The organism is Renibacterium salmoninarum ATCC 33209, from assembly GCF_000018885.1.
GTDB classification, from domain to species: domain Bacteria; phylum Actinomycetota; class Actinomycetes; order Actinomycetales; family Micrococcaceae; genus Renibacterium; species Renibacterium salmoninarum.
Window position 1 is genome coordinate 570008 of sequence record NC_010168.1, and the last position, 54068, is coordinate 624075.

The following is a 54068-nucleotide window of genomic DNA, read 5'->3' on the forward strand; positions in this document are numbered from 1 at the left end:
GACCACCCTGCTCGATACATCGAACTAAGTGCCAGCCAATTTCTGCACCGAGCCGATGTAAAGCGTCGGCACCGAGCCGGGCCCAGTCGAACACTTCGCTGCTCCGCCCGGCTGAATCGATCAGCACGGCCTGGTACTGCGCCACGTTATTCATCACTGGATCGGTCTCGACAAATAGGGTTGCGCCTGGTGCCGCGACTTCAAATAGCCGTTGCAATAGGTTGGCCGGATTGCCGCCAATGCCAATGTTTCCGTCTAATAGCAGCAAGCTGTCGTAACCGCCCTCGCCCGGAACGGTAGCAAAAATGGATTGATGAAAAACCGCGGCACCACGAGATTGTGCCCGGTGGGCCGCTTGGCTGCTCGAGTCGATCCCGTAGGCACGAATCCCTTTTGTCTCGGCGGCAAAAGCATCCGGCCCGGACCGCAACCAATGTCCAAAAGCGAACCTTCAAGGCCTAAGAGCAACGATTGTTCAAAATCGTCGGCTTCCACGAGCCAATCCTGCACGCGGTAATGCACCGCTGGCACCGCGCCTTGCACGTCGAGCACACTGAGTTGGCCGTGGCCATGCCGAAGCGCCAAGGCGTAAGGTTCGCCAGAACCTTGGCCAAATTGTCGCTCGCTTGACGAACCGGATATCGGTTGTGCACTCATCGATTGACTCCTTGGCTATTGGCCATTTCAACGTTCAATGCCTCAACGTAGTTGGCAAATTCGCTACCGGGACATTGGCTCGCCACATACTGGGCGTCGTTGAAATAATCCACATCACGCAACGCCGGCAGCGTACCTACGGTTAGCCCGGCCGCTTCGAGTCGAGCGAGCTGCACCCGCCCGGTATCCGCGCTGGACATTGGTACGCCCAGGATGAGTTCCGGATCCGGAGTTGCCAGCGCTAGGGCCCAGAACCCGCCGTCATCTGCGGGGCCAAACCAAGCGTCATATTCGGCGGAATCACCGGACCAATCAGAAAGCAGCGGCTGCAACGCAGCGGCGTCGAGCTGCGGGGTGTCCATGCCCACAATCAACAGCGGGCCAGTGACCGCGGAGCAGATTGCCGCCAGGCGCGCATCTAAGCCGCCCGAACCTTGCGGGACTACGGTGAAGCCTTCTCGATCAACCGAGGTCGGGGTGCCGTCAAAAATTAATAGTCGCTGCTGAGCTGGAAGCTTTCGCACAGTTCGCAATGTTTGGCTCAGGCTACTTTGCGCTAGCGCAGCTCCTTGAGCTGGTTCAAGCGGGGGAGTTAGCCTAGTTTTGACGTTTCCCGGCAAGCATTCTTTGGCAATTACCGTGATGCTCAGCTGGTTCACTCGGCTTGGCTGGCTCATGAGTACGCTCGCAAGTGCCGTGACATGTCCCATACTGCGTTGAACGTGCCTCGTACCGTACCGGTGACCTTGGACTTGCCTTCGCGTGGTCGGTAGGGCGTGGGTTGTTCGATGATTTTCAAACCGGCTCGATGCGCAGAGAGCACCATTTCCAAAGGGTAGCCGCTACATCGGTCTTGAAGATTCAAATCGAGGAGATCTTGTCTGTTTGCCAGCCGTAGCGGGCCCATATCACTGAGCCGGTACCCGGTTTTTGATCTAATCTGTTGGGCCAAGAACTTATTGGCAAGCCGGGCATGCAAAGGCCAAGCGCCACGTTCTGGTTTGCGTGCGCCAATCACCATATCGGCAGCGCCAGATGCCAATAGCGTGCGAAAGCCGTCCAGAAGTCCTGGATCGAGTGAAGCATCTGCATCACAAAAGGCAACCAGCGGAGCCGTTGCAGCCAAAAGACCCGCATGTGCGGCACTGCCGAAGCCGCGTCGCGGTTCGTGCACCACGAGTGCGCCAGCCGCGGCAGCGATTTCAGCTGAGCCGTCAGTACTGCCGTTATCGACCACGATGGCGCGGGAATTCTTGGGCAGAGCCGCTAGCACGATGGGCAATGCTGCCGCTTCGTCCAGACAAGGAAAAACGATATCGATCTGCTTCACTCTTCGACCGTAGATTCTCAGCCACCTTGCGCGCCCCCGTAATTCATTACGGCACCAGGACAGTTACCCTACTAGGCCCTTGTTGGCCTTCCTAAAGCGGCTCAGATACCTATGCTGGAAGAGTGAATATGCCGCAGGGGCCGGCCACCCCGGAAGTGGGCAACCGAAAGATCCTTCTTGTCGAGGACGAGGAGTTGATCGCTCAAGTCGTGCGCGACTATCTTGTCAAAGCTGGTTACCAAGTTGAACTAGCTAATGATGGCTTCACTGCTTTGCACTTGGCTTCCGCATCAAACCCGGACCTCATCATCTTGGATCGGATGCTGCCGGGACTAGACGGTGCAGAGGTTTGCCGTCGGATCAGACAGACCATGAGTATGCCGATTATTCTGCTTACCGCCCTTGGCACCGAAGACGATCGTATTCTGGGCTTGGAAATGGGTGCCGATGATTACGTGACAAAGCCGGTTTCGCCGCGTGAACTGGTCTTGAGAGTCAATTCAGTGCTTCGGCGCAGTGTCAAAGAATTCACTCCGGAGCCTGTCGTCGAATTGGCCGGATTTGTGCTTAACCCGGCTTCGCGGGTAGTGAGTTTGAATGGCGTTGACCTTGCTTTGACGGCGCGCGAGTTTGATTTACTGGCGTTTTTCTTACGCCGGCCCAACCAGGTGTTTAGCCGGGAGGATCTTATCCGGGCCGTCTGGGGTTGGGACTTTGGCGATTTATCTACGGTGACCGTGCACGTACGTCGTTTGCGGGAAAAGATTGAGCAAAACCCTACGCAGCCGCTGCTTTTGCACACGGTGCGGGGTCTGGGTTACCGCTTCGATGTGCCTGGAGCGGCTTAACGGCCTGGTCGCAGTTCCTGGTAATCCTTTCCTGGGTGCTCGGTTGGGCGGTTGCGATTGGCGCGCTTACCCTGGTCGCACTCCGGTTGCTCAGACGAGCGTCAATCGTGGTGCAAATCTGCCTTGTGGTGGTTGCCACGGTGGCGGTCTTGGTAACGGGCTGAATTCGATGTTTATCTCTGCGAAAGACGTTGAGTTCCTTTGGTACATCCTTGCGGTGGCTGCTGCGGTCGCCCTAGTAGTTGCCTTGGTATTAGGACTGGGCCTTTCGCGTTACACCTCCGGGCTGACCAAAGCAGCGCACAACATTGGCTTGGGGCAAACCGTGGCACCGAAGAAACTTATGAGCTCGGAACTAGCTGGCTTAGCAACTGAACTGCAAGCCACGAGCGAAAAACTTGATGAATCACGACGTCGTGAAGCGGCCATGGAGGAGGCCAGGCGAGAGCTAGTCTCCTGGGTGTCGCATGATTTGCGAACTCCGCTAGCAAGTATGAAAGCGATGACCGAAGCGCTTGAAGACGGCGTGGTCACAGACGTCTCTGGCTACCATCGCAAGATTATTGCGCAAGCTGATCAAATGGCTGTTCTGGTCAATGACTTACTGGAGCTGTCAAAGATTCAATCGGGTTCGCTGACGTTAAATACTGGGCCAATTGACCTTTATGACCTGGTCTCTGACGCTATTGCAGATCTGGCGCCGTTGGCTGCAGCGAAAAGCATCCAGATTGACGGCAAAGCGGTAATCTCCACTGTGGTCAACGCCGATAGCGCACTCATTTGCCGAATGATCCGAAACCTTATTGTGAATGCCATTAGCTACTCGCCCGAACGGTCCGTGATCAGTCTCTCGAGCGGAATGCATGGTGATAGCGTCGAGATTGTCGTGCGCGATCAATGCGGAGGCATCGATCCTGCGGACCTAGACCGGCTGTTCGACATGGGTTGGCGTAAAAGCACCGAACGGTCTAAATCTGCCTTCAGCGGCGCTGGCGTTGGTCTCAGTACAGTCGCAGGAATTGTGGCCGCTCATCACGGCCAAGTGACCGTAGACAATACCGAAGATGGCTGCCGATTCATCGTCCGAATTCCTTATGAGGTGAAAGCATGAGGCGGCAAACTAATCGTTGGGCCTTTTTGAGCGGACTCCTGGCAGTTGGCGTAGCGGTGCTGGTTGGCGAACTCATTGCCGCCTGGCTGAGCCCGTCGATTTCTCCGGTGACCGCAGTTGGCGGTTCGGTCATCGACGCGTTGCCACCCGGGGTCAAAGATTGGGCAATTTCACTCTTTGGCACAGCAGACAAAACAGTTTTCATCTCAGTTATGGCCCTAGCGATTGGTATTTTGGCTGGTCTGGCTGGCGTCCTTGAATCGCGACGTCGATACTGGGGTGTCGTCGGTATTGCCGCGTTCGGGGTTTTGGGCGCAGTCTCTGTTTTGAGCCGCGCGCAGGGCAGCGTGGTAGCCGCGGCAGCACCAGTAGTCGTTGCGGTGCTGGGCATCATTTTATTGCGGGCTTTCATCGATCGCTTAGTTGCCTGGCAAAGCCAGCCAGAAGCCAGCAATGGTGTGCAGCGGAGAGTCTTTTTACGCACGCTCAGCTTCGGGGCTGCCGGTGCGGTCATCGCTGGTTTGGTGACCGGGGTGGTGCGCGGCTCGCTTGCGAGCTACCAAGCGGCGCGAGACAAACTGCGCCTGCCCACACCCAGCCAGGCAGCAGCACCAATTCCGGCCGGTGCGCAACTAGAGCTTGCCGGCCTTGAGCCTTTGGTGACGCCTAACGAGGGGTTTTACCGAATAGACACTGCGTTGTCAGTTCCGGTGATCAATCCGGATAACTGGCAACTTAAAGTCACCGGCATGGTTGACCGAGAAGTGACGATCAGCATGGCGGAATTACTCAGTCAGCCGATGATTGAGCAGTACGTAACTATCGCCTGCGTCTCCAACGAAGTTGGCGGAAACCTGATTGGCAACGCTCGCTGGCTGGGCTGGCCGGTACGAGAGCTGCTTGCCAAGGCAGGAGTCAAAGCAGGGGCGGATATGGTGCTTTCGCGCTCGCAGGACGGCTTTACCGCGAGTACACCCCTGGAAGCGCTCACCGACGATCGCGGTTCGATTATCGCCGTCGGTATGAACAGTGAACTATTGCCCTTGGAACATGGCTTCCCGGCACGCATGATTGTGCCAGGGCTGTACGGCTACGTCTCGGCAACCAAGTGGATCACTGAACTCAAGGTCACAACTTTTGCCGCGGACCTGGCGTATTGGTCCACTCGCGGCTGGTCTGATCATGGTCCGATCAAACAATCGTCGCGGATTGACACGCCGCGTAGCGGTGCTTCGGTGACTTCAGGGGAGCTGGCGATTGGCGGTTCAGCCTGGGCCCAGACTAAGGGAATATCTGCCGTAGAAGTCCAGGTTGACTATGGCGGCTGGCAGCGAGCCGAGCTGGCAGCGGGTATTTCGGCAGATACTTGGGTGCAATGGAAAGCTTCCGTGGCCTTGCCACCAGGCCAGCACACCGTCCAAGTTCGTTCCACCGATGCCGCTGGAAATTTGCAGAGTGCGCAAATTGCGCCGCCCGCGCCGGATGGGTCCAGCGGATATCACTCGATCCGAGTCAGCGCAAAGTAGTTAGCGCAAAGTACTTGGCATGATCAGTCGCGAAGTTCGGCTTGGGCGAATTGCTGCATACCCGCTTCGAAGTCCCACTTTTGCCGCCAACCTAGTTCAGCGCGGATTGATTCGGAGCTAGCGGTAATGTGCCGCACATCGCCTAGCCGGTAATCGCCCGCATGTTCAGGAGCTGGGCCGTCAGAAAGCTGAGCCAAAGTAGCGGCTAGTTCGCCGATCGTGTGCACCGTATCTGAACCAACGTTGTACGCCTGGAAGGCTGCGCCGGGTTGTTGAACTGCTTGGAGCGCAGCAACATTGGCGCTGGCGATATCTTCCACATGAATGAAGCTACGGCGTTGCTGACCATCTTCGAAGACTTTGGGTGCCTCACCGCACGCCAGCGCCGAACGGAAAATGCTGGCGACGCCGGCGTATGGCGTGTTGCGCGGCATTCGTGGCCCATAGACATTCTGATAGCGCAGCGCAAAAGCTCGGCCGCCGACTTCCCTGGCCCAGTTTGAGGCGAGATGTTCTTGGGCAAGCTTGGAGGTTGCGTAGACGTTTCTGGGGCCCAAAAGCGCGTTTTCAGCAACTAGTTCTGGCCGCAGTAGCTCGCCAGTTACCGGGTGCCGGGGGTCGAAGATCCCGTTGCGAAGATCTTCCACGGTTCGCGGGCCGGGGCGCACTAATTCGCCGCGCGAATCAGCGTAGGCACCCTCACCGTAAACGACCATCGAAGAGGCAAGCACCAGTGTGCGTAAGCCCCTTTTGCTCATTGCGGCGAGCAATACGGCCGTTCCGTGCACATTTGCGGCAACATAATCCGGCGCGTCCTGGAAGTTCAGTCCTAAGCCCACTTTCGCCGCTTGATGCGAAACTGCGGTGACGCCGTCGAGCGGAGTTAGCACCGCATGCGGATCGGTTACCGAACCCCGAATGAGTTCTACGCCGTCGGGCAACGAAGGCGTGCTGCGGTGAACGCTGGGGTCTAGCGAATCGAGAATGCGGACTTGCCAACCTTCGGCGAGCGCGGCGTCAATGAGGTGCGAGCCAATGAATCCGGCCCCGCCGGTTACTAGGAGCCGCATGAGGTTCCGTCGAGCACAGAAGCGTCGAGCACTGAAGCGTCGAGCACTGCGGCTACCGCCTCGGGAGCGACGCGCTGTTCGGGGGAGTAGCCTGCGCCCAGTTTGCTAAGAAGCAAGCTCAAAACACTCGAAATTCTTGGTTGCGCGGCGCGTAGCCGTTCAAAGACCAATTGCGCAGTGACGGGCTCGGAGCCATCGTGCCCAGTGTCTGCATCAGTGATGTAGCACAAGGTGGCAAAGCCCAGGTTGAGTTCGGCCGCCAAAATTGGTTCTGTATACTGCGTCATGCTGATCAGTTCACAACCGGCGCTCGCTAACCAAGCTGATTCGGCGGGACTGGAGAATCTGGGACCGTTGATCACGGCAACCACGCCGGTGCTTTGGTGCGGTTCGGCTAGCTCCCGCAGGCTGTCGACCATCAGCCCGCGCAGAGTTTGGCAATAGGCATCTGCCGCTGGGATGTGTTGCACGCCGGCCGAGGTGCTGCCGTCGTAAAAGCTATCTGCGCGCCCCCACGTCCGGTCGAAGAAATCACTCGCTACCGCAAGCTGTCCCGCGGCTGACTGGCGCTCAACGAGCCCACTGCTGCCGAGGAAATGATCGCCTTGACACCGAGCGAGGCTAGGGCCCAGATGTTGGCTCGGTAGTTGATTTGCTGCGGGGGAACTTTGTGCCCGCCGCCATGTCGAGGCAAGAACGCCACCGTCTGGCCGTCTAGCTCTGCGATCGTCACCGGGGCTGAAGTCTGTCCGAAGGGAGTGTCCAGCCGAATCGTTTGCACTGTTCTACTGCCAGGCAGTTGATACATTCCGCTGCCGCCAATGATGCCTACTACGGGCCGGGGCTGTGTTTCGTCAGAGCTAATGTCCATGCCCTCATTGTGCCAACTGTGCCAAGCTGGCATCGAATAGACCGCTTACAAATTGGTGACAACTCGCTGAACGGCCGCGGTTGAGGCACATCGGCTGACAGAATAGCCACTATGAGGACTCGCCAATGAGAAGTGTTGTGCAGCATCAAGAGGCGGTTGCAGAGCTGATGCGGCCAGTTTTTGAACGGCTTGAGTCTGAGGCGGAAGAAGTTGAGCTTGCCGATGCCCGGGGGCGAGTGTTGGCCGCAGATCTGTTCGCGACCATCGATCTACCCGCATTCGATAATTCCCAGATGGATGGCTATGCGGTTCGGTCCGCTGAGGCCGTTAACCCGTTGCCAACGGTTCAGCCCATTCCGGCTGGTAGTGCGCAGACGGTTTTAGCTACCGGCACGGCGGCGGCAATTATGACCGGTGCGATGATTCCAGCCGGCGCCGATGCCGTGGTTCCGATTGAAGCGTGCTTGCCGGATCATTTCGTAGCGGCAGGGGAGCAAGTTAGCTTCGCGGCTGTTCCTCTGGGCCAATTCATCCGCAAAGCTGGCAGCGATATTGCCGCCGGGACCGTTGCTTTGTCTGCCGGAACCAGGTTGAACCCCGCTCAACTGGCGCTGGCTGCGGCGCTCGGTACCGCTTCGGTACGCGTCCGACGTCGGCTAAAAGTCGCCATACTGAGCACCGGTGACGAGCTCATAGCGCCGGGCGAAGCGTTGCGCCCAGGTGCAATTTATGAGGCAAATAGTACTTTGCTGGCAGCCGCGCTCCGCGAGACGGGCGCAATGGCGGTGATTTTGCCGACGGCCTCCGACGACCCGGCTGTTTTGGCACGGACGTTGGCCTCAGTCCAGGACGTGGATCTTTTGATCAGCACCGGCGGAGTGAGTGAGGGCGCGTATGAGGTGGTCAAGCAGACCTTGGCTTCGTCGGCTCAATTCGAGGTGATCGCGATGCAGCCGGGCGGGCCACAGGCAACCGGCATGATTGAGCTGGCCTCCAGCGGCAAGCTGGCTTTTCTGGGGTTCCCTGGAAATCCAGTGTCCACCTTGATTTCTTTTGAAATGTTTTTACGGCCGTTGCTCATGGGTGCGCGTTTGAAAGTCAGTGCGGCGCTGAGCTCAGCTGCTTCGAGCCCGGCGGCGAAGCATCAGATTAGGCGAGCACTCTTTAGCCAGGGAACGGGACTCAACGTTGGCTCTGTGCAGCTTCTAGGCGGTCCAGGTTCACATTTGCTGCACGCAATGGCGCAGGCAAATGCCTTAGTGCACTTCCCGGTAGGGGTAGCCGATGTGTCGGCGGGCGAAGAAGTGGAAGTATGGCTGCTATGACAGAGGACGCAAATTTGGACCCGCTTGCGCAGAATTCCAGACTGACTCATCTCAACGCAGCCGGTGAGGCGCAAATGGTTGATGTCACGGACAAGGCGGAAACACATCGCGAAGCCACCGCACAAGCTGTTTTGAGCACCTCGACCGAGGTGCTCACCTTGATCAGTTCAGGTGGTCTACCCAAGGGCGATGCGCTTGCCGTAGCCCGGTTTGCTGGCATTATGGCAGCCAAGAAGACGCCGGAGCTGATTCCGCTATGCCATCCGTTGCCGTTGACCAAAGCTTTAGTTGACTTTGAACTGCAGCAAAGCCAAGTCCGGATCTTAGCTACCGTGCGCACCAAGGGCGTGACCGGCGTCGAAATGGAAGCCTTAAGTGCGGCAACTATTGCCGCTCTGACGCTGTACGACATGATTAAAGCGGTGGACAAGTCAGCTGAGATCGGCGAAATCAAACTGCTCGCAAAATCTGGTGGCAAAAGCGGCGATTATCGCAACGCAGACTATCAGGTGGGTAGCTCGTGAGCGCGGTTGGCACTGGGCAGAACCTTGCCGGAATTGTGGTTGCTTCGACTCGTGCAGCGAACGGGGTGCGCGCAGATTTGAGTGCGGCAGGAATCACACAGTGGCTTGAAGAGCAGCAGTACGACGTGCTAGAACCGCTGATTGTCGCCGATGGTGAACCGGTACGGGAAGCCATCTTGCAGCTGGTGGGAGCCGGTGCGAAGTTGGTACTCACCACGGGCGGCACCGGGCTGACGCCGGACGATCTCACGCCCGAGATGACGCTGCCGTTACTGGATCGGGAAATCCCCGGAATTATGGAAGCAATCCGTGCTCTGGGGCGGCAAAATACGCCGATGGCGGCGCTCAGCCGCGGTCATGCTGGCGTGATTGACGGAACGTTAGTGGTCAACCTGCCCGGGTCTTCGGGCGGAATCAACGATGGACTGACAGTTTTGCAACCGATCTTGGCGCACGCTGTTGACGAGATTGACGGCAGGAAGGTTGGCCGAGTTCATGGAGACTGAACAGATTGTGTTCGCTGGCTTGGCCGCCGAGCCCATAGCGTTAGCGACTGCGCTCGCCGCGGTGGACGCGCCGGATTGCGGCGCCGTTGTGGGATTTTCTGGCGTGGTACGCGATCACGACGGCGGCAAATCGGTTACCGCGCTGAGCTATTCATCCCATCCTTCAGCAGCACAGGTTTTCGCCGAAGTTGTGCAGCAAATCGCCACGGAATTCCCGGGCACCAGGCTGTGGGCGCAACATCGAACCGGGTCCCTGCAGATTGGTGATCCAGCGCTAGTTTGCGCAGTCGCAGCTGCGCACCGCGGTCAAGCTTTCGCCGCCTGCAGCGCTCTGGTGGACAGGGTAAAAGCCCAGGTGCCGATCTGGAAAGAACAATTTTTCCGCGACGGCAGTGTTAAATGGGTCGGTGCTCAGGAATCGGCCGATTCTGCCGGGACGGCTCCTCGCCAGTAGTCTGGAGAGGTTCAAGGTAGCGGCTATTGAGGATAGAGACTGATCATGACGGATAAGCTGCGCGTCGCAGTCATTGGCGCGAATGGTCGGATGGGTAAAGCCGCAACGGCTGCCATCAATGCTGCGACAGACCTTGAGCTAGTAGCCACGCTGGGCCGCAGCGATTCCTTGGAATCTCTGTTGGCCGCCGGAACTCAAATCGTGGTGGAACTAACCGTTCCGGATTCATCCGAAGCGAACGTACGGTTCGCCGTCGAGCATGGTTTGCATGCCATTGTGGGCACCACTGGTTGGGATGCGGCCCGGCAAGCTGCGCTGCGCGACCTGCTGAACTTACACCAGGACGTTGGCATCTTGATTGCGCCTAACTTTGCTTTGGGCTCGGTATTAGCCAGTCGCTTTGCCGCCCAAGCCGCTAAGTACTTTGATTCAGTGGAAATCATCGAGCTGCATCACCCGCACAAAGTGGATGCACCATCCGGCACCGCAATTCGCACCGCGCAATTGATTGCGGAGGCCCGATCTGGCTTGCCAGCTGCACCGGACGCAACTGAGACGGCGCTCGACGGCGCACGCGGTGCCGTAGTGCAGGGTGTGCCCGTGCACTCGGTCCGGTTGGCCGGCCTGACAGCGCATCAGGAAGTATTGCTTGGCTCTGCCGGGGAACAGCTGACTTTCCGGCACGACTCTTTTGGCAAAGACTCCTTTATGCCCGGAATTCTGTTGGGAATTCGACAGGTAGCTCAGCACCCTGGGCTGAGCTACGGCTTGGATAGCTATTTGGAGCTGGGCTGATGCGTACCAAGATTTGGGTGGCGGCCATCTGCCTGCTGCTTGTTTTTTATTTAGTGGTGCTGGTCCAGCGTTCAATTTTGCTCATTGGCGATTCAAACTGGATAGCAAAGACACTCGGGTTCGCCTTGATTCTGTTGCCGCCGGTTGGTGCCTGGGCGATGGTGCGCGAATTGCTGTTTGGCAGCAGGATGGAAAAGCTCGCTGGGATCTTGGCAGCTGAAGGGGGCTTACCGGTTGACGATCTGCCGCGCACCCCTGGCGGTCGAAGAGTTCGAGAAGTCGCCGACGCCGAGTTCGTCAAGTATCAGCAGGAAGCTGAACGTTCGCCCGATGATTGGCGCTCCTGGTTCCGGTTGTCATGTGCTTATGACGCTGCCGGCGACCGAAAACGGGCTCGCTCCTCAATGCGGGACGCTATCGCAATGTTCCGGAGCCATGCGGGCTGAATTATTGAATCCGGTTGATGGTGTGCCAATCGCCTGGGAATCGGTAGGGGACGAGCACGCTGAAGCGGTGCTGTTTGTACACGGCAGCGCGCTATCGAAGGCAATTTGGCGGGGCATGGGTTATGTCAAAGCGCTCGCGCCAAAGTATCGGGTCATCACGATGGACATGCGCGGTCATGGTCGCAGTGGTAAACCGCATGATCCGCGATCGTATCGGATGGACACAGTTGTCAGCGACGTTCTAGCAGTGTTGGATGCCGCCCAAATCGCCCAGACCCATTACGTGGGCTATTCATTTGGTGCCCGGGCTGGCTTCGCCTTGGGCGTCACCGCGCCGGAGCGAATGAGTTCTTTTGTCTCCTTGGCAGGCAGCTTTCGGATCAGCGAGGGATCCATCGCTCAACTATTTTTTGCTGACTATGACCGAGCACTTGCCAGCGGGGGTATGGACGCCTTTATCGCGGGTTGGGAAGCCCAGATTGGGCACCGGGTCGACCCGGTGACTCGGTTGGCGTTCCGGCAAAATGATCCACTCGCGCTTCGAGCATATTTTGCTCAAACCGAAGCTGGCGAGGCGGTCTCCGAAGCGCAGTTGCACGCCTTCAAAGCGCCAACCTTGCTGATGGCCGGTTCGCTGGACAGCAGCAGGTTAGTCGATTCACGGCTCGCCGCTCAGCTTATGCCGCAGGCTTCATTAGTAGAATTGCCTGGCCGAGACCACTGCGATACTTTAGTACCAGCTGCCGACGTGCTTGCCGCCGTCGTACCCTTTATTGACTCGCATTCGCTCACTCAATTGGCGCAATCCCCAACTCTTTGAGCAAAACAGGCACGAGGAATTTCGCGGTTCGGCGATAGCCGGTGCCAGAAGGGTGGAATCGATCGACGGCGAACATTTCTTCCGGATGATCGCGGAACAGTGGGCCCACGAGTCTGCCCAGCATGACGTACTTGACGCCAGCACGCCGCGCCACTTGAGCTTGAGCGGCAGCCATCCGTTTGGACGCGACCTGCACCACTGACCGTAGCGGCTGGGGCGCCGGTCGCAAGGTGCCAAGGTCTGGGCAAGTTCCCACGACGACTTTTGCGCCAAGTGCCTGCAACTTGGCAATAGTCTCGCTCAAATGCGGGGTAGCTTGCGCGGGGCTGATCATATGCGTCACATCATTGCCGCCCACCACCGCGACGGCTAAGTCTGGCCGGTAAGTTTTCGGTAGTGACGTCAGCTGGTCGTGCAGAGCGCTGGACTCGCTGCCGACCACCGCGGCGGTGCGTAGACTTACCGCCCGGCCAGACTGCTTTGCCAGACCCCGCGCAATTCGGGCACCCAAAGTGTCTTTAGACCGTTCAGCTCCCAGCCCGGCGGCGATTGAATCACCCAGCACCAGCAATTTCACCGGATTGCAAAGTTTCTTTTTATAGGTTTTGTCCGCATCGAGCGCGATCTCGCCAAGCGGTTTGCCAATCCTGCGTCTGGCAAGGCGGCCCTGAGCTTTGAAGAGGTAGGCGGCTGCTGCCGCGGTGACGGTTGCTGAGCCAGCGACGACCACAATTCCGATCCTCAAGGTACGGCCCACCTGAGGCTGTCCGATGGACGCCCCCGGCGGTACTTGTGGTTTGGTGGAGCTCACGGTGTCAGTGTAGCGGGCTTTCATTTGTCTCTGTTGTGGTTTCTGGATAGCAGCTGCTAATTCCGCGCTAGCTATTGCCTAGTGGCCCGCAAAGGGCGTAGAAGTTGAGTCGGTTGAATCTGTGAAGCATCCGCAAGGAGAAACGCCAGTGCCGAAACGAATCTCGACGGGCTACGCGTCCGCCGCAGGTGCTCTACTTTGAGTGGTAGCCGCGGGGCTATCGCTTACCGCGCTCGCGCAGCCGGCGGCAGCGCAGAGCGAAAGTAACTCGAGCAATCCGGCGAGTGAGTCCGGTAACACATCTGCCGTAGATCCGCTGAGCGATATCCAGAGCTGGCGGCACGATAAGCAGGCCGCCGCTGCTTTGCAAGCCATCGCTTCAGATTCGAAATTGCCTTTGACTGCCGGTTCTATGGTCTCGGTGAGTAGCCAACGAATCACCGTTGTAGACAGCGAATGGTTGACGACGACGGCTAAGCAAACAGGAATTCCCGAACGGGCCTTGCAGGCCTATCAAGGTGCTGCTTTATCGATTAGCCGCAGTAATCCAGGATGTCAGATCACCTGGGTCACGTTGGCTGGCGTAGGCAGCGTCGAATCCAACCACGGGCGGCACTGTGGGTCAGAGATTGGACCGGACGGAAATACTACCGTGCCGATTTTGGGACCGGTGCTTGATGGGCATGGCTTTGCGGGCATTCGCGATACCGATGCCGGCATGTTTGATGGTGACAAGCAGTGGGACCGAGCGGTTGGCCCGATGCAATTCATCCCGTCAACATGGGCTCGTTGGGGTACCGACGCGGATGGCGACGGCAAAGCGAATCCTTCCAATATTGACGATGCTGCGATGAGTGCGGGTCGTTATTTTTGCGCAAGTGGCGGTTCGCTGGCCAGCTCCGAGGGCTGGTTACAAGCGATACTGTCCTACAACCACTCAATCGATTACACGCGAAGCATGCGTAGTGCTGCGGACGGTTATGCAACCGCCGCTGGCGTGGCGACCGTGCCGGTTGAGTCGCCGCTCAGTGATCAGGACAAGAAGGACGGCGGCCGGGATGAGGGCAACAAGGACCCGGCCAAGCCCGTTGATCCAGCGCCAGCGCCTTCTTCACCGCCAACAACGCCGACGCCGGCTGAGCCTCCCGTTACGCCGCCGGTGACTCCACCGACTACGCCGCCGAGCTCTCCACCGACTACGCCGCCGAGCTCTCCACCGACCACTACACCAACTCCACCGAGAGAGCCGCCCGCTACGCCGCACACGTCATCTTCGTCGCCAACCGCGCCTTCTGCTGATCCATCAGGAGCTGCAAACCCGGCTGACCCAGCTAACAAAAACTCGACGGCTAACAACGGCGGACTATTAGGCCTACTCGGACTGTAGCAAGTTGACAATAGCGCCCAGAGTTTGGATCCATTGAGCGATTCCTGCTCCGAGCGGGTAACGTTTTACCTATGGCAGATCAGTCTCACAGTTACCCGTTCGGCACGCTTCTCACCGCGATGGTGACTCCGTTCACCGAGGACGGTCAAGTAGATCTGGACGAAGCCGCCAAGCTGGCGGTCAAACTGGTGGACGATGGTTGCGATGGCTTGGTAGTCACCGGCACTACCGGAGAGACGTCCACGCTGACTGACGAAGAAAACCTGGCGATGTTCAAGGCTGTCAAAGATGCTGTGGGCGGCCGCGCGGCAATCTTAGCGGGCACTGGCACCAATGACACCGCGCACTCCATTGCGCTGTCGCGGAAAGCTCAAGCGACCGGCGTCGACGGCTTGTTGATCGTCACCCCTTATTACAACAAGCCCAGCCAAGCCGGCGTGCAGGCCCACTTTGAGGCGATTGCGAACGCCACCGAGTTACCGATTATGGTTTATGACATTCCGGGACGCACCGGAATTCCAATTAACACCGAGACCATCATTCGGTTAGCAGACCATCCCCGGATTATTGCGCTCAAAGACGCCAAGGCAGATTTTGCTGCGGTAACCAGAGTGCTTGCGAACACGGACTTGGACGTATATTCGGGCGATGACGGCCTGACCCTTCCTTGGATGTCCGCGGGTGCTGTTGGTTGGGTTAGCGTGAGCGCACATGTTGCCACGCGACAATTCCGAACCTTAGTTGATGCTGCGTTGGCTGGCGATTTTACGACCGCACGCGAAGCTCACTTTGAGTTAGATCCATTGATCCGAGCCGTGATGACGCATATTCAAGGCGCCGTAGCGGCAAAACAGATTTTAAAGTGGCAGGGAGTCCTGCCCAACTCAGTGGTGAGATTACCGCTGGTGGAACCGAGCGAGGCTGAACTCGCTCCTATTATGGCCGACCTGCAAGAAGTTGGGTTCGAGCTAGGAATGGAATTTACCGTATGACCCAAGTTGCCCAACCAGGACTGCGAACTCCGCCCACCCTCAAAGAAGGAACCTTGCGGATTGTTCCGCTGGGTGGGTTGGGTGAGATCGGCCGGAATATGGCTGTTTTCGAAATTGACGGCAAGCTGCTCATTGTCGACTGTGGGGTGCTGTTCCCGGAAGAGACGCAGCCCGGCGTCGATCTGATTTTGCCTGATTTCTCTTATATTGAGGACCGACTGGACGACGTCGTCGCGGTGGTCTTGACGCATGGTCACGAAGACCACATTGGTGCGGTGCCGTATTTGCTTCGGCTGCGCAGTGATATCCCACTGATCGGCTCGCAGCTCACTTTGGCGCTGATCGAAGCAAAGCTTCAAGAGCACCGAATCAAGCCTTACACCATGGCGGTGACCGAAGGGCAAGTCGAAAAATTCGGCCCCTTCGAATGCGAATTTGTTGCCGTCAACCACTCCATCCCGGATGCCTTGGCGGTATTCATTCGAACTGCTGGCGGTAACGTTCTGCACACCGGTGACTTCAAGATGGACCAGTTGCCGCTGGATGGCAGAATCACAGATTTGCGCGCCTTCGCCCGCCTGGGTGAAGAAGGCGTGGATTTGTTCATGGCGGATTCGACCAACGCTGACGTACCGGGCTTCACCACGGCTGAGCGTGAAATCGGCCCAGTGCTGGATACCTTGTTTGGCCAGGCCGAGAAACGAATTATTGTCGCGTCATTCTCCTCGCATGTGCACCGAGTGCAGCAAGTGCTCAACGCTGCGGCATTACACGGTCGCAAAGTGGCTTTTGTTGGCCGATCGATGGTCCGGAACATGGGTATCGCTTCTCAACTGGGCTACCTTGACGTGCCAGAGAACATCCTGGTCGATATGAAAAACATCGAGAATCTGCCCGATTCGAAGATTGTGCTGATGAGCACCGGCTCCCAAGGCGAGCCGATGGCCGCGCTTTCGCGGATGGCCAATGGCGATCACCGCATTCAAGTTGGTCAGGGCGATACCGTGATTTTGGCCTCTTCGCTGATTCCGGGCAATGAAAACGCGGTTTTCCGGGTGATCAATGGCTTGCTCAAGCTTGGCGCTGACGTCATTCACAAGGGCAGCGCGAAAGTGCACGTCTCTGGGCATGCCGCGGCAGGGGAGTTGCTGTACTGCTACAACATCATCAAACCCCGTAACGCGATGCCCGTGCACGGCGAGACCCGGCATTTGATCGCTAACGGCAAGATCGCGCAGTCCGCTGGTGTGCCTGCCGAGAATGTGCTGCTGACCGACGGCGGCACGGTTGTCGATTTGAAGAATCACGTGGCGCGGATCGTTGGTCAAGTGGAGTGCGGATTCGTCTACGTTGACGGTTCTAGCGTGGGTGAGGTGACCGAGACCGATTTGAAGGATCGCCGAATCCTAGGTGACGAAGGCTTCATTTCCATTGTCACCGTGGTGAATCGCACCACCGGGAAGATTGTCTCTGGCCCGGAAATTCATGCCCGCGGTGTGGCGGAAGAAGACTCAGTGTTTGATGAGATTATTCCGAAAATCAACGCAGCGTTGGAGGAAGCCGTAATGGCGTCCAAGGATCACACCGCTTACCAACTACAGCAAGTAGTCCGGCACGTGGTGGGTACCTGGGTCAACCGAAAGCTCCGCCGTCGGCCAATGATCATTCCGGTGGTGTTGGAGGCGTAGTTCTCTGGGCCAAGCTGCATCTAGTAAGGGACGCCGACCAAATGGTGGGCGTCCCTTTTCTATCTCCGTGTTTTCTACTCAGGCGGCTGGGACGCGATCTAGTTCCGCGACGGAGGGTTTTCGGAGCAGTCGATAGTGCCGCGAGAATGGAACAAATCTCCAGGCCTGGTTGATTTCCTTCCCGCCAGTCACTGCGGTGCGGAAGGTGACCTGAAAACCCCAATATTCACCGAAAAAGGGATGAACTGGGGTGGGGCGCTGAAGCTCACGTTGGGCGGAGGAACGAGAGCCTGGCATGACGCAGAGCGGGCGGTCTACATTCGACGGCTGGACGAAGCGCTCAAATTTATCGTCGTCCCAGGTCAATATTGGAGCGCAAGGAAAACCGGTCTTGTATTTTTTTTGACAGCGGTGAAATTGTGATGGCTAACGGGATCATATTTTGTTCTTGATACCCATGTTCCAGTGCTAGCTCGGCGATTCTGCCGGAACCGGCAAATGGCTCCCACTAGGGTGCAGTTTCTGCGGGTTTGGGAGTCTTACATTCGCACAAATCGCGCCCAAGTGAGCTGGAGGACGTTGGTCAGGCACATACCGGAATGATTCCGGACCATAGCTGTCCGGAATCAACCACATCGAACATCCATCGGCGCGTAACGTCGAGCTATGGAAACCTTCACGCTGCGCGTCCCGCAAGCCGAACTTGATGATTTGCAGCTACGCCTCAACCGGACCCGAATTCCAAAGGTCACTGAGGCTTCAGGGTGGCCGGCCGGCGTCGACCTTAACGAGCTTCGGCAACTTATTGATTATTGGCAAGCGGACTACGATTGGCGTGCGATTGAAAGGCGAGTGAACTCCTTGCCGCAATTCACCGCGGACATTCAAGGCAGCACGATTCACTTCGTCCACCTGCGGTCGCGGAATCCGCAAGCTAAGACCTTGATTCTCTTACACGGCTGGCCGTATTCTTTTCTCGAGATGCTTCCGATGGCTGAACAACTCAACGACTTCAACGTGGTGGTGCCCTCGCTGCCAGGTTATGGCTTTTCCGAAGCGCCCAAGGGCCAGAGCTGGGTTGCCTCGGTTATCGGCTCGATGATGCTGGAGCTCATGACGCAGGTTCTTGGCTACGCAGAATTTTTCAGCTATGGCGAGGACGTCGGCGCAGGGGCAAGTAAGTGGATGGCGGCTACGCATCCGGAAGCCGTCCTTGGCCTATTCGCTACGCACGCTCCGCTTCCGAGCAAAGAGAGGCAAGTGGACCTGTCAGCAGAGGAACTGCGCTTTCAGGCTGATCTGGATGCGCGTTGGCACCGTGAAGAGGGATATTCTGCCGAACAAACCACCAAGCCGAACACCCTGGCCGTTGGGCTCAACGATTCGCCTGCCGGACTGCTGTCCTGGATCTTAGAGAAACTTCACGCTTGGCGCGGATCGGCTGCAGACTTTCGCGAAGATTGGACTAACCAGCAGATCATCGACACCGTCAGTCTCTATTGGTTCAGCCAAAGCATTGGCACCTCGTTCCGACCGTACTTCGAGTATTCGGGCGCCGCAGGGCTTGGCATGATCAATGTTCCGGTCGGTGCGCTGGTTCAATATGGCGAGCGTGGATTCCCACGCAGTTATCTTGCGCGTAGTTGTACGGATATTCGAATGTTCGAAACCATGGCCGACGGCGGTCATTTCACCGCCAAGGCGAGTCCCGAACAAGTAGCTGATGGATTCCGGAAGTTTGTTGCGCTTGCCCTGACGAAGTAGTGCCTTGATCCACTAAGGCATCCCGCAGAGCCGCAGCAACGCCGTCGTGATTGCCGCCAGCAATACCGATAGTGCCAACGGCACTTTGAACCAGCTGGACACACCACCGGCCAGGAAGCCAAGTGGCAAGGCGAAGCCCGCAAAATGCTGACCAGAGAACAGTGCGCTGCTGATCGCGACGGCGGCGAGCAAGGTGATGGTGCCACGCTCCAAAAGGGCCTCGGCTTCAGGGGAGAAGCTCATGGTGGAACGGAGCAGCACACCGCCGCTTCGTAACAAATATCCTCCGACGCCAAAGGCCGCAATGGCGATGAATACGGCTGTGCTGTTCATGCTTTCTTTCGTTTCGGTAAGACCAGTACGACGGCGAGTAGCGCCAGGAGCGGGGCCACGCCTTCGGGGACAAAAGGGATCGCGGCGAGCGCGACGGCGGTGCCCGCGGCGGCGGTCAGCAGCGTCTTCCCATCGCGCAGGCTGGGCGCGATCAAGGCGAGCAGTGCGGCCGGAAAAATGGCGTCTAGGCCAATAACTTCGGGTCGTTGCACAACCTGGCCAAGGAGGGCCCCGGTGAGGGCGCCCAGCGGCCAGCACAGCATGATACCCACTCCACAAAGCCAGAATGCGGCTCGTTTTTGTTGCAGTCCGGCGTGTGCTTTGGTAACAGCTACCGATTCATCGTTAACCAGATGTGCGCCGAGAATTTTTTGCCAACCGGGTCGCAAAAACTCTCCGGCAGTGATGCCGTAGGCAAAGTTCCGAATATTGACCAGCAGGCCAGCAACGACAGCTGCTACCAAGTTCCCTCTTGCGGCCGCGATACCGACGAACAGGAACTCTGAGGATGCAGCTAAAACTAGGATTGCGAGCGCCAGGATTTGCCACAGCGGGAATCCAGCCGCCTTGGCGGTCACACCATAAGAAATCCCGACGACCCCTACAGACAAACAAATAAGCAGAATTGACCGTATTGTTGGACGATCAAGTGTTCTCCATATCGAACGAATGTGGTCTACTCTGAAGTATGCAAGAGTGTTCGTCAAGGCGAACGAACGTCCGAAAGGAGAAGCGATTGTCGCTTAATGCGCCCCGCGAGCTCGTGGCCGCAGGACTGATTCGGGAGCGGGCCAGAGCTGGCTTGAGCCTTTCCGAAACTGCACGTCGAGCTGGAATTGCAAAGTCCACCTTGTCTCAACTCGAGTCTGGTGTGGGTAACCCGAGCGTCGAAACTTTGTGGGCAATTTGTACAGCCCTAGAAATCTCCTTTTCCCGTCTTGTCGATCCTCCGCAAGTGCGCAGTCAAGTTATTCGTGCCGGGCAGGGATCAAGATTTTCCGCTGATGGCGCAGACTATGTGGCGACGCTATTGGCGGTTTGTCCGCCCCGCGCTCGTCGAGACATCTTTCTCATTGCAGCTGAACCAGGGAGCGCTAAGGCTTCTGACCTTCACCCCTCCGGCACCATTGAACATGTGGTGATCAGCTCCGGTTCTGCCCTGGTCGGGCCGGCTGCCGCGCCAGTGAAATTGCAACCAGGCGACTACATCTCCTACGCGGGGGATGAGCTGCACGTATTTGAGGCGCTTGAGCCAGGCACCTCCGCCGTCTTGATTTCGGAGTCTGTGTAGGGCTGCTACCTAGTGCGCAATTTCACCGGACCGATTCGCAATCTGCCAAGGAACTAAAGAGCTGAGTTGGTTCGAAAGCATTGCATTCTGAGGCAGTGAGGCGAGCGTAGTTAGGTCAAGCAGCTAAGCCGCGAAACTCTTAATGTGCGCAATCATCGTGTCCAATGCAGCTTCAAGCGGCGCGGTATCCCGGCGCACCTGACTCAACAGAAGCCCGCCTTGTATTGCGGCCAGCAGTGCGGTGGCGAGCTGGTCGACTTCGGCCGCGTCCGAAAGCTTTCCCTGAGCCTTCATGGCGCTAAGGCCTGCCTTGATCGCCTCATCCCAGCGCGTGTATCCGATGGCCAAATCAGCGCGCGCTGCCGGGTCTGATTCAGAGAGTTCGCTCGCCAGCGAGCCGATGGGACAGCCGCCAACGCAGTGCCTCGCGCGCTGGTAGTCAACCATGCCATCGCGCCATTCTTGCATTGCTTCGAAGCTGTCTAGACCGTCTAGAAAGCTGTGTTGGATTCCCAGTACAACTTCGCTCTGATGTTCGACGACGGCCAGGACCAATCCATGCTTGTCGCCGAAATAGTGGTAAAGCTGCGAGGTGCTGACTCGTGCGGCCTTTTGCACATCCTCCATGCTGGTGCCGCCGACGCCATTGATCAGCATCAGCTCGGCAGCGACCGAGGCAATTCTGGCGCGAGTGGCTTGACCCTTGACTGTGAGCGTTTTCATAACGTCATACTACCAATTTTGGAGTTGACACTACAAAAAATACTCAACAGAATTGGATTAATTACTCAAAAACGGGGTATCTGAGCACCGAGGATGATCATGAGCAACGAACTCTCTGGAAAAACAGCTCTCGTTACCGGAAGTACGAGCGGCATTGGTAAAGCAGCTGCGGTCAAACTTGCCGCACTGGGGGCCCACGTGGTGTTGACCTGACGCGATCAAGAACGCGGTCAGCGTGCGGTCAAGGAAATTATCGAAAGCGGCGGTCAGGCGGACTTCATCGCCCTTACTCTCGAGGATGCCAGCTCAGCAAAAGAGCTTGCGCGCCAAGCCTTAGCTGTCGGCGGAGGGCGGGTAGATATTTTGGTCAACAATGCGGGAATCTTTCCGGCAGGACCAACAGCTGACACCTTAGAGAGTGACTTTGATGCCACCTTCAACACCAATGTGAAGGTGCCCTATTTCTTAGTTGCTGAACTGGCGCCGTTGATGGTTGCCCATGGCGGCGGATCGATCATCAATGTGACCACGATGGTTGCTGAATTTTGTATGGCCGGAATGGCCCTTTATGGCGCGAGTAAAGCCGCGTTGGTCTTGTTGACCAAATCGTGGGCGGCAGAATTTGGCGCGCAGGGTGTGCGGGTCAATGCGGTCAGCCCCGGCCCAACTCAGACCGAAGGAACGGCTGTATTCGGCGACGAAGCGATCGCCCAGCTGGTGTCGACGGTCCCGGCAGGGCGTTCGGCGCAGCCTGAAGAAATCGCCGACGCGATCGTTTACCTGGCAACGGAGCGTTCCAGCTTTGTGCAGGGAGCAATCTTGCCGGTAGACGGCGGCCGGATCGCAGTTTAGCCCGGCCGGCCACTTGTGCGCAGTTGAGCCGGGTTGCGGAGCGGCACACCCTGCTCAACTGCGCACAGGTGAGGTGAGAGCCGGTAGTCCAAGAGAGTATTCACGCCGAAATCCCCGAAATTGTGGGTACACACAGGTAGCGTGGAGATATGGCGACTCGAACTTCTCCCGTGCGCCCGTCAACTGGTCGTGCCCCAAGCAAGGCGAAAACACCGGCTGGCGGCTCTCGCACGCGGTCCCAAGCACCCGAACCCGAGATCAAACCTGTCTGGCCCGTGCGCGCAGTCGTCGGGCTTTGGCAAGGTTTGGGTCATCTGATCGGCGGCGGCATCCGCCGGATCGGTCACGATGTATCTGTCCTTGACCACGCGGTACGGCGAGACGGCAGCGCGCTCTTTTTGCTGGTCCTCGCGGTAGGAATTGCCACCTTTGAGTGGTGGGGTCTGACTGGTTGGTTTGCCGACGGAGTCCATGAGGTGGTTGAAGGCACTGTCGGCTGGATGGGCATGATTGTGCCCCTGATGCTGTTCATCGGCGCGGTCCGCCAGTTCCGTTACCCAGAGAACGTTCGTGCGAATAACCGAATCGCTATCGGATTCGTGGTGATGACAGTTGCTGGATCAGCAATTGCGCACCTAGCTGGCGGGCAACCAGGGTTAGCCAGTGGATTCGACGGCGTGCGCAAAGCGGGTGGAACGATTGGCTTCCTCGCCGCCTCGCCGCTGTCTGCGCTCAACATCTGGTTAGCGGTGCTGATTTACACAGTTTTGGCTTTTGTTAGCGTACTGATTGTGACGGCGACGCCGTTTCGGGCTATTCCGACGCGGTTGCGTGGCCTGTACGAGCACCTGATGGGCCAGGATCCGCATGCGGAACCGACCGGCGACGAGCACGACCAAAGCTATCTTTATGATCGCGATTTGGCCGAAGAAAAGACCAAGAAGCGGGATAAGAAGTCCTTGTTCGGCCGGAAAAAACACGACGACGCCGAGACCTCAGTGCTCGACGGTTTTGACGGCGATGAGGCTTTTGAACACGCGATAGTTGACCCGGTAGATACCGCACCGACTGAGCCGGTGGTGCCGCCCGGCGTCCGACGGCCAACTAAGTCCGAGATCGCAGCGGAGAAACTCAAAGCCTCGCAGGGGATTGGTTCTGCTGAGCCTGTTACTGAGGCAATATCGTTGGCCGCAACTATGCCGCCAAAACCTTCGATCAACCCGACCGTCGCAGTCAATGCTTTGGTGCCACAGCCGCCGGGTACGCCGATTCCGCAACGGACCGAGCAACTCAGCTTGGCTGGGGACGTCACTTATACCTTGCCGGATTCTGAGATTTTGACCCCCGGCACGATGCCTAAGGAACGCACGGAAGCGAATGACGCGGTAGTAGCTGCACTGACTAACGTGCTGACCCAATTCGGTGTAGACGCCAAGGTCACTGGATTCTCCCGTGGACCGACGGTCACTCGTTACGAGATTGAGCTGGGCGCCGGCACCAAGGTCGAACGCGTTACTGCGTTGTCAAAGAATATTTCCTACGCGGTAGCCAGCGCGGATGTTCGTATCCTGTCGCCAATACCGGGTAAGTCTGCCATTGGCATCGAAATCCCGAATACCGACCGCGAGACCGTTTCACTCGGTGATGTGCTGCGCAGTCAGAATGCTCGGCGCACTGACCACCCGATGCTTATGGGCGTCGGTAAAGACGTTGAGGGTGGTTTCGTCGTCGCGAATTTGGCGAAGATGCCACACCTTTTGGTTGCTGGTGCGACCGGTGCGGGTAAGTCGTCGTTTGTGAACTCAATGATCACCTCGATTTTGATGCGTTCGACGCCGGATGAGGTCCGGATGGTCATGGTGGACCCGAAGCGGGTTGAACTGACCGCTTACGAAGGTGTACCGCACTTGATCACGCCGATCATCACGAATCCGAAGAAGGCTGCAGAAGCGTTGCAATGGGTGGTCCGCGAAATGGATACCCGTTATGACGATCTATCTAACTTCGGTTTCAAGCACATTGATGATTTCAATAAGGCGGTCAGAGCAGGCAAAGTGAAATTGCCGCCGGATTCAAAACGGATTCTCAAGCCATACCCGTACCTGTTGGTGATCGTCGACGAGCTTGCGGACCTCATGATGGTTGCCCCGCGTGATGTGGAAGATTCCATCGTGCGAATCACTCAGCTTGCTCGCGCCGCCGGTATCCACCTGGTACTGGCTACTCAGCGGCCTTCGGTCGACGTTGTGACAGGTTTGATCAAAGCCAATGTGTCGTCGCGTATGGCTTTTGCAACCTCATCCGTGACCGACTCAAGAGTTGTTTTGGATCAGCCTGGCGCTGAGAAGCTTATTGGCCAAGGTGACGCGCTGTTCCTGCCCATGGGTGCGTCCAAGGCGATCCGAGTCCAAGGAGCGTGGGTGACCGAATCTGAAATTCACCAGGTCGTGGAGCACGTCAAGGGTCAGCTTCAGGCGGTCTACCGTGACGATGTTGCGGTCGAAGCTCCGAAGAAGCAGATCGACGAAGAGATCGGCGACGATCTTGACGTGCTGTTGCAAGCAACCGAATTGGTCATTACGACTCAATTTGGCTCGACGTCGATGTTGCAGCGCAAGCTTCGCGTCGGCTTTGCAAAAGCTGGGCGATTGATGGATCTGCTTGAGTCTCGGGGGATCGTTGGCCCTTCGGAAGGTTCCAAAGCGCGTGATGTGCTGGTCAAGCCAGACGATCTTGCCGCGACGTTGGCAGCGATCCGCGGCGATGGTCCTCCCACCGGTTCTGCGGTGGACCCGACGATTGCCGCTTTGGCAGCGAACGCCAATGTGAATCAAGGATTCGACGGCCCGGTGGATCTGGTGGCGCAAGATCTAAATGCCAGAGCTCAAGCAGTTGAGTATCACGACGGCGACGAAGGCGGCGAAGACGCCTGGCAGCTCACTGGGCGTTAGCTCAGAGTCGTGATTAGTTTGCCGGATCAACGTATCCTGGCGCTGGTTCAGCACCGACGAATTCTTCGTAGGTGCTGAAACCTGAAGCGCGCATCAACGTTGCACGTTCCACACCGATATAACGAAAATGCCAAGGCTCAAAGACATAGCCAGTAATTGAGTTCTTTGTCCCGGGGATAGCGCAGTATGAAACCAAATCTGTGCGAATTTGCTGCCACCCAGATTCCAGCCGGCTCGTCAGCAAAACTTTCTTCCAGTAGATCGGTGTCGCCAGCAGCGGCGATATCCATGGTCAATCCGGTCTAGTGTTCGGAGTAACCCGGCCTAGCAGAATATGTTTCCGCGAGCTTTTGCCCATCGCGCTCCACATAGTAGTTGAAGACCTGGGTTTGCAGCTGAAACGACCTATAAGCGCTGACAATAATTAGATCGTGACCCTGCAGCTTTGCTTCAGTAAACATCAGTTCTGCGGCGGTAGCCGCTTCTTTGCGTACCTGACGGATTTCAGGATTGCTCGAAATATTGGGCACGTTCGGCACAACCAGGTCCGCTGGCGCAAAATTCAATGGATTGAGCGGGCGCCGTTTGTTAACCAAGAGCGAGTAGCTGTTCGGATCATTCAAATCTGCGCCCTCAACCTCTGCACTTGCTCGTGAATCTTCTACCTCGGCATCGAACGGCCGAGTATTGGCCAATGCTGAGTTGCCGCCCGTAACTACAAGTGCAACGGTACCTACGGCCGCTAATGAAAACGTTCGGCGAGATGGATTGTTTAGCCAGCTCGAATTGTTCTCCGAAGACATTCAACTCCTCCCCGAGTATTTTCTGCCTATCAATTCATGAAAACCATACCTGGAGTGCCCTAACGTTGTCCAGCATGAACTCATTCAGCGATCTTTAGCGGGCTGATCTGTTTTGCGTCCAATGAAGTTATCCATGGTCCCATAAATTCCGAAGACCTTATCCGCTAAAACGTCCCAGGCGCGCACCGGCAGGATGCCCTTGAGTACCTTTCCCAGTTGGTGTAGTCCAGGGCATGATCAAATACGGCTTGCCCACCTTGAGCGCGTGCCAGACTTTGTTGACTACGTCTTCTGGCGAGAGCAAGGGTGTGAGCAAAATGGATTTGACGCCGGCAAACATTCCGGTCGAAATATAGGTTGGGCAGACCGTGGTGACTTTGATGTTTCGGTGCCCGGTCTTTGCTAGTTCGATCCTTAAGGAGTCGCTCCAGCCGACCGCTGCCCATTTAGACGCCGCATACAAACTCATTTTGGGATTCGATACCAGTCCGGCCCCCGAGGCGATGGTTACTATGCGCTTTTGGCCAGGAGACGCCATCATCGTTGGCAAAAACGCCCTGGTGATGTGCATTGGTGCTAGAGCATTTATTCGCATGGTGAGCTCAATATCGGCGTCGTGATCGTGATCCCAAAAATATTTACCGCGCACAATGCCAGCATTATTGATCAAAACGTCGGGAGCGCCGACGTCGGAAAGCACCCGGGCTGCCGTCGTTCGAATCGCATCGAGTGAACTGACATCTACGGTGTAGACATGGACTTTTGGCCCGGAGATCTCGTTGACTGCTTTGGCTAGCAATTCGCCATTGATATCCCACAAAATCACATCACTGGCACCATCTTGCGCAGCAAGATCCGCGTAGAGCCGCCCCATTCCCATGGCCGCGCCGGTGATGAGCAACGTCTTTCCGCGTACATTGATAGTCTCCATGCTTCGTTCCTCCCCCATTGCAGCAATCAAGTGGTCGAAGAGTTCTGCGACCGCCGCTCTCACCTGTACAGTGTTACATATGGAGTCACAAAGTACCATCGCTTCATTTGAGAAGAACTCGGCGACTGTGGAGCGACTGCCCGACGCGACGAAGGACGCGGTGATCGATCATGGGGTTCGGCTAACCACGGTCCAAGACATTTTCGACGCGCGCTGGCGTCTCTACGAATGACTTTTTACCGGCACTTCGGCTCGGTGCCTGAGGCCGTGCGGTTGGCACTGACTCGCGAATTTGAACAGGTAGTGACTACCGTATCGAGCCTCACTGCCGCCGGAAATGCGCGAGAACGCCTGGTGCAATTCGCAGTGGCTGGCGTTCGGGCGTATGCGGCAGACCCCATGGTGCTGTCCATTGTGGCAAGGGACCCAGAGCTGTTGATGCCCTATTTGACGGAGCGCTTTGGTGCCAGTCAGGAGCTGATTTTGGCAGCGATGGCACCCTTGCTAGGAGCCGGAATCGAGGATCGCTCGGTAGAAGTCAGCGAGATCACCGCCACGATGGTTTTGATCTTGATGCAGGCAGTTGCAGTGCCGGCGAAAACCCTTGCGGGCCGAGGGCAGCTTGAATCGGCGCTTGAAGAACTGGCGCTAATTCTTGATGTATTTCTCGATCCTGCTAAGCGTGAGCGGGCCAGCGGCACCGGCGCGGGCTAAGGTAGGACCGTGATGGATCAGCAACGAAGTACCGTGTCGCCATTGAATATTGCCAACGTGCTCACCGCACTGCGAATTGTTCTGGTGCCTTTCTTTATCTGGTTTCTGTTGGCCGATGAGCAGCACTATTCCTGGTGGCGATGGGCTGCCGTCGTCGTGTTCTCAGTCGCAATTTACACTGACAAGCTCGACGGCGATTTGGCTCGAAAGCACAACTTAGTTACGGATTTCGGCAAGATCGCGGATCCCATTGCGGACAAACTACTTATTGGTGCTGCGCTGATCATTCTTTCTGGTCTGAACGAACTTTCCTGGTGGATCACCGTTCTTATTTTGATCCGAGAGATCGGTATTACGGTTTTGAGATTTGTGGTGATCCGTTACGGTGTTATTCCAGCTTCTCGTGGCGGCAAGATTAAGACCGTACTGCAGACAGTGGCGATTTTCCTCTATCTTTTGCCTTGGACACCGCAGTGGCTTTGGCTCAGCGTGATCGCGCTGATCGTCATGATTGCGGCTTTGCTAGTTACGCTTGTCACCGGCATTGACTACATTGTCCAGGCGGCCCGCCTGCGCTGGCGCGGTATGGCTTCCGGCATCCAGTCATGACTGATTTGCCGTCGCGGGTTGCGCCAAATGCTCTGGACAAACAGAAATTGGTCCAGCAACTGAAATCGCGTTCACTGACTCTTGCCACCGCAGAGTCGTTAACAGGCGGCGCCTTGGCCGCGGAATTCGTGTCAGTACCCGGCGTATCGGCGGTTTATCAGGGTGGCGTCATTGCCTATCAAAACAGCGTTAAGACGTCGGCGCTTTTCGTTTCGGAAGATTTACTGATTCGTCATGGATCCGTTGATGCCGAAGTTGCTGGTCAGATGGCGCTTGGCGTATGCAAAGCTATTGGCGCACGGGTTGGAATTTCCACTACCGGCGCAGCCGGACCAGAGCCACACGATGGAAAGCCAGTAGGCACGGTGTTTATAGCCGTAGCGCTCGATGGAAAGCTTTCGACTGCCGAACTCCACTTCGACGGTGATCGTGAAGCGATTCGAACAATGGCCGTAGCGGAAGCATTGCGTATGCTTTCGGTCGAAGTCGGTTCCTTCGAAAATTCTTCACAGGAATCTCCAGGGAACGTACCGGGAACAAAACATTTCGATGGATAGTTATTGATTATGTCTGCATCGGCTAGAAAAGCCGCCTAGGATAAAACGTAAGCAATCCCCGAGACCGGGGAGATGAGAAGGAGCAGCGATACAAATGGTGAAACAACCCGTATCCGTAAACGGCGTAGTGCGCTGGCGGGATGTGGGTTTGGCAAACGAAGCCAAAGTGGCTCCCGGAGCGCAAAAAAAGATGGTGGTGCTTCGACACGAAATTGGGGACGTTTTGCGAGACCTGCGTCAGCGTCAAGGGCGTACTTTACGTGAAGTGTCCCATAACGCCAGAGTGTCGCTAGGTTATTTGAGTGAAGTAGAACGCGGACAAAAGGAAGCTTCTTCCGAATTGCTGTCCTCGATCTGCTCTGCTTTGGATGTGCCATTTTCGCTCATGTTGCGCGAAGTGAGCGACCGCCTGGCAATCGCTGAAGGCGTCTCGGTTCCAGATACCGTTCCTCAGGAGTTCGCCGCTCGATACGGCCGTACCTTGGACGATGAAATTTCCGCCGAGTTCCCGTCACCCGCTTATAACTAGACCAACAATAAAGACATAAACCGAGGGCCGGTTCGATACTGCGAGGTATAGAACCGGCCCTCGTAGGTTCACTTTGAGCTAGGAAGTTTCTTCTTTGCTGCTCGTTGTGGAGCTTTCAAACTCGTCATTGAACTTACCCAGCAACCGAGCAAGATGCCTGACGTCCTCGGGCGACCAGGCTGCAAGCCGGTCGTCCATGGCCTTTTTTCTGGCCGACTGGACGGTGACAATTTGCTTGGTCCCGCGAGCGGTTAAATTGATCAACTGAGCACGACCATCGAGCGGGTCATCGAGCTTGTGAACTAATTCAATCTTCTCCAAAAAAGCGATTTGCCTACTCACAGAAGGCTTCCCAACCCCGATGTTTGCGGCCAGATCCGTCAAGCGCATAGAGCCTTCGCGAGCCAAGATCGCCAGCAAGCCGTACGCGGCGGGGTCGAGATCTGGGTGGATTTCGCGAGCTAGCTGATAGGAGACAGCTCGGGAACGCCTCCACAGTAGGCTGAGCTGAGCTTCAGCGGCCTCGATCACGGCCTCGTCTGGTTTCTCCACGCCGGGCTTGGAGGGGGATGGAGATTGTCGGCGGCCATCTTTTGGGGTCGTCATTGATCCAGTGTAGTGGTGATGTGTTGCCGTGTGGCGATTGATTTGTGATTCGACTGCAGGTCCATGGGAGGATCACAGTATGCGAGTAAGCGAGTTTTGGCGTCTGATGGAAGACGAATTCGGCCCAGCTTATGTTGGTTCGTTGGCTCGTGACGTGGTGCTTTCGGCGGCCGGTGGCAGATCGGCGGTCGACGCACTCGACGCCGGTGTCGATCCGAAATCGATCTGGCTGGCGATATGCGAACTGCAGGATGTTCCTTTGGATCGCAGGTTCGGCAAGGATGTTAGAGCTAAACGGAGTCGCTAGTCGGTGCCTCCCGAATCTCTTGTTACTGAATCAATTGCGACACGCCGTCGAGCCATTCGAATATCTGTTCGGATAACGGTAGAGTTCAGAACAGAAAATTACTTGTCCTGCATATCGGGCCGAGAGCCATATTTATCCACAGTAACGGCCATTTCGAACTACCCGACGAATATTGTCGGTGGCCCGCCGTAGCCTCGGAGATAGCGGGTTGGACGCAAGTTCAGCCCAAGGCCAGGTAAGCCCGCAATATCGGAAAAGAAAGCATCGAGGTGTCATGATGGCAGCATCGGCAGATCGCGAAAAAGCTCTAGAAGCAGCACTCGCCCAAATTGACAAGCAGTTCGGCAAGGGCTCAATCATGCGGCTGGGCGACGAAGTTCGTGCCCCGATTGAGACGATTCCAACAGGTTCAATTGCGCTGGATGTTGCTTTGGGTATTGGTGGACTACCTCGCGGCCGTATTGTGGAGATCTATGGACCAGAGTCTTCCGGTAAGACGACGGTTGCACTGCACGCAGTAGCCAATGCGCAGCGTGCCGGTGGTATCGCGGCGTTTATCGATGCCGAGCATGCTTTGGATCCTGACTACGCTGCAAAGCTGGGCGTCGACGTGGACGCTTTGTTAGTATCGCAGCCGGATACGGGCGAGCAAGCACTAGAGATCATGGACATGCTCATTGGCTCTGGTTCATTGGATATCGTGGTTATTGACTCGGTGGCTGCGTTGGTTCCCCGCGCTGAAATCGAAGGCGAGATGGGCGATAGCCACGTTGGTTTGCAGGCTCGATTGATGAGCCAGGCGCTACGTAAGATCACCGGGCGTCTCAGCCAGACCAAAACTACCGCAATTTTCATTAACCAGTTGCGCGAGAAAATTGGCGTTTTCTTCGGTAGCCCGGAGACCACCAGCGGCGGCAAGGCTTTGAAGTTTTACGCGTCGGTACGCATTGATGTTCGGCGAATTCAGACCCTCAAGGAGGGCGCTGATTCGGTGGGTAACCGCACGAAGGCAAAGATCGTGAAAAATAAGATGGCCCCGCCGTTCAAAATCGCTGAATTCGACATTATTTATGGTCAGGGGATTTCGCGTGAAGGCGGGATCATCGACATGGGTGTGGAACATGGCATCATCAAAAAATCAGGATCCTGGTTTACCTATGAAGGTGACCAACTGGGTCAGGGGATGGAGAACTCTCGACGGTTCCTTCGAGATAACCCGGAACTGGCAGAGGAACTCGAGCGACTCATTAAGGAAAAGCTCGGAGTTGGCGTCAAGGCAACAACTTCCGAAGATGAGGCTGCCTCGAAATTGCGTGCCGTGGACGGCGCCTAAGTTCATCTCACGATGCAGTATTTCGGGCCTCGAGCGATTCGGTTGCGACCATTAGTTGGCTTAACAGGAGGGTTAACTAATGGTCGCCCGTGAAAAAGCAGCCGTTCAACAGGACCCTGAGGCGCTTGCGAGAGCCATCGTGCTGCGGCAGCTGACCAATTCGCCCAAGAGCTTAGGAAGCAATTGGCGGATAAATTGGCCGCGCGGGAGGTACCGGGCGAAGTTGCTCAGATCGTCTTGGACCGTTTTGAAGAAGTTCAATTGATCGATGACGCTGAGTTTGCAAAAATGTGGGTTCGGTCGCGCGCACAATCAAGGTCTTTGGCCAAAGGCGCGTTACGCCGCGAACTTTCGGAAAAGGTATATCCAAAGAACTAGCGGATGAAGCCTTAGCGCAGCTTAGTGACGACGATGAAACGAGCGCTGCAGAGCAATTGATACGTCGAAAGTTGCGCACAACAACTGATGTTCAGGACCGTGGGGCAAGAGACAAACTCTGCCGTCGTCTTGTTTCGATGCTGGCGAGGAAAGGTTATCAACCCGGTCTGGCTTTCTCGATTGTGAATCGAGAGTTGGATGCGTTGAACCAATCGTCTTAGCTCAGGACACGCTGTGAAGTTAAGAGTTTTCTGTAACTTGTAGCTAAATCGGGCTACCCTGGAAGTCGTATGTTCAGGTTCAAGCGCAGGTTGAAGCTTTCCGCTCCGGTGATTTTGTTGACCGGAGCATTGGTGATGTCCGGATTCATAGCCACTCCCGCTCTTGCTGACGATGACACGCCGCCAAGTGGGTTTCCTAGCTGGCAGGATGTGCAAAATGCGAAACAGAGTGCTGCTAGCACCGCCACAGAAGTTGCCAAAATCAACGGTCTATTGAACCAGCTACAAACTGACTCGGTCACGTTGGGTGATGCGGCTGTTAGCGCATCAAGCGCCTATCTGACCGCGAAATCCAACCTCGACGCGGCCACGAGTAAAGAAGAGATGCTGAGTAGCCAGCTTCAGCAAGCTGACGAAATGGCTCAGAAACTTCGGAAAGAAGCCGGCAGCCTGGCAGCTCAGTCATATAAGACTGGTAGCGGGAATCTGGGCATTTTTTCTGCACTAGGTGCTATGCAGTCTTCGGATGGATTGCAACGACTCGATCTGATCAATGTGGTTGCACAAAATGCTGCGAACTTGTATAGCCGAGCTGATGCGGCAAAGAAGAGCACCGAATCGCTACAGGCCCAACAGAAACTAGCTCAAGACGAGCGAAGCAAGCTCAATGACGCAGCAAAGTCTAAATACGACGCTGCTGTTGCCGCACAAAAGGCCGTTGAGGACCAGGTATCCAGCACCAAAAGCCAAAGCGATAAACTCAACGCACAGTTGGCTTCACTCAACAACACCGTTGCGGATACTGAGCAGAAATATCAGCAAGGCGTAGCAGCGCAGGCGCAGTACGAAGAAGCACAACAAGCAAAGCAACGAGCAGCGGAAGAGGAAGCTGCACGCCAAGCAGCTCTTCGACCACCGCCCCCGCCCCCTGGCAGCGGTGGACAGGTCACCCCACCGCCGTTGACGCCGCCCGTGACACCGCCGAATATTCCTGGTGGCGGACTTAACGACCCCGCCGGGGCGCAAGCTTTTGCCTCGGCAAACCTCAGTGGTTTCGGCTGGGGACAGGATCAGTTCGGTTGTTTATTGCAATTGTGGAACCGTGAGTCCGGTTGGCGAACCAATGCGACTAACCCCAGCAGCGGTGCTTATGGCATTCCACAGTCGTTGCCTGCCTCGAAGATGGGCTCAATCGCTGGCGACTGGCTGACTAACTATCAAACTCAGGTCATTTGGGGACTGAATTACATCAAAGGCCGTTACGGTTCACCCTGCGGCGCCTGGGCACATTCACAAGCCACCGGCTGGTACTGAGTTCGTTGGTTTTGACGAAGATTCTACTCTGAAGCCTTGTTGGCTTAAGATTGTTGAGTGACCTTGACCGTTTCCCCGCAAGAATCTGCGCATCAACAGGACGAATCTGTAACCCCACGTACCTATGAGGTGCGAACTTATGGCTGCCAAATGAACGTTCACGATTCGGAGCGAATGGCCGGGCTCTTGGAACGCAGCGGCCTCGTGAAAGCCGAAGGCAAGGTGGCCGACGTCGTTGTTTTCAATACTTGTGCGGTTCGTGAAAATGCGGATAACAAACTTTACGGAAACCTCGGCATGCTAGCGCCAGCTAAAGAAGCTAACCCTGGCATGCAAATTGCCGTGGGCGGTTGTCTTGCGCAGAAGGATCGGGACACGATTCTCAAACGGGCGCCCTGGGTGGACGTTGTATTTGGGACTCACAATGTTGGTGCGTTGCCCACTTTGCTGGAACGCGCTCGGCACAACGAAGAAGCACAACTTGAAATCCTTGAGTCGCTTGACGTTTTCCCCTCGACGTTGCCAACTAAACGTGATGCGGTTTACTCCGGTTGGGTTTCGATTTCAGTAGGCTGCAACAACACCTGCACCTTTTGCATCGTGCCATCGTTGCGAGGCAAAGAAAAAGACCGACGCCCGGGCGATATCCTCGCGGAAATTCAGGCATTGGTAGAGGACGGCGCCATTGAAGTCACATTATTAGGCCAAAACGTAAATTCCTACGGCGTGGAGTTTGGCGACCGCCAAGCCTTCTCAAAACTTCTTCGTGCTTGCGGCGAGATCGAGGGCCTGGAGCGAGTGCGCTTTACTAGCCCGCATCCGGCAGCCTTCACTGAAGACGTCATTGAGGCAATGGCCGAAACGCATAATGTAATGCCGCAACTACACATGCCGCTGCAGTCAGGATCGGACAAAGTTCTCAAAGACATGCGGCGCTCGTATCGTTCGAGCAAGTTCCTAGGCATTCTCGACAAAGTGCGAACGCAAATCCCGGATGCGGCAATCTCGACCGACATTATTGTCGGCTTCCCTGGCGAAACTGAAGAGGATTTCCAAGCGACGCTTGATGTAGTAGCAAAGTCACGTTTTGCCACAGCTTTCACCTTCCAATATTCGAAGCGACCAGGCACTCCCGCTGCGGATCTGCCGGACCAATTGCCTAAGGCAGTAGTCCAAGAGCGTTTCGAACGCTTAACGGCTTTGCAAGACCAAATTAGCGCGGAAGAGAATGCCCGGCAGATCGGCCGCGAAGTCGAACTTATGGTGACGGCTGGTAGTGGCAAAAAGGCGGCTGAAACTCAACGACTTTCGGGCCGTGCGAAAGACAGCCGACTGGTGCATTTCGCCGTTCCGGAGGGCGAAGAGACTCCTCGGCCAGGAGATTTGGTTACCGTAACGATTACCGAGGCTGCCAGTTTCCACTTAGTGGCAGATCCGCTGCCCGGCAGTGTCTATCGACTCAGGCGTTCTCGAGCGGGGGACGCCTGGGACCTTGCCCAAGCAGAGTTTTGTGGTGTGCCTAACGGCGCGCAGGGCACCTCCGATGGTGGAAAAAGCTCAGTGTCACTTGGCATGCCAACCATTCCTGTTTTGCCAGCTCGATAAGCAGCCACCTTGGCGCGAATCAGCAATGCAATTGGTATCAATCCACCGATAGTGATCGCGGTTGTCGGTGCCACCGGTACCGGGAAGTCCGAACTTAGCCTCGCGCTAGCCGAACAAATCGGCGGCGAGATTATCAACGCCGATTCAATGCAGTTCTATCGAGGGATGGACATCGGCACCGCAAAGCTGACCTTAGCGGAGCGCCGTGGAATTCCCCATCATCTTTTGGACACGCTTGAGATAGCCGAAGAAGCGAGCGTTGCGCGTTATCAAGAGCAAGCTCGCGAAGCCATCGAGGATATTCAGTCCAGAGGCCTACATCCAATCCTGGTTGGTGGTTCTGGTCTTTATCTTCGGGCAGCCCTCGACGTACTCGAATTTCCTGGCACCGACCCACAGCTACGCCGTCGGCTGGAAAGCGAACTAGCTGATTCTGACATAGCAAAATTTAGAGACCGACTTCGCCTCGTTGATTCAATCTCGGAGAAGCGTATTGGCGATGAGAAACGACTCGTTCGTGCTCTTGAAGTCTACGAATTAACCGGCCGGCCATTTTCCTCTTTCATGCCGCAACGGGAGTATGTTCAACCGACGTTTCAGATCGGTTTGAACGGAGATCGCGCAGGTTTGCACGAACGCCTGGCTCGCCGAGTTCACTCGATGGTTGAAGCTGGTCTACCGGAAGAAGTCGCTGGGCTTGCGCTCAGAGGGCTTAGCGACGGCAAAACCGCTTCGCGGGCGTTGGGTTACTTGCAGTTTCTGCGGACTATGAGTGAGCCTGATTACAGCCGGGGACAGGCAGCCGAAGACACGATCATTGCTACCAGACAATTTGCGCGGCGTCAGATCACCTGGTTCACTGCCGATCCAAGGGTTCAATGGCTCGATTACGCTTCCCCTGAACTTCCGGCTTTGGCAAAGGAGATGCTCAGCAGATTCTAAGCGTAGTTGAATACCGTAGGCTTGAATCATGACTAGCACCGCGCTGCACCGGCTTACCGGAGTGAGCTTTTCTAAGGGCCATGGAACCGGTAACGACTTCATTTTGATCGCAGATCCTGACGGTGTTCACGATATCGATGAGGCAACGGTGGTGGCGGCATGCGATCGGCACCGAGGTATCGGCGCTGATGGCTTTATTCGAGCGATAAAATCTCGCGAACTCGCCGAAGGAACAGCAGTTCTGGACGCTAATCCACATGCCGAATGGTTTATGGACTACCGCAATGCGGATGGCTCAATTTCAGAGATGTGTGGAAATGGTGTTCGAGTTTTTGTGCAGTTTCTGCTCGAGTCGGAGTTGGTCTGGCTCGAGCCTGGTCAAATACTGCCGATAGGAACACGCGACGGCGTCAAGCTTGTTCGGCGAACGGCAGCGGGCTTCTCAGTGGATATGGGCCAATGGAAATTTACGATGCCACAGACCGCTGAAGATCGTGGCGTTGATTCATTAGTTACCGCAAATGGCTTGGATGTGGCGCGACCGGCTTTGTCTATCAACACCGGGAATGCGCATACTTTGGTCGCGTTGGCACATCGTGCTGAGCTCGATGAACTTGACCTGCACCGTGCTCCGATCGTTGATCCTGTGCCGGAACACGGCTCGAATGTTGAATTCGCACTGCCTCACGACCCGTTGGTAGTCGGTGGAATTGCCGAGATCAGCATGCGCGTTTTTGAGCGTGGCGTCGGAGAAACGCTTTCTTGCGGCACTGGCGCATGTGCCGCCGCGGCAGCGACTCGATTTTGGGCCGGTGAAGGGGCACCTGCTGAATGGAAAATTAATGTGCCAGGTGGCTCGGTAGTAGCGAAATTCTTTGTGGCAGAAGATCAAACCGAACACGTTGAGCTTTCTGGACCAGCGGTGATCGTCGCGCGTGGAGTGTTTTCCTAATTTTCGCTTAGCCTCTAACACCGGGTAGCTCACTTGGCGAAACTTCCAGGCCACTTTCACGTAATTGGAGTAGACTGTCTTTTTGGCGCCGGCGCATCCGAAGGCATCGGGCGGAGGGGTAATCAACAATGGCGAGCGAGAGCCAAACGGATTCAGTGCGCAAGGAACACATTCTTGAAGCTGAAGATGCCGGCTATCACAAAGGGTTGAAGAACCGTCAGATCCAAATGATTGCCATTGGTGGGGCGATCGGAACCGGACTTTTTATGGGCTCCGGGGGACGCCTAGCCAGCGCTGGTCCGTCGTTGATTATCAGCTATGCAATTTGCGGATTCTTCGCATTCATTATCTTACGTGCGCTCGGCGAGCTGGTGTTACACAGGCCTTCATCGGGGTCCTTTGTCTCGTACGCTCGAGAGTTCTTCGGTGAAAAGGCAGCCTTTGTCACGGGCTGGATGTACTGGCTCAATTGGGCGATGACCTCGATTGTGGACTCGACCGCTGTCGCACTTTATATGAATTTCTTTGGCAAGTATTGGGCGCCCTTGGGTGCGGTTCCGCAGTGGATCTACGCTTTGGCCGCGCTGGTGATTGTGCTGGGGCTGAACTTGGTTTCGGTAAAAGTTTTTGGCGAGATGGAATTCTGGTTCGCACTGATTAAGGTCGTTGCCCTGGTCGCCTTTCTACTGGTCGGGATCTATTTCGTTATTTTTGGCACCCCAATTGCTGGGCATGAAGTTGGGTTTAGCCTTATTGCCAATAATGGTGGTCTCTTCCCGAACGGGATCTTGCCCGCCCTCGTCGTCATTCAAGGTGTGGTTTTTGCCTACGCTTCGGTGGAGCTCGTGGGTACAGCAGCTGGTGAGACCGAAAATCCAGCCAAAATCATTCCGAAAGCAATTAACACGGTTATCTTCCGAATCGCGATTTTCTACGTTGGTTCGCTTGTTTTGCTCTCGCTTTTGCTGCCGTTTAACTCCTACAAAGAAGGGGAAAGTCCATTTGTCACCTTCTTTGGCTCGATTGGCATTCAAGGTATCGACGCGATTATGAATCTGGTGGTGTTGACCGCAGCCCTGTCTTCGCTCAACGCTGGCCTGTATTCCACCGGTCGAGTGCTCCGCTCGATGGCGATGGCAGGATCTGCGCCAAAATTCGCCGCTCGGATGAACAAATCTGGCGTTCCCTACGGCGGTATTGCCTTGACTGCCTTTGTGGGCTTGCTGGGCGTTGTGCTCAACGCTATCTATCCGTCGCAAGCATTCGAAATTGTGCTGAACGTGGCGTCACTGGGCATCATCTCAGCCTGGGCGATGATTGTGCTTTGCCAGATGAGACTAGCCGATTGGGCCAAGAAGGGCCGACTCCTGAGGCCATCATTTCGGCTATTCGGCGCACCCTATACGGGCTATTTAACTTTGCTTTTCTTGCTAACCGTGCTCGTTCTGATGTCTTTCGACTACCCGATTGGCACCTTCACAGTGTCCTCGTTAGTGATCATTATTCCGTTGCTGATCCTAGGTTGGTTCGTCTTTCGTGGACGTATTCGCGAATTAGCTGAGCAACGTCAAGGTTTCACTGGAGCGTATCCGGTGGTGGCGAATCTACCGGTCAGAGAGCCGAACAAAAGACAAAAAGGTACTAGTCCCGATGCCTGACTTCTAGGATTCGAAAGGACTTAGCCGTACTAAATCTGCGTACCTCAAGGTCAGCGAACTCTTCGGTAATCCAACGCTGCAAAGAGTCTGAGCCGAGGTTCTTCTGGACGACCAAATAGGCTGTTCCGCTCGGGGTCAGTCGGGGTAACCAGGTTCGAAGAATGTGATGCAATACGTCTTTGCCTACCCGAATAGGCGGGTTGGACCAAATGGTCTGAAATCGAATTGACGGGTCAAGTTCGTCCGGTTGACTTACCTGAACATTGCCCAGGCCCAACGCAGCTGCATTTTCTGCGGTCAAAGCGAGCGAACGTTCATTGACGTCCACGGCATGAATTCGAGCTTGCGGAGATTTTAACGCTAGCGTCAGCGCGATCGGACCCCAGCCGCAACCGATGTCAAGCAAATCGCCGTCGGAGGCTGGAGCTGGCGCCTCGGCGAGCAACACAGCGGCGCCCTTATCAATCCCCTCAGGGGAGAAAATCCCAGAATCTGTGTTGAGCAGGCGTTCTTGGCCTCCGAGCGAAACTCGCAATTGACGGCGGTTGTGGGCGCTCCCGGGCGCGGCGCTGAAGTAATGATCTGACATCAAAGACACCATAGCCGCTTTGAGCTTCGCATCGAGAATCTTCGACTCTGGCCTGATATAGTAGACACATGTTGATTTTCCTCTAATTGCGCACGCTCATCTCTGAGCCTGAGCCTGAGCATCGAACGTCGATTTCGCGCATTTTGCTGACGAAACCGTTCATCCGTTGAACATATCGAGCTTGTTCGCTTTTGGAATTTTGAGGAATCCATGTCACCCCCATTTATTATTCGCGCCTATCAGCGCGCCAACACCGAGACACGGGTTTCACCGAAGCCGAACGCTATTTGCACGTCTACGCGACCGGCACGGAAGTGAACAACAACTTCAGCACTCCCGACGGCTTAAGCCAACCAATTCAAACTTTCATGCACGCAAGCATTTAAAACGAAGCAGAATTCCGCCGCGATTATTGCCGCGTTTATCGCTGCCACCGTTATCTCAGCAAACTTTAGGAGGTCTAGATGACTGCTAAGCCAAAAGACCAGATGCAAGATACCGAGGCTGTCAGTGCCTCGGACTACGATAGAAGTCTCAGTTCTAAAAGGAGAATATGACCACTCAGGAAGAGTCCAACCAAGGAATCGAGAAAAGCGATGCTGCCGGTCAGGATATGAGCCCGGCAGAAATTCAAGCTGTTATTGATCGAATCTTGGCCAAGGACACCGCCAAAGGCGGCTCGCCACAGGATGCGCACGATGGCGTTCTGGACGGACGAGCCCAGGCGCTGAGCAGTCTCAGTCAAGAACACAGCGAGTACGACGGCGAGCAAGAGGATCTACAGGAACGGCGGGCTTTGGGCCGCGTTGCTGGCTTGTCCACTGAGCTCGATGACGTGACTGAAGTCGAGTATCGGCAGCTTCGCCTAGAGCGCGTGGTCTTGGCCGGGCTCTGGAGCGAAGGCACGTTGGCCGACGCGGAGAACTCGCTTCGAGAACTTGCCGCGCTTGCTGAAACCGCTGGTTCCGAAGTTCTCGATGGCCTAGTACAACGCCGGTCTAAGCCAGATCCAGGCACCTTTCTTGGTTCGGGTAAAGCGCTCGCATTGAAGGATGTCGTTTCCGCTACCGGAGCGGATACCGTCGTGGTGGATGCCGAGCTGGCACCCTCCCAGCGCCGGTCACTCGAAGACATCGTCAAAGTCAAGGTAATTGATCGAACGGCATTGATCCTTGATATCTTCGCTCAGCATGCCAAGTCTCGCGAAGGTAAAGCGCAAGTTGAACTAGCTCAACTTGAGTACCTTTTGCCACGACTGCGTGGTTGGGGCGAATCCATGTCTCGACAAGCGGGTGGTCAGGTTGGTGGTGCCGGCGCGGGTATGGGTTCCAGAGGGCCTGGCGAGACAAAAATTGAACTAGATCGCCGTCGAATTCGGACTCGAATGGCAAAGTTGCGGCGGGAAATTGCTGCGATGAAGCCAGCGCGAGAAGCGAAACGGGCCAATCGGCGTCGCTCCGAGGTTCCTTCAGCGGCGATCGCTGGCTACACCAACGCTGGTAAGTCATCAATCCTTAATCGCCTCACTCACGCAGGGGTTCTCGTCCAAAACGCGCTTTTCGCCACATTGGACCCAACCGTCCGCAAGGCAGCAACTCCGGATGGCATCGGGTTTACGCTTGCCGACACCGTGGGATTCGTGCGTTCGTTGCCAACGCAACTTGTGGAAGCTTTTCGATCGACTTTGGAAGAAGTTGCGGACGCGGACTTGATCCTGCACGTTGTCGATGTATCGCATCCAGACCCAGAAGGGCAGATTGCGGCGGTCCGAGAGGTGCTCTCCGAGGTCGATGCGCGTAAGATCCCGGAGATCATTGTGCTCAATAAGGCTGACGCCGCGGACCCGCTGGTGATTCAGCGGCTGACTCAGCGTGAAACTCGCTCAGTTTTGGTTTCGGCCAGAACTGGTCAGGGTATTGATGAGCTCTTAGAACTCATTAGCCAGGCCATTCCGCGACCCGGAGTGGAGTTGGAATTGATGATTCCTTATGACCGGGGCGACTTGGTCAGTAAATTGCATCAAACAGATGCTGAAATACTGAGTCAGGAGCACGGGGAAGCCGGCACTTGGCTCAAGGTAAAGGTCCGAGAAGGCCTGGCCGCTGAACTGAAGGAGTTCGCCCACCGGGGCTAAGCACTAATGGCTGATACAACGACTGACACGCCACTTTCCAGCGATGCCGCGACAACTGAGCCAGCTCGTGCTCAAGTTTCGGCGGAGAACCCGGAAAAATTGGCATTGGAACTGCTTGATGCAGCGGTCAATGCCATGGGTGGGCAGCAACGTCCCGGCCAGCACGAAATGGTCCGGCATGTGGTGCGCTCGATTGAATCGGGCGACCACCTGCTAGTCCAGGCCGGCACTGGCACCGGTAAGTCTTTGGCCTATTTAATCCCGCTCATCGTGCATGCTTTGGGCAATGACAAACCCTCATTGGTTGCGACGGCCACGCTTGCCCTGCAAGCCCAGATCGTTGGCAGGGACTTGCCAAGGCTACTAGCCGCGATCGAACCAGTTTTGGGCCGGAAGATCGACGTGGCTTTGGTCAAGGGCCGTAGCAACTATTTATGTCGGCACAAAGTCTCCGGCGGGTTTCCGACCGACGAGCCTGAAGACGGCCAGCTTTTTGCCCTAGGTGAAGACACATCGGTGGTGCACCTACCAGGCTCCGGTCCCACTACTGCAATGGGTCGCGAGGTGGTGCGCTTGCGGGAGTGGGCTGAGGAGACGAGCACGGGGGACCGAGACGAACTAACCCCCGGCGTAACAGATCGAGCCTGGCGCCAGGTTTCAGTTACCTCGATTGAATGCCTTGGTGCGCAAAAGTGCCCGATGGCGACCGAATGTTTTAGCGAACAGGCGCGGGCCCGTGGTGCGAAAGCAGACGTTGTGGTGACCAATCACGCAATGCTGGCGATTAGCGCCTTTGAAGGCCTCGCGGTATTACCTGAATATGACGTAGTGGTCGTCGACGAAGCCCATGAGCTCGTCGATCGAGTAACTAGCACTGTTTCAGGACAACTTTCTTCGGCGATGGTCAATGCGGCGGCAAGCGGCGCGCGTCGGCACACCGCAATCAGCGTTGATGACCTACACGCAGCCGCGAATGCCTTGGATGAGGTGTTGCACGGAGTCGAGGCCGGTTGGTTGCCGGACGGCTTGGCGCAGCGTCAATTGGATGCGATCAGCATGCTTCGTGAAGCAACTCGGGTGGCGTTGTCTGACTCCAAAGGCGAGTCTTCACAAGTCTCAGACGGCGGCCGACAAATGGCACGATCACGGTTACTGCTGATTTTGGAGTTGTGCGAGCGGCTATTGGCGGTTGCTGAATCTGGCGAAGTGGTCTGGATCTCGAGACAAGGCAACTTTGATCCGAAGCGAGGCTACGCTCCAGCGGATGAAGCTGAGCCCGCAACGGTCAATATCGCGCCCCTCAGTGTTGCCATGAAACTACGTGATGGCCTCTTTGGCGAACACACCGCGATCCTGACTTCGGCAACGCTTGCTATCGGTGAGGCATTTGAACCTACAGCGGGCGGGCTCGGCCTGTTAGGCAATGGCGCGCCAAGCTGGACCGGCGCCGATGTGGGCAGTCCGTTCGACTATCCGAAACAAGGCATGTTGTACGTGGCAGCTCATTTAGAGAAGCCCGGGCGCGGTAACTCGCCCGCACAATTGGACGAGTTGGAAGCACTCTTATTGGCCTCAGGTGGCGGAGCCTTGTGCCTCTTCTCCTCGCGGAAAGCGGCAGAGGACGCGGCAGCTGAAATGAGGTCACGTCTTCAACTGGATATTTTGTGTCAGGGTGAAACCTCGATGGCGGCGCTGATCAAGCAGTTTGAAGCCGAGCCAAACACCTGTCTTTTTGGCACCATGTCATTGTGGCAAGGCGTTGATGTGCAAGGCGACTCCTGCCGACTGGTAACAATCGATAGAATCCCGTTTCCACGGCCGGATGATCCCCTGATGACGGCACGGACCCGTGCAGTTGCCCAATCAGGAGGCAATGGGTTTATGTCGATCTCGGCAACGCATGCGGCAATCAGATTGGCGCAAGGTGCAGGGCGTTTGATTCGGTCATCCACCGACCGAGGGGTTGTTGCGGTCCTAGATTCACGATTAGCAACCGCCAGATATGGCGGGTTTTTGCGCGCCGCCCTGCCGCCATTTTGGGCAACGACTGACCGAAAAGTCGCCCTTTCCGCACTTCAACGCTTGGCGCATTAGTCAAGGCGTCAAGCGTTAGGACTGCAAGCGTTAGGGCGTCGAGGTATTGCGCCGCGTTTTATAGCGCTCGAAGAACCGTGACGACCTTACCCATAATCGTTGCGTAGTCACCCAAAATCGGTTCATACTGCGTGTTCTGTGGCAGAAGCCAAGTATGCCCATCGCGCTGCCTGAAGGTCTTAACTGTTGACTCATCATCGAGCAACGCGGCAACGATATCGCCGTTGATCGCTTCATTTTGACGTCGGACAACCACCCAGTCGCCGTCGCAGATAGCCGCGTCGATCATGGAGTCCCCGGCGACTTTGAGCATGAACAGCTCGCCATGGCCGACTAGCTGACGCGGCAGCGGCATCACATCGTCTACCACTTGGTCCGCCAGAATTGGCCCACCGGCAGCGATTCGGCCGACGAGAGGCACCATTGCGGTGTCCTGCGCGCTACCTAATTGAGCGACGTTGAGACCTTTGGCTGAGCTGCGAAGCTGTTCAGCATCTTCGAGTCCTTCAATGTCAACGGAGCCGCTTTCAAGAGTCAGCGGAATAAGAACTTCCATAGCTCGGGGTCTTTTAGGATCTCGGCGTAAATAGCCCTGTTTTTCTAATTGCGAAAGCTGATGCGTAACGCTAGAGAGGCTAGCCAAGCCCACAACATCGCCAATTTCGCGCATCGACGGTGGATAGCCGTTGGCGCTAATGGAGCGTTGGATGCATTCCAGAATCTTCTTCTGTCGCATCGTGAGGCCCTTCAGCTTGGCGCGCGCGGAGAGCGCCCCATTCTGATTGTCCTGTGCTGCCATTTCGATCCACCTTCCAGAGCTTGGAACTAGGTACCTTGCTAGATCGATCAACGAATACTGTCGGTGCTCGCTGATGGAATAGTGACATGAACGAAACAGCTTCGAGTGTCGCCTTCTTAGCAAGGTCTGACTTCAGATTAAGGCACTCGGGGCCCAAATTCAAATATATGTTCTAGCGAGTCTTGGCAAGTCTCGTTTACATGTGCTAAAAATGTATCAGATGATTCGAAAACATGTTCTATAGATCGGTATGGCAAATGTCAGCCATGGGGCACGAATTCGAATCGACGACCAGGAAGGTGATAGCGATGTCGGCAATCAGTATTCATTCAGTTCGACGGATCAGTGCCACAGTTTCGAGCGAAGGTAGCTCCGGCGAGGTTTTGAAGCCCGTAGAACCTTCAAAGCGGTCCCTTCGGCTGACGCGTAGGGGACGATTGGTATTTATCGGGGTGCCGTTCGTTTTGCTCGCCGTTTTAGCTTTGGTGCTGGTGGGTGTTTTGACCTCTCCTTTGAAAGCCAGCGTCGACTCTGCATCTGGTATCGAGGCAAGTAAGGTAACCGTTCAGTCGGGTGAATCGATTTGGTCGATCGCTGCTGAAGCGGGCCTTAATCGTGATCTTCGTGATGTGGTTTCTGAGATTGTGCAGCTCAACAGCTTGTCGACTTCGGTATTGTCGCCAGGGCAGCAGATTTTTGTGCCGGGTAAATAAACGTTCATTTCTTCAGGTTTTCCGGCCCGCGGTTAGAGCGATGTGAATTACTTGCGTGACGAGTAACATCGCCTCTGTTTTCGCAGTAGATGAGGCCCTCCCGTAAACTAGCTCGGTGAGTGAACAAGTTCCCGCAGAGCGGATGGCGAAACTGAGCCGGCTACCGCTCCGCGATGATTTGCATGGTTTAGAACCCTACGGCGCCCCGCAACTAGACGTTCCGATTTTACTGAACGTCAATGAAAATACTCATGGAGTTCCCGCTGACGCTAAAGCGGCAATTATGAAGGCAGTAGAGCTTTCGCTAGCAGGTTTGAACCGCTATCCAGATCGAGATTTCGTCGAGTTACGTACATGGCTTGCCAACTATCTTGGCCACAACCTCAGCCTGAGTAATATTTGGGCGGCCAATGGCTCTAATGAGGTTCTTCAGCAGATCTTGCAAGCTTTTGGTGGCCCCGGACGGAGTTTACTCAGTTTTCCGCCTACCTACTCAATGTATCCGTTGCTCGCCAGCGGAACCGGGACTAAGTATCTAGCCGGTCGCAGAGGCGAGGATTTCTCGTTAAGCGCCAGTGCTGCAGCTGAGCAGGTGCTTGAGTTTTCGCCGAATGTTGTCATCTTGTGTTCGCCGAACAACCCAACCGGCACTTCGCTGGGTTTAGATGTTGTCGAGGCGGTCTACGACGCCGGCGCTGCCTCACAAACCATTGTCATAGTTGATGAGGCTTACGCTGAGTTTGCGCAGAGTGATGCGCCAAGCGCGCTGACCTTGTTGCCTGGCCGGGAGCGACTGATCGTTTCGCGCACCATGAGCAAGGCGTTTGCGCTGGCAGGCGCGAGGCTCGGCTATCTTGCCGCAGCCGAAGAGATTACTGATGCGCTGCGTTTGGTGCGGCTGCCGTACCATCTCTCCGCTTTGACGCAGGCAACTGCTATTGCTGCCTTGGCGCACTCTGAATCATTACAAGCCAATGTTGAAGACATCAAAGTCCAACGTGATCGCATTGTGGCGGGACTCCGGCAGCTGGGGCTTAACCCGGCTCGTTCTGATGCCAATTTTGTCTTTTTCAGCGGTGTGCCGGATCCGCAAGGGCTTTGGCAAGGTTTGCTCGATGTTGGCGTGTTGATTCGCGACGTCGGAATAGCCGGAAGTTTGCGGGTGACAGCGGGTACCGAACAAGAGACCTCTGCTTTTCTTGAACATACCGCCAGATTGTTAGGGAATCCGGTCCCGCACGGTTCCGTAGACTAGATCAATACTCTGATTCAACAAAGGAAACTCATGAGCATGCGCACTGCGCGATTGGAACGGAGCACCTCCGAGTCTTCTGTTCTGGTTGAGGTGAACCTAGATGGAACGGGCAAGTCTGAGATTGAGACGACTGTGCCGTTCTACAACCACATGCTGACTGCGCTCTCAAAGCATTCACTCATCGATCTGAGGGTGAAAGCGTCGGGTGACACAGATATCGACGTGCATCACACAGTAGAAGACGTGGCTATTACCCTGGGCGAAGTACTACGCACCGCATTGGGCGATAAAGCCGGAATCCGGCGTTTCGGTGAGGCAACGATTCCGCTCGATGAGGCACTGGCACACGCCGTCGTCGACGTTTCCGGTCGCCCTTACCTTGTGCATAGTGGTGAACCAGCGGGGCAGGAGTACCACCTCATTGGCGGTCACTTCACCGGTTCGCTCACCAGGCACGTCTTCGAAGCGATAACTTTGCACGCGCAAATTTGTCTGCACATGCGAGTGCTCGCCGGTCGAGACCCGCATCATATTGTTGAGGCTCAGTTTAAAGCTTTTGCCAGAGCGCTTCGCTCCGCGGTCGAATCGGACCCGCGTGTCGATGGCATTCCGTCGACAAAGGGACTGCTGTGATGGCTACCGTAACGGTTCTTGATTACGGCTCAGGAAACGTTCGCTCTGCCGTGCGTGCATTGGAACGAGCCGGGGCTGAAGTGACGCTCAGTGCTAAAGCCGACGATGTGCTCAACGCTGATGGGCTGGTGGTGCCCGGAGTGGGTGCTTTTGCTACCGTCATGAAAGAGCTTAAAAGCGTCGATGCACTTCGAATGATTGGCAGGCGAGTCGCAGGTGGTAGGCCGGTCTTAGCCATTTGCGTAGGCTTGCAGATTCTCTTCGAGGCTGGTGTTGAACACGGAAATTCGGAACCAGGAATGGGCGAATGGCCGGGAACAGTTGAGCTTCTTCCTGCAGACGTAGTTCCTCACATGGGTTGGAATACGGTCCAGGCTCCGGCGGACAGCATGCTTTTCGACGGTGTTCGTGATGAGCGTTTCTATTTTGTGCACTCTTATGGCGTGCAGCACTGGGATTTCGATGTAACCCAGCCAAAAATGAAACCGCCCGCGGTGACGTGGAGCGAGCACGGCGCCAAGTTCATTGCAGCAGTGGAAAATGGCCCACTCTGTGCAACACAATTCCATCCCGAGAAATCTGACGATGCCGGAGCTCGGTTGTTAAAAAACTGGGTCGATTCGCTTCCAGCGACCGGCCGGAACCAGGTGGCTTGAATGATTCCGCTTCTCTTGATGGGCCTAGGCGGCCTGATGATCGGCGGCGTCATCGCCTTCTGGCAGCAAAAGGCCCCACGCTGGGTGCCGATCGCGTTCGCCGTCGTCGCGGTGATGTCGCTTGTTGCCGCCTACCTATTCACTCTTAACCAATAATTCGCCTGAAACGCAAAAAGAACCAGAGGAACCATGACCGAGATGATTCTCGAATTATTGCCCGCCGTTGACGTTGCTGACGGTCAAGCCGTGCGTTTAGTGCAGGGTGAAGCCGGCAGCGAAACAAGCTACGGTGCCCCGATCGATGCTGCTTTGGCTTGGCAGCAAGACGGCGCTGAATGGGTGCATCTGGTTGACCTGGACGCGGCTTTCGACCGAGGCTCGAACCTAGCATTGCTCCGCGATGTCGTGGCGCAATTGAACGTAAAAGTAGAGCTCTCCGGTGGTATTCGGGATGACGCCTCACTTGAAGGTGCCTTGAAGCTTGGTGCGGAGCGGGTGAACCTGGGTACCGCAGCGTTGGAAGATCCGGTGTGGACTGCAAGGGCCATTGAACGTTTTGGTGACAAGATTGCCGTTGGCCTTGATGTACGCGGCACTACTCTGGCCGCACGCGGTTGGACGAAAGATGGCGGGGATCTCTGGGAAGTGCTGGCCAGGCTTGAAGACGCCGGTTGCGCACGTTACGTGGTGACCGACGTCACTAAAGATGGCACGCTGCGTGGGCCGAACATTGAACTTTTACAACAGATGTTGGAACGCACCGATAGGCCAGTAGTAGCGTCTGGTGGAGTATCTAGCTTGGACGATTTGGTGCAACTTCGCGCGCTAGTTCCGCACGGTTTAGAGGGCGCAATTGTGGGTAAAGCCCTTTATGCTGGCGCGTTCACCTTGCCAGAAGCGTTGGATGTTGCCGGCAGGCGATGAATCAATCCGGGCATGAGCAACAGGGGAGTGCAGCTCTGCCGCCACATATTGCGGCGGCATTGCGCGGCGCCGGTGGCGAGAGCGATACCGCCGGGCAGCCTTGGCAAGGGCGAGAGCTAAACGAGCAATACCACCAGTTTGACGATGACGACGGCGCCGCCAATCAAGAGTTGTCATTGGCACTTGCTGGGCTCGTCGAGGGTAGTGCTGATGAAGCCGCGGTAGTGGCCAGCCTTGCGCAGGCCCGGGTTTTCGTCCCGATCGTGGCCACAGCAACGGTGACTGAATCAGTCGAAGTTAGTGGTTCGCACGACGATCTTCAGGGTGATAAAGAATCTGAAATGGCGTTGGTCGTGGTGTCAGCTCCGGACGGAAGAAGTGCCTTGCCGGTGTTCAGCACCGTGCAGAATCTCACGGATTGGCACCCGCAGGCTCGGCCAGTAGCCGTTTATGCGCCCAGAGCCGCGCTATCAGCGGCTGCGGAGGATGCGCAACTGTTGGTTTTAGATCCAGGATCTGAAATAACCTTCGTAGTGCGTCGTCCGGCAATGTGGGCTTTAGCGCAGCAACGCCGTTGGCTACCGAGTTACGCGGACTTAGAACTGCATCAAGAAATAAGATCGGTGCTTTCGGCGCTAGATTCAGCCGATCTCGAAGATAGACTGGGCAAGCAAACTGCGCGCGGATCGAACTTGCTCGGCCTAGATATTTTGCCGGGAGCCGGGATCCGATCAGCGGGGCCAGCTGGTGCCATACGCTCTGGTGGGGGAGCCGGACCGGAGCTGAGGTTAGTGCTACTGTTACGGCCCGGACTTTCAGCCGATTCGCTCAACGCATTCGTGGCCTCCGTTCAAACTGCGCTGGCCAGGAATGAGATGTTCGCGCAACGGGTTGACTCCTTGGAAGTCAGCGTGCACAGCGCAAGTAATGAAGTACCGGATCGTGAGGATCCAGAAAACCGCAGCTAGCATCATCGGCACTTGGGGCTGTTGAAGTTAGCCCGAGAACAAGTGAAGGTGGATAGCAGTGGATTTCGGCCAGTATCGCGAGCTTTTAGGTGTCGCGGCGGTACGTCGTCTTTTGATTGTGGCAATGCTGGCCAGAGTTCCGCATGCCGCCTCGGCAATGGTGTTGACGCTGCACGTGGTCAACACGCTAGGTCTAGGCTATGGCGCGGCCGGTGGTGTGACGGCAGCGGTAACTATCGGTATCGCTTTTGGCGGTCCATGGCGCGGCAAATTGCTCGACAAAAACGGATTGCGCAGGACGTTGGTGCTTTCCATCATCACCGAGGCAATTATCTGGTCAATTGCACCGTTCCTACCCTATGCATTCTTGATCGTTGCGGCACTTATCGGTGGCGCGCTAGCCGTACCGATTTTCACTATTGTGCGGCAAGCGCTCGGTGTGATGGTCTCCTCAACGCAACGACGCACCGCCTACGCCTTGGATTCAATTGGCACCGAACTCACTTTCATGGTGGGACCAGCTGCCGGCGTTGCCTTAGCTGCGGTGAATACTTATGCTGCGCTGGTCGTTATTGGCATCTCGTCCTCTTTGGCCGGGTTGTTCTTGTTCTGGTTCAATCCACCGACGCGTAGTGGCCAAGCTGGCAGCTACCAAGATGAAGCAGATGCCGCGGTGGACTGTATGGAGGAATTGGCTCCGGCGGAGATCGGCGGCAACGTCGTACTGCCGGTAACCGGTGCCGCTCGACGTCGATTCAACAAAGTCCAAGGCAGCCTTAGCTGGATGAGTGTCTCGGTTATTGCGGTATTGGGGGCGGCCGTAGCCACCGGGCTAACTTTGACCGGAACCGACGTCGGAATTGTGGGCTTATTGCGTGAGCATGGCCAGCAGGAACAGATCGGAATTGTCTTCTTAGTGTGGTGCGCGGCCTCGATAGTTGGCGGCATTATTTATGGTGCCTTGCATCGTAAAATCAATCCGCTGTGGCTGCTCTTGATTATGGCCGTGCTCACGGTGCCAATGGGTTTTGCGCATGAGACCTGGGCGGTGGTGCTCTTGAGCATTCCGCCGGGCTTATTTTGCGCACCGGCGCTGTCCTCGACCTCAGAATGGATTGCGGATCTGGTCCCGGAACAGCGCCGTGGCGAGGCAATGGGCTGGTTCGGGTCTGCGATCACGCTCGGCAGTGCAGTAGGGGCGCCGATGGCGGGCCTAGCGATCGACATGGTTGGCCCCTGGGGCGGCTTCGTGACAGTCGGCGTGATTGCCGCCGTGCTCGGCGCTGCCGGAATCGTAGCCCAGGCCCTGTGGAAGCGCCGGCGCGCTGCGCTAGTTTAGGCCGCCGGGTTTTGTCATATCCAGGCCAGAGTCGGCTCTAGCGCGTCGGCAAACGGCGTAGCGCTGAAGCCAAAGGCGCGTTCAGTCTCGCTCGGATCGGCCAGGAACTCGTGCCGGAACTGATAACTGCTAGCTGCCACCTCTCGCATTCTAGGGTTGATGAGACCAATGCCGCGAAGTAGCCATTGCGGAATCCCCGCGACCTTACCGGGATTGTCTTGCCTTCCAGCAATGTGGGCAACCTGATCGGCAATGTCGTTCCGGCTCGCTTCACTAGCGTGCGGCGCGATCCAGGCACGGCCTAACGCCTCGTCGCTATTGGCAACCGCAATCATAGTTTTTGCAATATCAGGAATGTAAGCCCAGCTGTGTTTGAGCGCTGGATTGCCTACTACCCAAGCAGTTTTTCCGGCAAGAAGTGGTTCAAAGAAGCCATTCCCTAGGTGTGCATTGACCGTAGCTGCTGGACCAAAATAGTCGCTCGCTCTGATTTCTGCCGCTTTGATATCGCCCCTTCGGTGCGAAGCGAAGATTGCTTCAGAGAGCTCGGCTCGAATCTGCCCTTTGGTGTCTGCCGGAGTGAAGGGGGTCTGAGCTGTCATCGGCTTCGTTGGAATGCCATGCGCGTAGAGATTACCCATCATGATCAGCTTTGCGCCAGTATTCTGAGCTGCTTCGATCGTTGCCGCGCCGATTGCCGGCCATTCTTTGGCCCAGAGCTCATAGGGCGGATTCGTGCAAATATACAGAGTCTCAGCGCCGGTTAGTGCCTGAGTCAAAGCCGAAGCGTCGTTCGCATTAACTGAAACGGCGGCGGCATGAGGTAATTGCGTGCCGCTTCGAGTGCCGACGACGACTTGGTCGCCGCGTGCGACGAGCTGACGGCTGAGTTCGGAACCGATTAGTCCGGCGCCGAGGATGAATTGCTTGGCCATGAGTACTCCTGCGATGAAGAATAAGAGAGAAGGAGAGCGGTGCTCTTGTTTGAGCATAGATCACTGACTATTCAATTACAAGAGCACTGATCTCATTTGTGTTCGGTGCTCTGAAATGGCAGACTTAACTTATGAATGAGTCATACCCTGCAGCTGAGGCACGGTCCGGACGCGGCGTACGTGCCCGTGCACGGGAGCAGATTCTGAGTGAGATTTTGGCGTTGGCGGAGGCGCAGCTTCGGGAAAAAGGAGCGTATGGGTTATCGCTCAGAGCAATAGCCCGCGAGCTAGGCATGGTCTCGTCGGCAATTTATCGATATTTTTCCAGTGCGGACGCTCTTCTTACTGCTCTTATCGTTCGGGCCTATAACGAGCTGGCGGATGCTGCACAAGCTCAGTATGACGCTGCTGGTTCTGAGCCGAGGCTGGCACAGTTTTTAGCCGTCTGTCACGGTAGCCGGGATTGGGCGATAGCTAATCCGCACCGATATGCGCTAATTTATGGCTCGCCCGTTCCCGGCTATCAAGCCCCGCCGGAGACGATTGAGCCGGCTGGCCGGGTAGGTCTGCTGATGATCGCCACCGCAACCGGTGTACAGGGGCGTGGTTTTCATCATCCGCCGTCGGAGTGGCCCCAGGAGCGGGCAGCATTGACGGCAACATTGACTGAACACTTTGGCAGCGCGCTCGAACCGGACATGATTGCCGTCGGAGTTGCTGCGTGGAGTCATCTTTTTGGCCTGATTAGTTTCGAACTGTTCGGGCATTTTGTCGGCTCGGTGTCCAATAATCGAGTCTATTTCGACGCGGTGATGCGAAATTGGGCGGCTCAGCTGGGTCTCAGCGGTACTCAAGGGCGTGAACTAATGAGCTCGCAGTACCTGCTTTGAGTTAGTTGACGGCGCCGGTGAATTTCTCGCCTGGGCCCTGACCGGGAGCGTCGGGTAAGATTGAGGCTTCGCGGAATGCTAGCTGCAATGAACGCAATCCATCGCGCAAGGGTCCGGCGTGTTGGCTGCCGATTTCCGGTGCGGCGGCCGTGACGAAACCAGCCAGAGCAGTTATGAGCTTTCGAGCCTCATCAAGGTCCTTAAGCGATTCAGCGTCAGGGCCTTCGGCGAGTCCCACTTTGACGGCCGCGGCGCTCATGAGGTGCACAGCCGCCGTCGTAATGACCTCAACAGCTGGTACCTCTGCGATGTCTCGAATAACTGAAGTTTGTTCATGCTGGTGTTGTTCGTGGCCCTGATTATCATTGAAGCTGCTCATACTGCTAAGCTTGTCATAGACCGGCTGGAAGTCGTTATTTCTTGATGTCTTCGGATTGAGAATTTACGGCCTTCCAGCTAGCAAGCGGAGCACTCTCCCACCTGTCGACCCGATGGCGGATTTTCTCGCTCGGAGTTACCAGGTAACAGGTCGGCCCTTTGGCAAAACCAGAGGAGAGCCGTATCTACGAGGCCTTCGATTGCACCGGCAGTCGGAGGCCTTCTCTTATGCCCGGTGTCTGATACCTACGTAGAACTTACAGGAGTCACACATTAGCGAGCCACGAATCAATGATCGGATCCGCGTCCCGGAGGTGCGGTTGGTGGGCCCAGCAGGCGAGCAAGTTGGCATTGTTCGGATTGAAGATGCTCTCCGCCTAGCCGCTGAGTCGGACCTGGATCTTGTTGAGGTAGCGCCGATGGCTAAGCCACCGGTGTGTAAACTCATGGATTTTGGCAAGTACAAGTACGAAGCTGCTGTGAAAGCGCGCGAAGCCCGGAAGAACCAGACCAATACGGTTCTGAAGGAAATCCGGTTCCGGCTTAAAATCGATAAGCACGATTACGAGACGAAGACTGGCCACGCGCTGCGGTTCCTCGGTGCTGGCGACAAGGTCAAAGCAATGATCCAGTTCCGCGGTCGCGAGCAGCAACGCCCTGAAATGGGCATTCGTTTGCTCAACCGCTTTGCGGAAGACGTTACTGAAGTTGGCGCAGTCGAATCGACCCCACGCATCGACGGCCGCAACATGGTTATGGTCATCGGTCCGTTGAAGAACAAGGCTGAGGCAAAAGCTGAAGCTCGTCGTGCTGCACAACGTGTTGAAGACAAGGCCCGCAACGAGGCTGTAAAAGACGGCACCGCGCGGATCGACGTCGAGACTGGTTCCGGCCCGTTGACTCAGAGCCTTGCCGATCTGCTTCCTGACGGTCTGCACTTGTCCACGGACGCGACCGAAACTGAAGAAGAGCTTGTCGTTGAAGCGGTTGAAGAAGCTGAAGTCTCGGTGCCAGAAACAAAGGTTGCCGAAGCTCCGAAAGCTGACGCTCCAAAGGTTGAAGCGCCGAAAGCTGCCGCTAAGGCTGCAGCGCCTAAAGCAGCACCGAAAGTTGCCGCAGCTAAAGCAGCGCCGAAAGCTGCTGCCAAGGTAACGGAGGACAAGCCAGCGGCTGTGACCAAAGCAGCTCCAGCGGCTAAGCCAGCTGCCGCAAAGCCAGCAACTGCTG

At 56.2% G+C, this 54068-nt stretch carries 58 protein-coding genes and 3 pseudogenes (2 of these 61 running past the window's edge); 43 read left to right on the forward strand and 18 right to left on the reverse strand.

Annotated elements, in window-relative coordinates; translation table 11 throughout:
* The 4 genes in view from RSAL33209_RS15860 to RSAL33209_RS02910 are tightly spaced (each overlapping or abutting the next) and all read right to left on the reverse strand, a layout consistent with a single transcriptional unit that may run on beyond the window.
* A protein-coding gene (locus RSAL33209_RS15860; protein ID WP_049758794.1) for a hypothetical protein crosses the window boundary here: on the reverse strand, window positions 1–268 show its 5' portion. The gene continues 26 nt to the left of window position 1, outside the view; 268 of the gene's 294 nt are visible here — the first part of the coding sequence; the start codon lies at window positions 266–268; its stop codon lies off the left edge, out of view.
* Entirely contained in the window at window positions 256–657 is a 402-nt protein-coding gene (locus RSAL33209_RS15865) for a hypothetical protein (protein WP_049758795.1), read from the reverse strand. Before RSAL33209_RS15865 ends, RSAL33209_RS15860 begins: the two co-directional genes overlap by 13 nt.
* Window positions 654–1334, reverse strand: coding sequence for a TIGR04282 family arsenosugar biosynthesis glycosyltransferase (locus RSAL33209_RS02905; RefSeq protein ID WP_012244131.1), 681 nt, complete (start codon window positions 1332–1334; stop codon window positions 654–656). Before RSAL33209_RS02905 ends, RSAL33209_RS15865 begins: the two co-directional genes overlap by 4 nt.
* Window positions 1331–1987: a glycosyltransferase family 2 protein gene (locus tag RSAL33209_RS02910; protein ID WP_012244132.1), complete on the reverse strand. Its 657-nt coding sequence runs from the start codon at window positions 1985–1987 to the stop codon at window positions 1331–1333. Before RSAL33209_RS02910 ends, RSAL33209_RS02905 begins: the two co-directional genes overlap by 4 nt.
* Window positions 1988–2115: 128 nt before the next feature.
* Here RSAL33209_RS02910 and RSAL33209_RS02915 point away from each other — a divergent pair, with 128 nt between their 5' ends.
* The 3 genes from RSAL33209_RS02915 to RSAL33209_RS02925 are packed head-to-tail and all read left to right on the forward strand — an operon-like array spanning window position 2116 to window position 5472.
* On the forward strand, window positions 2116–2835 hold the full coding sequence (locus RSAL33209_RS02915; protein WP_041684353.1) for a response regulator transcription factor: 720 nt from the start codon (window positions 2116–2118) through the stop codon (window positions 2833–2835).
* A complete protein-coding gene (locus RSAL33209_RS02920) occupies window positions 2816–3946 on the forward strand; it encodes a sensor histidine kinase (RefSeq protein WP_012244134.1) in 1131 nt (376 codons plus the stop codon). Before RSAL33209_RS02915 ends, RSAL33209_RS02920 begins: the two co-directional genes overlap by 20 nt.
* Window positions 3943–5472, forward strand: coding sequence for a molybdopterin-dependent oxidoreductase (locus RSAL33209_RS02925; RefSeq protein WP_012244135.1), 1530 nt, complete (start codon window positions 3943–3945; stop codon window positions 5470–5472). The genes RSAL33209_RS02920 and RSAL33209_RS02925 overlap by 4 nt, the downstream gene beginning before the upstream one ends.
* Before the next feature lie 23 nt (window positions 5473–5495).
* On the opposite strand, the gene RSAL33209_RS02930 is transcribed toward RSAL33209_RS02925, so the two are convergent.
* Entirely contained in the window at window positions 5496–6542 is a 1047-nt protein-coding gene (locus RSAL33209_RS02930) for an NAD-dependent epimerase/dehydratase family protein (RefSeq protein WP_012244136.1), read from the reverse strand.
* Window positions 6530–7446 (reverse strand): annotated as a pseudogene (locus RSAL33209_RS15870) (MTAP family purine nucleoside phosphorylase). The gene RSAL33209_RS02930 and the pseudogene RSAL33209_RS15870 overlap by 13 nt, the downstream one beginning before the upstream one ends.
* Window positions 7447–7538: 92 nt before the next feature.
* Between RSAL33209_RS15870 and RSAL33209_RS02940 the strand changes: the two are divergent.
* The 7 genes from RSAL33209_RS02940 to RSAL33209_RS02970 are packed head-to-tail and all read left to right on the forward strand — an operon-like array spanning window position 7539 to window position 12283.
* Entirely contained in the window at window positions 7539–8738 is a 1200-nt protein-coding gene (locus tag RSAL33209_RS02940) for a molybdopterin molybdotransferase MoeA (RefSeq protein ID WP_012244139.1), read from the forward strand.
* Entirely contained in the window at window positions 8726–9262 is a 537-nt protein-coding gene (gene moaC / locus RSAL33209_RS02945; protein ID WP_012244140.1) for a cyclic pyranopterin monophosphate synthase MoaC, read from the forward strand. Before RSAL33209_RS02940 ends, moaC begins: the two co-directional genes overlap by 13 nt.
* Window positions 9259–9768, forward strand: coding sequence for a MogA/MoaB family molybdenum cofactor biosynthesis protein (locus RSAL33209_RS02950; RefSeq protein ID WP_012244141.1), 510 nt, complete (start codon window positions 9259–9261; stop codon window positions 9766–9768). Before moaC ends, RSAL33209_RS02950 begins: the two co-directional genes overlap by 4 nt.
* Window positions 9758–10222: a molybdenum cofactor biosynthesis protein MoaE gene (locus RSAL33209_RS02955; protein WP_012244142.1), complete on the forward strand. Its 465-nt coding sequence runs from the start codon at window positions 9758–9760 to the stop codon at window positions 10220–10222. Before RSAL33209_RS02950 ends, RSAL33209_RS02955 begins: the two co-directional genes overlap by 11 nt.
* Before the next feature lie 45 nt (window positions 10223–10267).
* Window positions 10268–11017, forward strand: a complete 750-nt coding sequence (dapB, locus tag RSAL33209_RS02960) for a 4-hydroxy-tetrahydrodipicolinate reductase (protein ID WP_012244143.1) — start codon at window positions 10268–10270, stop codon at window positions 11015–11017.
* Entirely contained in the window at window positions 11017–11463 is a 447-nt protein-coding gene (locus tag RSAL33209_RS02965) for a hypothetical protein (RefSeq protein ID WP_012244144.1), read from the forward strand. The genes dapB and RSAL33209_RS02965 overlap by 1 nt, the downstream gene beginning before the upstream one ends.
* Window positions 11453–12283 (forward strand): alpha/beta fold hydrolase, encoded by an 831-nt coding sequence (locus RSAL33209_RS02970; RefSeq protein ID WP_041684355.1) that lies wholly within the window; start codon window positions 11453–11455, stop codon window positions 12281–12283. Before RSAL33209_RS02965 ends, RSAL33209_RS02970 begins: the two co-directional genes overlap by 11 nt.
* Here RSAL33209_RS02970 and RSAL33209_RS02975 read toward each other — a convergent pair.
* Window positions 12252–13094, reverse strand: coding sequence for an SGNH/GDSL hydrolase family protein (locus RSAL33209_RS02975; protein ID WP_233494260.1), 843 nt, complete (start codon window positions 13092–13094; stop codon window positions 12252–12254). The genes RSAL33209_RS02970 and RSAL33209_RS02975 overlap by 32 nt on opposite strands.
* A gap of 202 nt (window positions 13095–13296) precedes the next feature.
* Between RSAL33209_RS02975 and RSAL33209_RS02980 the strand changes: the two genes are divergently transcribed.
* The 5 genes from RSAL33209_RS02980 to RSAL33209_RS03000 all read left to right on the forward strand — a co-directional run bounded on the left by RSAL33209_RS02980 (window position 13297) and on the right by RSAL33209_RS03000 (window position 18925).
* A complete protein-coding gene (locus tag RSAL33209_RS02980) occupies window positions 13297–14481 on the forward strand; it encodes a lytic transglycosylase domain-containing protein (RefSeq protein WP_012244146.1) in 1185 nt (394 codons plus the stop codon).
* A gap of 71 nt (window positions 14482–14552) precedes the next feature.
* Window positions 14553–15473 (forward strand): 4-hydroxy-tetrahydrodipicolinate synthase, encoded by a 921-nt coding sequence (gene dapA, locus RSAL33209_RS02985; protein ID WP_012244147.1) that lies wholly within the window; start codon window positions 14553–14555, stop codon window positions 15471–15473.
* Entirely contained in the window at window positions 15470–17161 is a 1692-nt protein-coding gene (locus tag RSAL33209_RS02990) for a ribonuclease J (protein ID WP_012244148.1), read from the forward strand. Before dapA ends, RSAL33209_RS02990 begins: the two co-directional genes overlap by 4 nt.
* 135 nt (window positions 17162–17296) lie before the next feature.
* On the forward strand, window positions 17297–17584 hold the full coding sequence (locus RSAL33209_RS02995) for a hypothetical protein (RefSeq protein ID WP_012244149.1): 288 nt from the start codon (window positions 17297–17299) through the stop codon (window positions 17582–17584).
* A 243-nt stretch (window positions 17585–17827) separates the two neighbouring features.
* Window positions 17828–18925: an epoxide hydrolase family protein gene (locus RSAL33209_RS03000; RefSeq protein WP_012244150.1), complete on the forward strand. Its 1098-nt coding sequence runs from the start codon at window positions 17828–17830 to the stop codon at window positions 18923–18925.
* Between the two features lie 12 nt (window positions 18926–18937).
* Here the strand turns inward: RSAL33209_RS03000 and RSAL33209_RS03005 are convergent, their stop codons facing one another.
* Together RSAL33209_RS03005 and RSAL33209_RS03010 are read right to left on the reverse strand one after the other, a co-directional pair.
* Window positions 18938–19258: an AzlD domain-containing protein gene (locus RSAL33209_RS03005; RefSeq protein ID WP_012244151.1), complete on the reverse strand. Its 321-nt coding sequence runs from the start codon at window positions 19256–19258 to the stop codon at window positions 18938–18940.
* A complete protein-coding gene (locus tag RSAL33209_RS03010) occupies window positions 19255–19965 on the reverse strand; it encodes an AzlC family ABC transporter permease (RefSeq protein WP_012244153.1) in 711 nt (236 codons plus the stop codon). The genes RSAL33209_RS03005 and RSAL33209_RS03010 overlap by 4 nt, the downstream gene beginning before the upstream one ends.
* Before the next feature lie 29 nt (window positions 19966–19994).
* Here RSAL33209_RS03010 and RSAL33209_RS03015 point away from each other — a divergent pair, with 29 nt between their 5' ends.
* Window positions 19995–20549 carry a helix-turn-helix domain-containing protein gene (locus RSAL33209_RS03015; RefSeq protein ID WP_041684356.1) on the forward strand — a complete coding sequence of 185 codons (555 nt, stop codon included), beginning with the start codon at window positions 19995–19997 and terminating at the stop codon, window positions 20547–20549.
* A gap of 123 nt (window positions 20550–20672) precedes the next feature.
* On the opposite strand, the gene RSAL33209_RS03020 is transcribed toward RSAL33209_RS03015, so the two are convergent.
* Window positions 20673–21272: a TetR/AcrR family transcriptional regulator gene (locus RSAL33209_RS03020; protein WP_012244154.1), complete on the reverse strand. Its 600-nt coding sequence runs from the start codon at window positions 21270–21272 to the stop codon at window positions 20673–20675.
* 99 nt (window positions 21273–21371) lie between these two features.
* On the opposite strand from RSAL33209_RS03020, the pseudogene RSAL33209_RS03025 reads away from it, so the two are divergent.
* Both RSAL33209_RS03025 and RSAL33209_RS03030 read left to right on the forward strand, forming a co-directional pair.
* A pseudogene (locus RSAL33209_RS03025) lies at window positions 21372–22124 on the forward strand (SDR family NAD(P)-dependent oxidoreductase).
* Window positions 22125–22273: 149 nt separating this feature from the next.
* Complete coding sequence (locus RSAL33209_RS03030) at window positions 22274–25075, forward strand: FtsK/SpoIIIE family DNA translocase (RefSeq protein ID WP_012244157.1); 2802 nt, start codon at window positions 22274–22276, stop codon at window positions 25073–25075.
* Window positions 25076–25088: 13 nt separating this feature from the next.
* Here the strand turns inward: RSAL33209_RS03030 and RSAL33209_RS18495 are convergent, their stop codons facing one another.
* From RSAL33209_RS18495 to RSAL33209_RS03040, 3 genes and pseudogenes are all read right to left on the reverse strand, one after another.
* Complete coding sequence (locus RSAL33209_RS18495) at window positions 25089–25319, reverse strand: M15 family metallopeptidase domain-containing protein (RefSeq protein ID WP_233496592.1); 231 nt, start codon at window positions 25317–25319, stop codon at window positions 25089–25091.
* Window positions 25213–25878, reverse strand: a pseudogene (locus tag RSAL33209_RS19500) (M15 family metallopeptidase). Before RSAL33209_RS19500 ends, RSAL33209_RS18495 begins: the two are co-directional and overlap by 107 nt.
* 157 nt (window positions 25879–26035) lie before the next feature.
* A complete protein-coding gene (locus tag RSAL33209_RS03040) occupies window positions 26036–26809 on the reverse strand; it encodes an SDR family oxidoreductase (RefSeq protein ID WP_233496570.1) in 774 nt (257 codons plus the stop codon).
* A 79-nt stretch (window positions 26810–26888) separates the two neighbouring features.
* On the opposite strand from RSAL33209_RS03040, the gene RSAL33209_RS16860 reads away from it, so the two are divergent.
* The 5 genes from RSAL33209_RS16860 to RSAL33209_RS03060 all read left to right on the forward strand — a co-directional run bounded on the left by RSAL33209_RS16860 (window position 26889) and on the right by RSAL33209_RS03060 (window position 29218).
* Window positions 26889–27041, forward strand: coding sequence for a hypothetical protein (locus tag RSAL33209_RS16860; protein ID WP_155116070.1), 153 nt, complete (start codon window positions 26889–26891; stop codon window positions 27039–27041).
* Window positions 27038–27523 carry a TetR/AcrR family transcriptional regulator gene (locus RSAL33209_RS03045; RefSeq protein WP_012244162.1) on the forward strand — a complete coding sequence of 162 codons (486 nt, stop codon included), beginning with the start codon at window positions 27038–27040 and terminating at the stop codon, window positions 27521–27523. The genes RSAL33209_RS16860 and RSAL33209_RS03045 overlap by 4 nt, the downstream gene beginning before the upstream one ends.
* A 12-nt stretch (window positions 27524–27535) precedes the next feature.
* Window positions 27536–28132, forward strand: coding sequence for a CDP-diacylglycerol--glycerol-3-phosphate 3-phosphatidyltransferase (gene pgsA / locus RSAL33209_RS03050; RefSeq protein ID WP_041684358.1), 597 nt, complete (start codon window positions 27536–27538; stop codon window positions 28130–28132).
* Entirely contained in the window at window positions 28129–28689 is a 561-nt protein-coding gene (locus tag RSAL33209_RS03055; protein ID WP_012244164.1) for a CinA family protein, read from the forward strand. Before pgsA ends, RSAL33209_RS03055 begins: the two co-directional genes overlap by 4 nt.
* 94 nt (window positions 28690–28783) lie before the next feature.
* Complete coding sequence (locus RSAL33209_RS03060; protein ID WP_012244165.1) at window positions 28784–29218, forward strand: helix-turn-helix domain-containing protein; 435 nt, start codon at window positions 28784–28786, stop codon at window positions 29216–29218.
* 78 nt (window positions 29219–29296) lie between these two features.
* Here RSAL33209_RS03060 and RSAL33209_RS03065 read toward each other — a convergent pair whose 3' ends face one another.
* Window positions 29297–29824 (reverse strand): MarR family winged helix-turn-helix transcriptional regulator, encoded by a 528-nt coding sequence (locus RSAL33209_RS03065; RefSeq protein ID WP_012244166.1) that lies wholly within the window; start codon window positions 29822–29824, stop codon window positions 29297–29299.
* 79 nt (window positions 29825–29903) lie between these two features.
* Here RSAL33209_RS03065 and RSAL33209_RS03070 point away from each other — a divergent pair, with 79 nt between their 5' ends.
* The 8 genes from RSAL33209_RS03070 to RSAL33209_RS03105 all read left to right on the forward strand — a co-directional run bounded on the left by RSAL33209_RS03070 (window position 29904) and on the right by RSAL33209_RS03105 (window position 38534).
* Window positions 29904–30131 (forward strand): DUF3046 domain-containing protein, encoded by a 228-nt coding sequence (locus RSAL33209_RS03070; RefSeq protein ID WP_041684360.1) that lies wholly within the window; start codon window positions 29904–29906, stop codon window positions 30129–30131.
* 277 nt (window positions 30132–30408) lie between these two features.
* Entirely contained in the window at window positions 30409–31464 is a 1056-nt protein-coding gene (gene recA / locus RSAL33209_RS03075) for a recombinase RecA (protein WP_041685083.1), read from the forward strand.
* Between the two features lie 183 nt (window positions 31465–31647).
* Window positions 31648–31842: a RecX family transcriptional regulator gene (locus RSAL33209_RS19935; protein WP_012244169.1), complete on the forward strand. Its 195-nt coding sequence runs from the start codon at window positions 31648–31650 to the stop codon at window positions 31840–31842.
* Between the two features lie 290 nt (window positions 31843–32132).
* Entirely contained in the window at window positions 32133–33377 is a 1245-nt protein-coding gene (locus RSAL33209_RS03085) for a coiled-coil domain-containing protein (protein WP_012244171.1), read from the forward strand.
* A gap of 57 nt (window positions 33378–33434) precedes the next feature.
* Complete coding sequence (gene miaB, locus RSAL33209_RS03090; protein ID WP_012244172.1) at window positions 33435–34982, forward strand: tRNA (N6-isopentenyl adenosine(37)-C2)-methylthiotransferase MiaB; 1548 nt, start codon at window positions 33435–33437, stop codon at window positions 34980–34982.
* 9 nt (window positions 34983–34991) lie between these two features.
* Window positions 34992–35924 (forward strand): tRNA (adenosine(37)-N6)-dimethylallyltransferase MiaA, encoded by a 933-nt coding sequence (gene miaA / locus RSAL33209_RS03095; RefSeq protein ID WP_012244173.1) that lies wholly within the window; start codon window positions 34992–34994, stop codon window positions 35922–35924.
* Between the two features lie 28 nt (window positions 35925–35952).
* The gene (gene dapF, locus RSAL33209_RS03100) at window positions 35953–36876 is read left to right on the forward strand and encodes a diaminopimelate epimerase (protein ID WP_012244174.1); all 924 of its coding nucleotides are present in this window, start codon (window positions 35953–35955) and stop codon (window positions 36874–36876) included.
* 128 nt (window positions 36877–37004) lie between these two features.
* Entirely contained in the window at window positions 37005–38534 is a 1530-nt protein-coding gene (locus tag RSAL33209_RS03105; RefSeq protein WP_012244175.1) for an amino acid permease, read from the forward strand.
* Here the strand turns inward: RSAL33209_RS03105 and RSAL33209_RS03110 are convergent.
* Entirely contained in the window at window positions 38518–39126 is a 609-nt protein-coding gene (locus RSAL33209_RS03110) for a class I SAM-dependent methyltransferase (protein WP_041685089.1), read from the reverse strand. The genes RSAL33209_RS03105 and RSAL33209_RS03110 overlap by 17 nt on opposite strands.
* 550 nt (window positions 39127–39676) lie before the next feature.
* Here RSAL33209_RS03110 and hflX point away from each other — a divergent pair.
* Together hflX and RSAL33209_RS03120 are read left to right on the forward strand one after the other, a co-directional pair.
* Window positions 39677–41257, forward strand: coding sequence for a GTPase HflX (hflX, locus tag RSAL33209_RS03115; RefSeq protein WP_012244177.1), 1581 nt, complete (start codon window positions 39677–39679; stop codon window positions 41255–41257).
* A gap of 6 nt (window positions 41258–41263) precedes the next feature.
* A complete protein-coding gene (locus RSAL33209_RS03120) occupies window positions 41264–43351 on the forward strand; it encodes an ATP-dependent DNA helicase (protein WP_012244178.1) in 2088 nt (695 codons plus the stop codon).
* A gap of 58 nt (window positions 43352–43409) precedes the next feature.
* Here RSAL33209_RS03120 and lexA read toward each other — a convergent pair whose 3' ends face one another.
* The gene (gene lexA, locus RSAL33209_RS03125; RefSeq protein WP_041684362.1) at window positions 43410–44150 is read right to left on the reverse strand and encodes a transcriptional repressor LexA; all 741 of its coding nucleotides are present in this window, start codon (window positions 44148–44150) and stop codon (window positions 43410–43412) included.
* A gap of 308 nt (window positions 44151–44458) precedes the next feature.
* Here lexA and RSAL33209_RS03130 point away from each other — a divergent pair, with 308 nt between their 5' ends.
* The 8 genes from RSAL33209_RS03130 to RSAL33209_RS03160 all read left to right on the forward strand — a co-directional run bounded on the left by RSAL33209_RS03130 (window position 44459) and on the right by RSAL33209_RS03160 (window position 50638).
* A complete protein-coding gene (locus RSAL33209_RS03130) occupies window positions 44459–44863 on the forward strand; it encodes a LysM peptidoglycan-binding domain-containing protein (RefSeq protein WP_080503746.1) in 405 nt (134 codons plus the stop codon).
* Window positions 44864–45005: 142 nt separating this feature from the next.
* Window positions 45006–46118 (forward strand): histidinol-phosphate transaminase, encoded by a 1113-nt coding sequence (locus RSAL33209_RS03135; protein ID WP_041685092.1) that lies wholly within the window; start codon window positions 45006–45008, stop codon window positions 46116–46118.
* Between the two features lie 30 nt (window positions 46119–46148).
* A complete protein-coding gene (gene hisB, locus RSAL33209_RS03140) occupies window positions 46149–46751 on the forward strand; it encodes an imidazoleglycerol-phosphate dehydratase HisB (RefSeq protein ID WP_012244182.1) in 603 nt (200 codons plus the stop codon).
* A complete protein-coding gene (gene hisH / locus RSAL33209_RS03145; RefSeq protein ID WP_233494262.1) occupies window positions 46751–47407 on the forward strand; it encodes an imidazole glycerol phosphate synthase subunit HisH in 657 nt (218 codons plus the stop codon). The genes hisB and hisH overlap by 1 nt, the downstream gene beginning before the upstream one ends.
* Window positions 47408–47563: a hypothetical protein gene (locus RSAL33209_RS17735; RefSeq protein ID WP_012244184.1), complete on the forward strand. Its 156-nt coding sequence runs from the start codon at window positions 47408–47410 to the stop codon at window positions 47561–47563.
* Window positions 47564–47596: 33 nt separating this feature from the next.
* Window positions 47597–48331 carry a bifunctional 1-(5-phosphoribosyl)-5-((5-phosphoribosylamino)methylideneamino)imidazole-4-carboxamide isomerase/phosphoribosylanthranilate isomerase PriA gene (gene priA, locus RSAL33209_RS03150; protein ID WP_012244185.1) on the forward strand — a complete coding sequence of 245 codons (735 nt, stop codon included), beginning with the start codon at window positions 47597–47599 and terminating at the stop codon, window positions 48329–48331.
* Entirely contained in the window at window positions 48328–49299 is a 972-nt protein-coding gene (locus tag RSAL33209_RS03155; RefSeq protein WP_012244186.1) for an SseB family protein, read from the forward strand. The genes priA and RSAL33209_RS03155 overlap by 4 nt, the downstream gene beginning before the upstream one ends.
* A 58-nt stretch (window positions 49300–49357) precedes the next feature.
* Entirely contained in the window at window positions 49358–50638 is a 1281-nt protein-coding gene (locus RSAL33209_RS03160; protein ID WP_012244187.1) for an MFS transporter, read from the forward strand.
* A 14-nt stretch (window positions 50639–50652) separates the two neighbouring features.
* On the opposite strand, the gene RSAL33209_RS03165 is transcribed toward RSAL33209_RS03160, so the two are convergent.
* The gene (locus RSAL33209_RS03165) at window positions 50653–51573 is read right to left on the reverse strand and encodes an NAD-dependent epimerase/dehydratase family protein (protein ID WP_041685093.1); all 921 of its coding nucleotides are present in this window, start codon (window positions 51571–51573) and stop codon (window positions 50653–50655) included.
* A 131-nt stretch (window positions 51574–51704) separates the two neighbouring features.
* Between RSAL33209_RS03165 and RSAL33209_RS03170 the strand changes: the two genes are divergently transcribed.
* Window positions 51705–52463 carry a TetR/AcrR family transcriptional regulator gene (locus tag RSAL33209_RS03170; protein WP_012244189.1) on the forward strand — a complete coding sequence of 253 codons (759 nt, stop codon included), beginning with the start codon at window positions 51705–51707 and terminating at the stop codon, window positions 52461–52463.
* A gap of 1 nt (window position 52464) precedes the next feature.
* Here RSAL33209_RS03170 and RSAL33209_RS03175 read toward each other — a convergent pair whose 3' ends face one another.
* Window positions 52465–52842, reverse strand: a complete 378-nt coding sequence (locus RSAL33209_RS03175; protein ID WP_012244190.1) for a DUF1844 domain-containing protein — start codon at window positions 52840–52842, stop codon at window positions 52465–52467.
* Between the two features lie 322 nt (window positions 52843–53164).
* Between RSAL33209_RS03175 and infC the strand changes: the two genes are divergently transcribed.
* On the forward strand, window positions 53165–54068 hold the 5' portion of the coding sequence (gene infC, locus RSAL33209_RS03180; RefSeq protein WP_233494263.1) for a translation initiation factor IF-3. Its footprint extends 149 nt past the window's final position; 904 of the gene's 1053 nt are visible here — the first part of the coding sequence; its start codon is at window positions 53165–53167; its stop codon lies off the right edge, out of view.

What these genes read in the sequence shown, in the direction of transcription:
- RSAL33209_RS15865 (WP_049758795.1), bottom strand. Translation starts at nt 657, where the DNA reads ATGAGTGCACAACCGATATCCGGTTCGTCAAGCGAGCGACAATTTGGC.
- RSAL33209_RS02905 (WP_012244131.1), bottom strand. Translation starts at nt 1,334, where the DNA reads ATGAGCCAGCCAAGCCGAGTGAACCAGCTGAGCATCACGGTAATTGCC.
- RSAL33209_RS02915 (WP_041684353.1), top strand. Translation starts at nt 2,116, where the DNA reads ATGCCGCAGGGGCCGGCCACCCCGGAAGTGGGCAACCGAAAGATCCTT.
- RSAL33209_RS02920 (WP_012244134.1), top strand. Translation starts at nt 2,816, where the DNA reads ATGTGCCTGGAGCGGCTTAACGGCCTGGTCGCAGTTCCTGGTAATCCT.
- RSAL33209_RS02925 (WP_012244135.1), top strand. Translation starts at nt 3,943, where the DNA reads ATGAGGCGGCAAACTAATCGTTGGGCCTTTTTGAGCGGACTCCTGGCA.
- RSAL33209_RS02930 (WP_012244136.1), bottom strand. Translation starts at nt 6,542, where the DNA reads ATGCGGCTCCTAGTAACCGGCGGGGCCGGATTCATTGGCTCGCACCTC.
- RSAL33209_RS02940 (WP_012244139.1), top strand. Translation starts at nt 7,539, where the DNA reads ATGAGAAGTGTTGTGCAGCATCAAGAGGCGGTTGCAGAGCTGATGCGG.
- moaC (WP_012244140.1), top strand. Translation starts at nt 8,726, where the DNA reads ATGGCTGCTATGACAGAGGACGCAAATTTGGACCCGCTTGCGCAGAAT.
- RSAL33209_RS02955 (WP_012244142.1), top strand. Translation starts at nt 9,758, where the DNA reads ATGGAGACTGAACAGATTGTGTTCGCTGGCTTGGCCGCCGAGCCCATA.
- dapB (WP_012244143.1), top strand. Translation starts at nt 10,268, where the DNA reads ATGACGGATAAGCTGCGCGTCGCAGTCATTGGCGCGAATGGTCGGATG.
- RSAL33209_RS02965 (WP_012244144.1), top strand. Translation starts at nt 11,017, where the DNA reads ATGCGTACCAAGATTTGGGTGGCGGCCATCTGCCTGCTGCTTGTTTTT.
- RSAL33209_RS02970 (WP_041684355.1), top strand. Translation starts at nt 11,453, where the DNA reads ATGCGGGCTGAATTATTGAATCCGGTTGATGGTGTGCCAATCGCCTGG.
- dapA (WP_012244147.1), top strand. Translation starts at nt 14,553, where the DNA reads ATGGCAGATCAGTCTCACAGTTACCCGTTCGGCACGCTTCTCACCGCG.
- RSAL33209_RS02990 (WP_012244148.1), top strand. Translation starts at nt 15,470, where the DNA reads ATGACCCAAGTTGCCCAACCAGGACTGCGAACTCCGCCCACCCTCAAA.
- RSAL33209_RS03000 (WP_012244150.1), top strand. Translation starts at nt 17,828, where the DNA reads ATGGAAACCTTCACGCTGCGCGTCCCGCAAGCCGAACTTGATGATTTG.
- RSAL33209_RS03005 (WP_012244151.1), bottom strand. Translation starts at nt 19,258, where the DNA reads ATGAACAGCACAGCCGTATTCATCGCCATTGCGGCCTTTGGCGTCGGA.
- RSAL33209_RS03020 (WP_012244154.1), bottom strand. Translation starts at nt 21,272, where the DNA reads ATGAAAACGCTCACAGTCAAGGGTCAAGCCACTCGCGCCAGAATTGCC.
- RSAL33209_RS03030 (WP_012244157.1), top strand. Translation starts at nt 22,274, where the DNA reads ATGGCGACTCGAACTTCTCCCGTGCGCCCGTCAACTGGTCGTGCCCCA.
- RSAL33209_RS03040 (WP_233496570.1), bottom strand. Translation starts at nt 26,809, where the DNA reads ATGGAGACTATCAATGTACGCGGAAAGACGTTGCTCATCACCGGCGCG.
- RSAL33209_RS16860 (WP_155116070.1), top strand. Translation starts at nt 26,889, where the DNA reads ATGGAGTCACAAAGTACCATCGCTTCATTTGAGAAGAACTCGGCGACT.
- RSAL33209_RS03045 (WP_012244162.1), top strand. Translation starts at nt 27,038, where the DNA reads ATGACTTTTTACCGGCACTTCGGCTCGGTGCCTGAGGCCGTGCGGTTG.
- pgsA (WP_041684358.1), top strand. Translation starts at nt 27,536, where the DNA reads ATGGATCAGCAACGAAGTACCGTGTCGCCATTGAATATTGCCAACGTG.
- RSAL33209_RS03055 (WP_012244164.1), top strand. Translation starts at nt 28,129, where the DNA reads ATGACTGATTTGCCGTCGCGGGTTGCGCCAAATGCTCTGGACAAACAG.
- RSAL33209_RS03060 (WP_012244165.1), top strand. Translation starts at nt 28,784, where the DNA reads ATGGTGAAACAACCCGTATCCGTAAACGGCGTAGTGCGCTGGCGGGAT.
- RSAL33209_RS03065 (WP_012244166.1), bottom strand. Translation starts at nt 29,824, where the DNA reads ATGACGACCCCAAAAGATGGCCGCCGACAATCTCCATCCCCCTCCAAG.
- RSAL33209_RS03070 (WP_041684360.1), top strand. Translation starts at nt 29,904, where the DNA reads ATGCGAGTAAGCGAGTTTTGGCGTCTGATGGAAGACGAATTCGGCCCA.
- recA (WP_041685083.1), top strand. Translation starts at nt 30,409, where the DNA reads ATGGCAGCATCGGCAGATCGCGAAAAAGCTCTAGAAGCAGCACTCGCC.
- RSAL33209_RS03085 (WP_012244171.1), top strand. Translation starts at nt 32,133, where the DNA reads ATGTTCAGGTTCAAGCGCAGGTTGAAGCTTTCCGCTCCGGTGATTTTG.
- dapF (WP_012244174.1), top strand. Translation starts at nt 35,953, where the DNA reads ATGACTAGCACCGCGCTGCACCGGCTTACCGGAGTGAGCTTTTCTAAG.
- RSAL33209_RS03105 (WP_012244175.1), top strand. Translation starts at nt 37,005, where the DNA reads ATGGCGAGCGAGAGCCAAACGGATTCAGTGCGCAAGGAACACATTCTT.
- hflX (WP_012244177.1), top strand. Translation starts at nt 39,677, where the DNA reads ATGACCACTCAGGAAGAGTCCAACCAAGGAATCGAGAAAAGCGATGCT.
- RSAL33209_RS03120 (WP_012244178.1), top strand. Translation starts at nt 41,264, where the DNA reads ATGGCTGATACAACGACTGACACGCCACTTTCCAGCGATGCCGCGACA.
- lexA (WP_041684362.1), bottom strand. Translation starts at nt 44,150, where the DNA reads ATGGCAGCACAGGACAATCAGAATGGGGCGCTCTCCGCGCGCGCCAAG.
- RSAL33209_RS03130 (WP_080503746.1), top strand. Translation starts at nt 44,459, where the DNA reads ATGTCGGCAATCAGTATTCATTCAGTTCGACGGATCAGTGCCACAGTT.
- RSAL33209_RS03135 (WP_041685092.1), top strand. Translation starts at nt 45,006, where the DNA reads ATGGCGAAACTGAGCCGGCTACCGCTCCGCGATGATTTGCATGGTTTA.
- hisB (WP_012244182.1), top strand. Translation starts at nt 46,149, where the DNA reads ATGAGCATGCGCACTGCGCGATTGGAACGGAGCACCTCCGAGTCTTCT.
- hisH (WP_233494262.1), top strand. Translation starts at nt 46,751, where the DNA reads ATGGCTACCGTAACGGTTCTTGATTACGGCTCAGGAAACGTTCGCTCT.
- RSAL33209_RS17735 (WP_012244184.1), top strand. Translation starts at nt 47,408, where the DNA reads ATGATTCCGCTTCTCTTGATGGGCCTAGGCGGCCTGATGATCGGCGGC.
- priA (WP_012244185.1), top strand. Translation starts at nt 47,597, where the DNA reads ATGACCGAGATGATTCTCGAATTATTGCCCGCCGTTGACGTTGCTGAC.
- RSAL33209_RS03155 (WP_012244186.1), top strand. Translation starts at nt 48,328, where the DNA reads ATGAATCAATCCGGGCATGAGCAACAGGGGAGTGCAGCTCTGCCGCCA.
- RSAL33209_RS03165 (WP_041685093.1), bottom strand. Translation starts at nt 51,573, where the DNA reads ATGGCCAAGCAATTCATCCTCGGCGCCGGACTAATCGGTTCCGAACTC.
- RSAL33209_RS03170 (WP_012244189.1), top strand. Translation starts at nt 51,705, where the DNA reads ATGAATGAGTCATACCCTGCAGCTGAGGCACGGTCCGGACGCGGCGTA.
- RSAL33209_RS03175 (WP_012244190.1), bottom strand. Translation starts at nt 52,842, where the DNA reads ATGAGCAGCTTCAATGATAATCAGGGCCACGAACAACACCAGCATGAA.